The 56,703-nt window shown below is 59.9% G+C and carries 55 protein-coding genes (2 of these 55 running past the window's edge); 13 read left to right on the plus strand and 42 right to left on the minus strand.

The genetic code is table 11. The annotated features are described in order from the left end of the window. The 4 genes in view from RAD15_RS23065 to RAD15_RS23080 are tightly spaced (at most 14 nt apart) and all read left to right on the plus strand, a layout consistent with a single transcriptional unit that may run on beyond the window. Window positions 1–891, plus strand: partial view of a branched-chain amino acid ABC transporter permease gene (locus tag RAD15_RS23065; RefSeq protein WP_458180492.1) — the 3' portion only. Its footprint begins 6 nt before the window's first position; only the last 891 of its 897 coding nucleotides appear in the window; its start codon lies beyond the left edge, outside the window; it ends in the stop codon at window positions 889–891. Further along, window positions 891–1,883: a branched-chain amino acid ABC transporter permease gene (locus RAD15_RS23070; protein ID WP_458180493.1), complete on the plus strand. Its 993-nt coding sequence runs from the start codon at window positions 891–893 to the stop codon at window positions 1,881–1,883. Before RAD15_RS23065 ends, RAD15_RS23070 begins: the two co-directional genes overlap by 1 nt. Continuing rightward, window positions 1,880–2,626: an ABC transporter ATP-binding protein gene (locus RAD15_RS23075; protein ID WP_458180494.1), complete on the plus strand. Its 747-nt coding sequence runs from the start codon at window positions 1,880–1,882 to the stop codon at window positions 2,624–2,626. The genes RAD15_RS23070 and RAD15_RS23075 overlap by 4 nt, the downstream gene beginning before the upstream one ends. Window positions 2,627–2,640: 14 nt before the next feature. Further along, window positions 2,641–3,294: an ATP-binding cassette domain-containing protein gene (locus tag RAD15_RS23080; RefSeq protein ID WP_458180496.1), complete on the plus strand. Its 654-nt coding sequence runs from the start codon at window positions 2,641–2,643 to the stop codon at window positions 3,292–3,294. Window positions 3,295–3,511: 217 nt separating this feature from the next. On the opposite strand, the gene RAD15_RS23085 is transcribed toward RAD15_RS23080, so the two are convergent. The 8 genes from RAD15_RS23085 to RAD15_RS23120 are packed head-to-tail and all read right to left on the minus strand — an operon-like array spanning window position 3,512 to window position 11,078. Continuing rightward, a complete protein-coding gene (locus RAD15_RS23085) occupies window positions 3,512–4,585 on the minus strand; it encodes a LacI family DNA-binding transcriptional regulator (protein ID WP_458180497.1) in 1,074 nt (357 codons plus the stop codon). Continuing rightward, window positions 4,582–5,250, minus strand: coding sequence for an HAD family hydrolase (locus RAD15_RS23090; RefSeq protein WP_458180498.1), 669 nt, complete (start codon window positions 5,248–5,250; stop codon window positions 4,582–4,584). Before RAD15_RS23090 ends, RAD15_RS23085 begins: the two co-directional genes overlap by 4 nt. Before the next feature lie 21 nt (window positions 5,251–5,271). Then, complete coding sequence (locus RAD15_RS23095; protein ID WP_458180499.1) at window positions 5,272–6,024, minus strand: SDR family oxidoreductase; 753 nt, start codon at window positions 6,022–6,024, stop codon at window positions 5,272–5,274. A 14-nt stretch (window positions 6,025–6,038) separates the two neighbouring features. Next, window positions 6,039–6,833 (minus strand): aspartate dehydrogenase, encoded by a 795-nt coding sequence (locus tag RAD15_RS23100; protein ID WP_458180501.1) that lies wholly within the window; start codon window positions 6,831–6,833, stop codon window positions 6,039–6,041. Further along, complete coding sequence (locus RAD15_RS23105) at window positions 6,830–7,624, minus strand: alpha/beta fold hydrolase (RefSeq protein WP_458180502.1); 795 nt, start codon at window positions 7,622–7,624, stop codon at window positions 6,830–6,832. The genes RAD15_RS23100 and RAD15_RS23105 overlap by 4 nt, the downstream gene beginning before the upstream one ends. Then, a complete protein-coding gene (locus tag RAD15_RS23110; RefSeq protein ID WP_458180503.1) occupies window positions 7,621–8,148 on the minus strand; it encodes a cupin domain-containing protein in 528 nt (175 codons plus the stop codon). The genes RAD15_RS23105 and RAD15_RS23110 overlap by 4 nt, the downstream gene beginning before the upstream one ends. An 11-nt stretch (window positions 8,149–8,159) precedes the next feature. Beyond that, window positions 8,160–10,034, minus strand: coding sequence for a TRAP transporter large permease (locus RAD15_RS23115; RefSeq protein WP_458180504.1), 1,875 nt, complete (start codon window positions 10,032–10,034; stop codon window positions 8,160–8,162). A 15-nt stretch (window positions 10,035–10,049) separates the two neighbouring features. Then, window positions 10,050–11,078 (minus strand): TRAP transporter substrate-binding protein, encoded by a 1,029-nt coding sequence (locus tag RAD15_RS23120; RefSeq protein WP_458180505.1) that lies wholly within the window; start codon window positions 11,076–11,078, stop codon window positions 10,050–10,052. Between the two features lie 127 nt (window positions 11,079–11,205). Here RAD15_RS23120 and RAD15_RS23125 point away from each other — a divergent pair, with 127 nt between their 5' ends. Next, window positions 11,206–11,976 (plus strand): SDR family NAD(P)-dependent oxidoreductase, encoded by a 771-nt coding sequence (locus RAD15_RS23125; RefSeq protein ID WP_458180506.1) that lies wholly within the window; start codon window positions 11,206–11,208, stop codon window positions 11,974–11,976. 660 nt (window positions 11,977–12,636) lie between these two features. Here the strand turns inward: RAD15_RS23125 and RAD15_RS23130 are convergent. Further along, window positions 12,637–12,921 carry a hypothetical protein gene (locus RAD15_RS23130; protein WP_458180507.1) on the minus strand — a complete coding sequence of 95 codons (285 nt, stop codon included), beginning with the start codon at window positions 12,919–12,921 and terminating at the stop codon, window positions 12,637–12,639. A gap of 67 nt (window positions 12,922–12,988) precedes the next feature. On the opposite strand from RAD15_RS23130, the gene RAD15_RS23135 reads away from it, so the two are divergent. Together RAD15_RS23135 and RAD15_RS23140 are read left to right on the plus strand one after the other, a co-directional pair. Then, entirely contained in the window at window positions 12,989–13,129 is a 141-nt protein-coding gene (locus RAD15_RS23135) for a hypothetical protein (protein ID WP_458180508.1), read from the plus strand. Between the two features lie 20 nt (window positions 13,130–13,149). Next, window positions 13,150–13,293, plus strand: coding sequence for an oxidoreductase C-terminal domain-containing protein (locus RAD15_RS23140; protein WP_458180664.1), 144 nt, complete (start codon window positions 13,150–13,152; stop codon window positions 13,291–13,293). Here the strand turns inward: RAD15_RS23140 and RAD15_RS23145 are convergent. The 6 genes from RAD15_RS23145 to RAD15_RS23170 form a co-directional block, all read right to left on the minus strand. Then, a complete protein-coding gene (locus RAD15_RS23145) occupies window positions 13,259–14,083 on the minus strand; it encodes an IS5 family transposase (protein ID WP_458180509.1) in 825 nt (274 codons plus the stop codon). The two genes, RAD15_RS23140 and RAD15_RS23145, sit on opposite strands and share 35 nt — an antisense overlap. A 265-nt stretch (window positions 14,084–14,348) precedes the next feature. Next, complete coding sequence (locus tag RAD15_RS23150; RefSeq protein ID WP_458180510.1) at window positions 14,349–15,332, minus strand: aminotransferase class IV; 984 nt, start codon at window positions 15,330–15,332, stop codon at window positions 14,349–14,351. A 27-nt stretch (window positions 15,333–15,359) separates the two neighbouring features. Then, window positions 15,360–16,643, minus strand: coding sequence for an NAD(P)/FAD-dependent oxidoreductase (locus RAD15_RS23155; protein WP_458180511.1), 1,284 nt, complete (start codon window positions 16,641–16,643; stop codon window positions 15,360–15,362). Between the two features lie 4 nt (window positions 16,644–16,647). Then, on the minus strand, window positions 16,648–18,417 hold the full coding sequence (locus tag RAD15_RS23160; protein WP_458180512.1) for an ABC transporter permease subunit: 1,770 nt from the start codon (window positions 18,415–18,417) through the stop codon (window positions 16,648–16,650). A gap of 14 nt (window positions 18,418–18,431) precedes the next feature. Further along, window positions 18,432–19,532: an ABC transporter ATP-binding protein gene (locus RAD15_RS23165; protein ID WP_458180513.1), complete on the minus strand. Its 1,101-nt coding sequence runs from the start codon at window positions 19,530–19,532 to the stop codon at window positions 18,432–18,434. Next, complete coding sequence (locus RAD15_RS23170; protein ID WP_458180514.1) at window positions 19,529–20,608, minus strand: ABC transporter substrate-binding protein; 1,080 nt, start codon at window positions 20,606–20,608, stop codon at window positions 19,529–19,531. Before RAD15_RS23170 ends, RAD15_RS23165 begins: the two co-directional genes overlap by 4 nt. 114 nt (window positions 20,609–20,722) lie before the next feature. On the opposite strand from RAD15_RS23170, the gene RAD15_RS23175 reads away from it, so the two are divergent. After that, complete coding sequence (locus RAD15_RS23175) at window positions 20,723–21,073, plus strand: RidA family protein (protein ID WP_458180515.1); 351 nt, start codon at window positions 20,723–20,725, stop codon at window positions 21,071–21,073. 7 nt (window positions 21,074–21,080) lie between these two features. On the opposite strand, the gene RAD15_RS23180 is transcribed toward RAD15_RS23175, so the two are convergent. Further along, window positions 21,081–21,797 (minus strand): GntR family transcriptional regulator, encoded by a 717-nt coding sequence (locus RAD15_RS23180; RefSeq protein WP_458180516.1) that lies wholly within the window; start codon window positions 21,795–21,797, stop codon window positions 21,081–21,083. A 69-nt stretch (window positions 21,798–21,866) separates the two neighbouring features. Here RAD15_RS23180 and hisD point away from each other — a divergent pair, with 69 nt between their 5' ends. Together hisD and RAD15_RS23190 are read left to right on the plus strand one after the other, a co-directional pair. After that, window positions 21,867–23,195 carry a histidinol dehydrogenase gene (gene hisD, locus RAD15_RS23185; protein ID WP_458180517.1) on the plus strand — a complete coding sequence of 443 codons (1,329 nt, stop codon included), beginning with the start codon at window positions 21,867–21,869 and terminating at the stop codon, window positions 23,193–23,195. Next, window positions 23,192–23,545 carry a RidA family protein gene (locus RAD15_RS23190; protein ID WP_458180518.1) on the plus strand — a complete coding sequence of 118 codons (354 nt, stop codon included), beginning with the start codon at window positions 23,192–23,194 and terminating at the stop codon, window positions 23,543–23,545. The genes hisD and RAD15_RS23190 overlap by 4 nt, the downstream gene beginning before the upstream one ends. Window positions 23,546–24,074: 529 nt before the next feature. On the opposite strand, the gene RAD15_RS23195 is transcribed toward RAD15_RS23190, so the two are convergent. The 5 genes from RAD15_RS23195 to RAD15_RS23215 form a co-directional block, all read right to left on the minus strand. Further along, window positions 24,075–25,229, minus strand: a complete 1,155-nt coding sequence (locus tag RAD15_RS23195; protein ID WP_458180519.1) for a pyridoxal phosphate-dependent aminotransferase — start codon at window positions 25,227–25,229, stop codon at window positions 24,075–24,077. Between the two features lie 167 nt (window positions 25,230–25,396). After that, window positions 25,397–26,995: an acetolactate synthase large subunit gene (locus RAD15_RS23200; RefSeq protein WP_458180520.1), complete on the minus strand. Its 1,599-nt coding sequence runs from the start codon at window positions 26,993–26,995 to the stop codon at window positions 25,397–25,399. A 70-nt stretch (window positions 26,996–27,065) separates the two neighbouring features. Continuing rightward, window positions 27,066–28,556, minus strand: a complete 1,491-nt coding sequence (locus RAD15_RS23205; RefSeq protein WP_458180521.1) for an amidohydrolase family protein — start codon at window positions 28,554–28,556, stop codon at window positions 27,066–27,068. A 72-nt stretch (window positions 28,557–28,628) separates the two neighbouring features. Beyond that, window positions 28,629–30,122, minus strand: coding sequence for a spinster family MFS transporter (locus RAD15_RS23210; RefSeq protein WP_458180522.1), 1,494 nt, complete (start codon window positions 30,120–30,122; stop codon window positions 28,629–28,631). Window positions 30,123–30,262: 140 nt separating this feature from the next. Next, the gene (locus tag RAD15_RS23215; RefSeq protein ID WP_458180523.1) at window positions 30,263–31,015 is read right to left on the minus strand and encodes a class II aldolase/adducin family protein; all 753 of its coding nucleotides are present in this window, start codon (window positions 31,013–31,015) and stop codon (window positions 30,263–30,265) included. 90 nt (window positions 31,016–31,105) lie between these two features. Here RAD15_RS23215 and RAD15_RS23220 point away from each other — a divergent pair, with 90 nt between their 5' ends. Continuing rightward, window positions 31,106–31,768 carry a Crp/Fnr family transcriptional regulator gene (locus tag RAD15_RS23220; RefSeq protein WP_458180524.1) on the plus strand — a complete coding sequence of 221 codons (663 nt, stop codon included), beginning with the start codon at window positions 31,106–31,108 and terminating at the stop codon, window positions 31,766–31,768. 101 nt (window positions 31,769–31,869) lie between these two features. On the opposite strand, the gene RAD15_RS23225 is transcribed toward RAD15_RS23220, so the two are convergent. The 11 genes from RAD15_RS23225 to RAD15_RS23275 form a co-directional block, all read right to left on the minus strand. Next, window positions 31,870–32,865: an alpha/beta fold hydrolase gene (locus RAD15_RS23225; RefSeq protein WP_458180525.1), complete on the minus strand. Its 996-nt coding sequence runs from the start codon at window positions 32,863–32,865 to the stop codon at window positions 31,870–31,872. Further along, window positions 32,858–33,547, minus strand: a complete 690-nt coding sequence (locus tag RAD15_RS23230) for a TetR/AcrR family transcriptional regulator (protein ID WP_458180526.1) — start codon at window positions 33,545–33,547, stop codon at window positions 32,858–32,860. The genes RAD15_RS23225 and RAD15_RS23230 overlap by 8 nt, the downstream gene beginning before the upstream one ends. Beyond that, the gene (locus RAD15_RS23235; protein WP_458180527.1) at window positions 33,516–35,141 is read right to left on the minus strand and encodes a phytoene desaturase family protein; all 1,626 of its coding nucleotides are present in this window, start codon (window positions 35,139–35,141) and stop codon (window positions 33,516–33,518) included. Before RAD15_RS23235 ends, RAD15_RS23230 begins: the two co-directional genes overlap by 32 nt. A gap of 162 nt (window positions 35,142–35,303) precedes the next feature. Further along, window positions 35,304–35,768 (minus strand): SRPBCC family protein, encoded by a 465-nt coding sequence (locus tag RAD15_RS23240; RefSeq protein WP_458180528.1) that lies wholly within the window; start codon window positions 35,766–35,768, stop codon window positions 35,304–35,306. Window positions 35,769–35,931: 163 nt separating this feature from the next. Next, window positions 35,932–37,839 (minus strand): cation/acetate symporter ActP, encoded by a 1,908-nt coding sequence (gene actP, locus RAD15_RS23245; RefSeq protein ID WP_458180529.1) that lies wholly within the window; start codon window positions 37,837–37,839, stop codon window positions 35,932–35,934. Window positions 37,840–37,916: 77 nt separating this feature from the next. Further along, complete coding sequence (locus RAD15_RS23250) at window positions 37,917–38,831, minus strand: HpcH/HpaI aldolase/citrate lyase family protein (protein WP_458180530.1); 915 nt, start codon at window positions 38,829–38,831, stop codon at window positions 37,917–37,919. Then, window positions 38,831–39,403, minus strand: a complete 573-nt coding sequence (locus RAD15_RS23255) for a MaoC family dehydratase (RefSeq protein ID WP_458180665.1) — start codon at window positions 39,401–39,403, stop codon at window positions 38,831–38,833. Before RAD15_RS23255 ends, RAD15_RS23250 begins: the two co-directional genes overlap by 1 nt. Continuing rightward, a complete protein-coding gene (locus RAD15_RS23260; RefSeq protein WP_458180531.1) occupies window positions 39,313–40,464 on the minus strand; it encodes an acyl-CoA dehydrogenase family protein in 1,152 nt (383 codons plus the stop codon). Before RAD15_RS23260 ends, RAD15_RS23255 begins: the two co-directional genes overlap by 91 nt. Beyond that, window positions 40,461–40,973 carry a MaoC family dehydratase gene (locus tag RAD15_RS23265; protein ID WP_458180532.1) on the minus strand — a complete coding sequence of 171 codons (513 nt, stop codon included), beginning with the start codon at window positions 40,971–40,973 and terminating at the stop codon, window positions 40,461–40,463. The genes RAD15_RS23260 and RAD15_RS23265 overlap by 4 nt, the downstream gene beginning before the upstream one ends. Next, the gene (locus RAD15_RS23270; RefSeq protein WP_458180533.1) at window positions 40,970–42,826 is read right to left on the minus strand and encodes an acyl-CoA synthetase; all 1,857 of its coding nucleotides are present in this window, start codon (window positions 42,824–42,826) and stop codon (window positions 40,970–40,972) included. Before RAD15_RS23270 ends, RAD15_RS23265 begins: the two co-directional genes overlap by 4 nt. 9 nt (window positions 42,827–42,835) lie before the next feature. Beyond that, window positions 42,836–44,449 (minus strand): FAD-binding oxidoreductase, encoded by a 1,614-nt coding sequence (locus RAD15_RS23275; RefSeq protein WP_458180534.1) that lies wholly within the window; start codon window positions 44,447–44,449, stop codon window positions 42,836–42,838. A gap of 132 nt (window positions 44,450–44,581) precedes the next feature. On the opposite strand from RAD15_RS23275, the gene RAD15_RS23280 reads away from it, so the two are divergent. Then, complete coding sequence (locus tag RAD15_RS23280; protein WP_458180535.1) at window positions 44,582–45,268, plus strand: GntR family transcriptional regulator; 687 nt, start codon at window positions 44,582–44,584, stop codon at window positions 45,266–45,268. Between the two features lie 11 nt (window positions 45,269–45,279). On the opposite strand, the gene RAD15_RS23285 is transcribed toward RAD15_RS23280, so the two are convergent. Together RAD15_RS23285 and RAD15_RS23290 are read right to left on the minus strand one after the other, a co-directional pair. Beyond that, the gene (locus RAD15_RS23285; RefSeq protein ID WP_458180536.1) at window positions 45,280–46,410 is read right to left on the minus strand and encodes a CaiB/BaiF CoA transferase family protein; all 1,131 of its coding nucleotides are present in this window, start codon (window positions 46,408–46,410) and stop codon (window positions 45,280–45,282) included. Between the two features lie 11 nt (window positions 46,411–46,421). Beyond that, window positions 46,422–47,924: an aldehyde dehydrogenase gene (locus RAD15_RS23290; RefSeq protein WP_458180537.1), complete on the minus strand. Its 1,503-nt coding sequence runs from the start codon at window positions 47,922–47,924 to the stop codon at window positions 46,422–46,424. A gap of 80 nt (window positions 47,925–48,004) precedes the next feature. Here RAD15_RS23290 and RAD15_RS23295 point away from each other — a divergent pair, with 80 nt between their 5' ends. Further along, entirely contained in the window at window positions 48,005–49,261 is a 1,257-nt protein-coding gene (locus RAD15_RS23295; RefSeq protein ID WP_458180538.1) for an acetyl-CoA hydrolase/transferase family protein, read from the plus strand. A gap of 51 nt (window positions 49,262–49,312) precedes the next feature. Here the strand turns inward: RAD15_RS23295 and RAD15_RS23300 are convergent, their stop codons facing one another. The 8 genes from RAD15_RS23300 to RAD15_RS23335 all read right to left on the minus strand — a co-directional run. Then, window positions 49,313–50,638, minus strand: coding sequence for an MFS transporter (locus RAD15_RS23300; RefSeq protein WP_458180539.1), 1,326 nt, complete (start codon window positions 50,636–50,638; stop codon window positions 49,313–49,315). A gap of 32 nt (window positions 50,639–50,670) precedes the next feature. Further along, on the minus strand, window positions 50,671–51,783 hold the full coding sequence (locus tag RAD15_RS23305) for an oxidoreductase (RefSeq protein WP_458180540.1): 1,113 nt from the start codon (window positions 51,781–51,783) through the stop codon (window positions 50,671–50,673). Then, on the minus strand, window positions 51,780–52,820 hold the full coding sequence (locus RAD15_RS23310; RefSeq protein ID WP_458180541.1) for a carbon-nitrogen hydrolase family protein: 1,041 nt from the start codon (window positions 52,818–52,820) through the stop codon (window positions 51,780–51,782). Before RAD15_RS23310 ends, RAD15_RS23305 begins: the two co-directional genes overlap by 4 nt. Window positions 52,821–52,842: 22 nt before the next feature. Beyond that, window positions 52,843–53,418, minus strand: coding sequence for a winged helix DNA-binding protein (locus RAD15_RS23315; protein WP_458180542.1), 576 nt, complete (start codon window positions 53,416–53,418; stop codon window positions 52,843–52,845). Window positions 53,419–53,858: 440 nt separating this feature from the next. Next, window positions 53,859–54,764, minus strand: coding sequence for a fumarylacetoacetate hydrolase family protein (locus RAD15_RS23320; protein WP_458180543.1), 906 nt, complete (start codon window positions 54,762–54,764; stop codon window positions 53,859–53,861). 16 nt (window positions 54,765–54,780) lie between these two features. Beyond that, entirely contained in the window at window positions 54,781–55,890 is a 1,110-nt protein-coding gene (locus tag RAD15_RS23325) for a cupin domain-containing protein (RefSeq protein ID WP_458180544.1), read from the minus strand. Continuing rightward, window positions 55,880–56,338: an acyl-CoA thioesterase gene (locus tag RAD15_RS23330; protein WP_458180545.1), complete on the minus strand. Its 459-nt coding sequence runs from the start codon at window positions 56,336–56,338 to the stop codon at window positions 55,880–55,882. Before RAD15_RS23330 ends, RAD15_RS23325 begins: the two co-directional genes overlap by 11 nt. Continuing rightward, window positions 56,338–56,703, minus strand: the 3' portion of a protein-coding gene (locus tag RAD15_RS23335) for an FAD-dependent monooxygenase (protein WP_458180546.1). The gene runs 1,440 nt beyond the window's last position; only the last 366 of its 1,806 coding nucleotides appear in the window; its start codon lies off the right edge, out of view; the stop codon is at window positions 56,338–56,340. Before RAD15_RS23335 ends, RAD15_RS23330 begins: the two co-directional genes overlap by 1 nt.

The following is a 56,703-nucleotide window of genomic DNA, read 5'->3' on the forward strand; positions in this document are numbered from 1 at the left end:
TTCTTTTTGACGATCGTTCTCGATGGCTTGATTCAGGCCTCGTGGCTATTCATCGTGGCTCTCGGAATGACGCTGGTGTTCGGCGTGTTGAAGATACTCAACATCGCCCATGGTAGTTTCTATGCACTCGGCGCCTATATCGCGGCGAGTGCGGTAACGATGGTTGCCGCACGGGGGTTCCATCCAGGCGTCGGCTTCGCGGCCATGCTGGTCTCCGTGGCGCTGATCGCGTCCGCCGTGGGGCTGCTGCTGGAGCGCGGGCTGTTGAAGATGTTCTATGGCCGCGACGAGGTCGTGCTTCTGCTCGTAACCTATGCAGTTTTTCTTATCTTCGAAGACGCCACCAAGCTGATCTGGGGTGTCAACCCGATCTATGCGACGCAGCCCTACGAGCTGTTCGGCAATCTCGAATTTGCCGGTCTTTATTACGTCGGATACGACCTCATGTTGATGCCGATTTCAGCATTGATTGGCTTTGCGATCTGGTTCGGTCTCAACCGCACTGTAATCGGGAAAATCGTGCTGGCCGTGATCCACAATGAAGAAATGAGCGTCAGCATGGGCGTCCGTGTCAACCGAGTTTATGCCATCGCTTTTGCGTTCGGCGTCCTGCTCGCCGGCCTCGCCGGCGCTCTGACTGCGCCGAAAATATCGATGCAACCCGGCCTCAGTTCGGATGTCATAATTCTCAGCTTTGCCATCGTAGTGATCGGCGGGCTGGGCAGTGTCGAGGGCGCTGCAGTCGGCGCCCTCCTGGTCGGGATGGCGCGTGCAGCTTCCGTTCATCTGATGCCGCAGGCTGAATTGTTCGTGATCTATCTCATCATGGCCGCCGTGCTGTTGTTTCGCCCCGAGGGGCTGTTCAAGCGCGAAACGGCAAGGCGGATTTGATGAAGAAGGACATGCATCCTCTGGTCATGATCGCCCTCGTTGCGGCGGTGACTCTTCTTGGCCGCGCGCTGCCGACCTGGACGCTGTCGCTGGCAACCGTTGCCGCCTCCAACGCGCTGATTGCGCTTGGTATCGTGGTGCTCGCGCGCACCGGAAACGTGTCGTTTGGCCAGGGCCTGTTCTTTGCCGCCGGCGGCTATGGCGTGGCATTGATCGCGAACGCCTGGGGCCTGACGGACGCCGTGGCGCAGGTGATCATTGGGGCGGCGTGCGGCGGACTGCTCGGCCTCGTCATTGGCCCATTCATTGCACGCTACAGCGGCATTTTCTTCGGTATGCTGACGCTGGCCCTTTCCATGGTTTTCTACGGCGCGCTGGTGAAGTCAACGGCGCTCGGCGGCTCCGACGGATTCAATGTAGGTCGACCGACCCTGTTCGGACTGAGTTTCGCCGATCCGCGGGAGGCCGACTTCATGCTGTATGCCGTTTCGGTGATCGTGACGGGTTTTGCCGGCATCGGCGCTACCATTCTGTTCCGATCCGAATTCGGGCTCGCCAGCCTTGCGGTTCGTGAAAATAATCTACGTCTTGAGTATCTGGGCATTTCGGCTAATCAGGTCATATCGATAAATTTCGTGATCGCGGCGATCTTCGCTGGCGCCAGCGGCGCGTTTGCCCTGATGGCGCAGCGGCACATCGATCCGCAATTCGCGTACTGGACCACCTCGGGCGAATTCGTCTTCGTTGCGGTCCTTGCCGGCACCCAGAGCGTGGCCGCGGTGTTCGTGGCCTCGATGACGCTCGAACTGGTCCGCTCGTTCGCAAGCCTCTATTTGCCGAACACGTGGCAACTTATGCTCGGCGTATTTCTCCTCGGCGTCATCCTATTTCTACCCCGCGGCATCGGCTCGCTCTGGATCAGGAACCGGCGCAAGAGGAGCCCCACCGCGGCAAGCGTAACGATTGCCGCCGAGCGAGGAATTGCGCCGTGAAGCAGGTTCTTTCAGTGCGCGGGCTCGAGAAGCGGTTCGGTGCGGTGGTGGCAGCCGACGCACTCACCCTCGATATTCCGGCAGGCCAGAAGATCAGCCTGATTGGCGCTAACGGCGCCGGCAAGACGACTTTCGTCAATATGGTCACGGGCTATCTGAAACCTGACCGCGGCTCGATCGTGCTTGACGGGATCGACATCGGCAGGCGCTCACCCAGAAGCGTGGCTCAGCTCGGTATCTCGCGTTCTTTCCAGATTCCCCAGTTGTTTGTTGAACTCACGGCTGCCGAGAATCTCACCGTGGCCTTCTCCGGCGTCGGTCCGCGAATGTCACTTCGCGCGCCGGCGGGAGCTGAAGGCCGCCATGACAAAGCCGTCGAATTGCTTGGACGCTTTGGTCTTGCCGATCTGGCCGACCGTCCGATCTCCGAGCTCGCGGGCGGGGTGCGCAAACTGATAGATATCGCAATGGCGCTGGTGCGCCGGCCGAAGCTGCTGCTGCTGGACGAGCCGACCTCCGGCGTCTCCGCCGAAGACAAATTTGCTACCATGGAGCGCGTGATCCACGCCGTTGCCCCGGATGCCTCGACCCTCATCTTCGTCGAGCATGACATGGACATCGTCAGCCGCTATGCCGACCGCGTCGTAGCATTCTATCAGGGCCGGATTCTTGCGGACGGCGCGCCGGCCAGCGTGTTGAAGGATCAGGAAGTTCGCCGTTACGTCACCGGGGGGCTACGATGATTGCGGCGACGCCAATGCTGGAAGTCGACAATCTCGTCGTCGAAATCCAGTCGATGCCGGCGTTGCGCGGCTTTTCGATGCGCGTCGCCAGGGGGGCCATGGTGAGCCTCGTCGGGCGCAACGGAGCCGGCAAGACGACACTGATGCGTTCCATCATGGGGCATCTGAAACCGGCGCAGGGCGCGGTGGGGTTCGACGGCAGCGATTTGTCATCCAGCCCGCGACATGCGCGCGCGTCGCTCGGGATCGGGTATATGCCCGAAGATCGATGCCTGGTGCCTCAGTTGACGGTCGAAGAGAACATCATGCTGCCATTGTGGGTCTCGGGACATCTCGACCGCAAGGCGCGGCTCGAGTTCGTCTATGAGGTGATCAATGAACTCACCGAGATGCGGCAACGCAAGGCACTGTTGTTGAGCGGCGGACAGCAAAAGCTTGTCGCACTCGGCCGGGCCCTTGCCGTTGGCACCAAGTGCCTGCTGCTTGACGAGCCGTTCGAAGGCATCGCGCCAGCGCTGTCGGAACGGCTGTCGGAGGTGCTTGCATCCCTCAAGGGCAAGGATCTCACCTTGCTGATGTCGCAATCGGACTTGAATCACTCGCGTGGACTGGTCGACGGGGAATTCACGATTGAACGTGGCGCCAACCCCGCCCCCGGAAGCGAGTGAATTGGCGGAGAGAGTGTCAGTCAATCCCCATTGAAGGATAACTGGCATTTCGACATTCATGGGCCCACACTCACCAGTTCAGCTACACGCGAGATGGGATTTCCGGTCGCGATCACGTCCAGTTTGCGACCGCGACCTCAGCGGCAGCGTCACAGTCTGCCAAAAGACCCCATTCATGTGCGATCAAGCTATGCATGGCTCCGAGATATTGACCCCACTAGCGAATAATCGGGCGAGCAGTCGAGGATCTAACAACGAGCTGAGTGGCCAGGCACTCCGATTGAGCCGTGTTGCCATCGAGAATTGCGACCAGCCGCTCGGCCGCAATCCGTCCCATCTCTTCTGACCTAATGGCCACCGTCGTTAGCGGCGGCGAAAGGTATTGCGCAAAATCCAGATCGTCGAATCCAGTTACGGATATGTCGCCGGGAACATCGATCCTGGCCATGTGGCAGGCATGCAGAACACCGAAAGCCAATATGTCGCTGCTACACACGATGCCTGTCGTTTCGGGAAACAATTCACGGATTTCCTGCAACGCTTGAATGCCACTTTCGAACCGGTAGGTCTTTTCGATAATCGGTCGAGATGCAGCGAGTCCGCGTTCCCTAAGCGTATCCTGAAAGGCCTTCCTGCGACTGATCTGGCGATCATTGCCGGCGGTGGGGCCGGCAATCATCGTGAGATTCGTATGACCAAGATCAAGCAGATGATTGACGATATCGCGCGTCGCCGTGAAGTTATCGATCCCGACCGACAGCTCGCCGCTTTCTGGAACGAAAGAATAGGTCTGAACGAACGGTATCTGCTTCGTCTCGAGAAAATGGCGGAGTTTCTCGTCGACGACGCGACCGACGACCATCAGCGCTTCGGCACCACGCTCTACGATACGACGTACGGCCTCGAAAATATGGCTATTATCGAATCCGACTGAAAGAACGATGACAGTGTAGCCGTCATCCGCAAGCTGGGCCTGCATGCCATTGACAAGCTTCGCATAGATCGCGTGATCGAGCGTCGGTATAACCGCTCCGATGACGCGCGTTCGCTGTAAACGGAGCGCCTTTGCGGCTGAATTTGGCACGTAGCCCGCCGCGGTCGCCGCCTCCATCACACGCTTCCGGACGTCCTTCCTTACTCTTTGCGGATCGTTGAAGGTCCGCGAAACCGTCGCTATCGAGACACCGGCCATTTCGGCCACACGAAATACGCCTCGCTTCGGTGGCAGCGAAACGGTCGACTCCTCTTCCAGAAAGCCGGCTTGAATATCTGCGGTCGGCTGGTCGTTCATAGCTGCAGCAAGTCCGCAAGGCCCCTGAGGTCGCTCAAAACAGGCACGGAATCGGGAAACGGGTTGGTCGTATTATAGTCTACGATACCCACAAACGGTATGCCCAGTTCTTTCGCCGCCGCATATTCCGTTGGGGAATCGCCGACGGCAATGGCCTGGTCCGCCGTGAGCAAGCTCGTTCGGATAATACGACGAAAAGCGTCTAGCTTCAGGACCGGCGCCCCGGCGATCGTTCGAAAATATGGCTTCAAACCGCGTCGTTCGATGATATCGCTAAGTTCGTTCTCAGGCGTGCCAGAAACCACGTGGACAGCCAGTCGCTGGAAGTACGACGTGATGAAATCATATACACCGTCGACAAATGGGCATCGGACGACCGCTTCGTGGACGATAGCCGTATAGCGTGCCGACAGCTTTTCGACCACACTCTCATCGCCAACTCTGCCAAAGATCTCGCGCTCGAAATGCCGAAACTTTTCACGACGATTCACGCCGCCATGGGCGTGTTGATATGCCATGACTGCGGCGATCCTGGCCGGCTTCTCCTCACGATAGATTTCGGCGAAGGCTTGGGCCTTGATTTCGACCGATCGCAACACGACGCCATCGAAATCGAGGATAGCGGCCGCCGGACGGCGGCCAATATCATTTGACTTATTATACATGGGACCACGCACGCCCCTTTCTCACCAGGCGGTCATGCCTCCGTCCACGGTGAACATACCGCCCGTAGCGAAAGAGGATTCGTCGGACGCCAACCACAGGATCATGGACGCGATCTCCTCGGGCTGTCCGACGCGCGCCATCGGCGCCCTGGCCTTAAGTCCCGCAACGAATGCATCCGGATCAGGGACTTGCTGCAACATCTTGTCGAAATAGGTCGACCAAATGACCCCAGGGCAGACGGCATTCACGCGAATGTTTTCCGGGGCATGATCGAGTGCCATTGCTCGCGTCAACGAAGCGACGCCTCCCTTGGCCGCGACATAGGCCGCGCGATCCTTGATTCCGACCTGGGCAATATTCGAAGCGGTGTTGACGATTACACCTCCGCCAGCCGAAGCCATCACGGGGATGGCAAACTTTGAGCACAAGAACACGCTCTTGAGATTGATAGAAACGATATCGTCCCACTCCGCCTCGCTTGCGGTCACGACGGATCCGAGGGTCCCCTTGCCAGCATTGTTGACGAGAACATCAAGCCTTCCGAAGCGTTCGACGCAGGCCGATATCATCGATCGAACGGCCGCGGCATCGCGGACATCCACCCCGACCGCGAATGCGGCTTCGCCGATCTCTTGTGCCACGGCGCGAGCTCCGGCTTCGTTCCAGTCGGCGACGACGACACGGGCGCCTTCCGAGGTGAACAGTTTGGCCGTCGCCGCGCCGATACCGGCGGCGGCTCCGGTAACGATGGCAACCTTGTTTTTCAATCGCATGATCTGCTGCTCTTTCAAAGGTTCAGGAGGAGTTCGCGCCTGATCATCTGCTCGACACTCAGCGAGGCCAGCCAGGAGGTTTTGGGGTTTTCGGGCAGAGCCTCGTTCAATAGGCGGACTTCGATCTCGCCTGCCAGGCCTCGCGCACGAAACTCATGTCCATTGAGGCTTGTATTGGGGTCGGCAATGAGCCGGACCGTGGTCCGCTCGAATCCGATACCGGCGAGCGCGATTGCGGCTGTCACATTGGCATTCTTCGGATAGAGCCGGCAGGCATCCTGCGCTGTGCCTTCGAATATGACGGTCGGTTGTGCTACCGCCTCAAGATCAAGAGCATCCTGTGCCGGAGTTCCTCGCCACGCGAGCGGCGGCTTTCTGCCCACATATGCCACAACGTCCAGGCCGGCGAGTTTCGCCGCCGCAAGCGAATCGAGCCCGCCCACTCCCCCAGAAACCAGATGAAATCTGCTGCCTCCGGAAGCCGCAGCCGCTTGGATCCGCTCTCGCATGCCGTGATCGGCGAGCGCCCCGATCGATGCGATAATAACGTCTATCCCAGCAGCCAGAAGTGTCGGTACAGTTTCTGCCACTGCGGTCTGGCTGGCACATTCCGCCACGAGATCCGGCCCCCAGGCGATCAGGTCGCCGATCGTCCGGCAGATTGTAATGTCTTGCTCCGGAATGGGCTGACTCGAGCGCGCCAGGATTGCGCCTGCGCGCAACGCGGGTTGCCTTTGCGCAAGTCCCACCATGGTCGCGCGGGCCATCGCACCGTAACCGATGAAGGCAAGGCGGCGTTTCGCAGTCATGAGACTTCATCCAGGAAGAAACGCACGTCTTGCACGAACTGATCCGGACGAATTTTCGGAAAGAAGTGACCGCCCTCGCGCGACAGCAATTTGGCACCAGTGATGCCGTTCGCCAGCGCAACGGACTGGCCGTAGGCCACGACCATGTCGTCCCTCGCCCCGATAACAAGAGTTGGATGACAGATATGCGAAAGATCATCCAGGCCTTCGAAGGCAAGGAGCATGCGGATCCGTGCCGAGGAAACGGCGATGGGTTCGAGGTCGACGCGTGCGCGTGCCACCGCTTGCTCGACGAGTTCTGGATGGCTCGCGAGCCAGTCGGGCGGAAACCCGATGACTTGAGTCAATCGTGCGTAGCTTTCGGGCCCCAGGGATTCGAGGACCTCAAGTCGCGAACGGAACAGCGTCTGGAAGTGAAAGTCGGGCCGGTGCCAGGTAGCAGACAAGACGATCCTGCCGATACGTGTCGGGTATTCACGCGCAACGACTTGCGCGATCACCCCACCGGTGGAATGACCCACGAGGTCCGCGCGCGCAATCCCGAGCGCATCAAGCATGTCTACCAGGTCTTCGGCCAAAGCTTCGATGGTATAAGTCTCCGCCGGTCTGTCACTCCGGCCGGCACCGCGATGATCGAAGGAAATCACGCGTCGCGCATCCGCGAATTCCGGCACCATTGCAGACCAGAAGCTGGCCGAACCACCGAGGCCCGGTATCAGCACGACTGGTGCGCCCGACCCGCTCGTCTCGGCATATAGACGACAGCCATCTCGGGCGGTCAGAAACGTCATGAGCTGACGCCCTTGTCAGCGATCGGGGCTCCGAACACCGTCTGGCGCTCGATCTCAGCAACGTTCTCCGGGCGCGGGAACGGCGTGGGTGGGACTTCACCAACGGCTTTCGATCGACCGATGGCTTCAAAGAAGTCTTCAAGACCATTGGGAACGATAAGCCAGAGCCAGTGTAGCTCCGTGTCACCGTCGTTTATGAATTTGTGTCTCCGATTCTTTCCGACGAAGATCGTCGTACCCGGCGAAACCGGATGAACCACGCCCTCGACGACTGCTTTGCCGGTTCCCAAGATGAAATGCAGAACCTCTTCGTTTCTATCGTGGACGTGTTCGCGAACGTAGCACCCCGGCGGCAAGGTCTGCGTGCCGAGACCGATCGGATATTCCATCTCGACCATCTTGGGTGCAACCTTTACTGAGATGTGTCCGTTTGAAGGAACGGGCTGCCAAAAATTCTGCCCTTCCTCGGGACCGAGGACCATGAATGCGCCTCCGGTCTCGTCGCCTTTTCCGTGAGTGGCCATGTTGCATCTCCCTAGTGAGTAAGACCGAAATGTCTCGGCAGCGCGAGCGTGATTTCGGGCGCAAACGCCACGAGCAAGACGCCGAGAAACACAACAGCGAAATATTTGCCGATCGAGCGCGTCGTCGACTCGATACTGACTTGCCCGACTGCGCAGCAGGCGTAGAGACCAAGACCGAGCGGTGGGGCGAACAAGCCCACTCCCATGGAGAGGACGAGAAGCGTGCCGAAGTGAAGAGGGTCCAATCCCAGCTGGGTCGCGACCGGAACCAGCATGGGTCCAAAGATGATGAGCGCAGCAGCCCCTTCAAGGACGGCCCCCATCACGATGAGGGTCAATATTGCAAGAACAACGAAGGACCACCGGCCATAGTGCTGCCCCATGGAGATCAACACCTCTGCAATCGCATGCGGCACCTGATTTATCGTCAGGATGAAGGCAAGCGTTTGCGCGAGCGCGATGATGAACAGGACCATCCCAGCCAGGCCTGCAGACTTGACCAGAACACGATACATCTTGCCTAGGCTCATATCACGGAAGATCACTCCACCTACAACCAGGGCGTACAAGGCCGCGAAGGCGGAGATCTCGGTCGCCGTGGCAAAACCGGATCGGTAACCGACGAAAATAACGAGCAGCATGCCAAAACAGGCAACCCCGCTCAGCCACAAATCTTTTCGACTGACTTCGGGATGAATCTTGAGATCGACCTTGGACTGCTTCGGCGCCATCAGCATCGACAGAATGATGAGACCGGCAGAGAGCGCGAGGGCAGGTACGATGCCGGCGAGAAACAGACCTGAAATGGAGATGTTTGCAACAAACCCGAGGATGATGAGGTTGACGCATGGGGGAATTGTCTCGGCGACGACCGCCGATGCTGCCAGCAGGGCAACCGCATCGCTGGGATTCTGGCGCGACTTGCGGGCCGCCGGGACGAGAACGGACCCGACCGCCGCAACGTCCGCGAGCTTTGAGCCTGAAATACCCGAGAAGACGATCATGCTCAACACCATGACGATGTGGAGCCCGCCCCTGACTTGACCAACCGCACGCTGGATCATCTCGATCAGGCGGACGGACATGCCGTTCACCTCCATGATGTAGCCTGTCAGGATGAAGAACGGCACGGCGAGGAGAACGAAATTGTCGACGCCGGCTGCTGATTGCTGCGCGAAGATCTCGACGGGTATGCTGTCGTTGGTCCAGAGATAGACCAGCGATGAGAATCCGAGCGCGAATGCAATCGGAATACCCGCCAGCAGCGACGCGATGAAAGCGGCCGCCATCAGAGCAAGCGGCAGCCAAGGCAAGTCAGCCAGCCCGAATTGGCTGAACGCCCATATCAGCATGGACAGCGCGATTGCACCGGCAACCGCTTTCAAGATCGTGACGCCCGGAAATCCCGCGAGCTTGATCAAGCCGAATATCAGCATCCATATCCCGCCGATCGCAACCGGATACACGAAGATCACCTGCGGAAAGCCTGCCGCGGTCTCCTGACTGCCGACCGTGCGCGCCAGGAGAATACCGTATACGGCCAGAGCGGCGGAAACGGCGATGATGACGAGGCATCCGAGCGCCTTGGCGTATTCTCGCCAGGCGACGGGCAGTCGGGCGAGTACGGCCTCGATGCCGGCGTGCTGCTCACGGCTGATACCCGAGGCAGCACCGACGAAAGTGAGTGCGACGAGCAGGGCGCGAGCCCCCTCGTCCGCCCACTCAAAGGGATCGTGGAGGAAGTAACGGTAGAAGACGGACGCGAGGACGATAATGAGATTGACGCCCAGTAGAACGGCGCTCAGTCCATCGACTGCGTGGACGAGCAGCCTCGTCCAGTTTGTCGAGGTGGGCGTCGCGACGGACGCAGCATCCAAATCCACCATTGCCGCCTCCCGTGTTTAGGAACCGCGAGACACGATGCTGTCGAGGTACGGCTTCATGGATGGGTTTTTGGCGGCAAACTCCGCCCAGAGCGGCTTGACCAGGTTCCGGAAGGACTCCCGGTCGCAATCGCTCACTTCAAGTCCGCGCGTCTTCAGTTCACCGAGTGCCTTCGCCTCGGCCTTGAGCGCGAGTTCGCGCGCATGTGCGGCCGCCTCCTTGCCCGCCTTAAGGAATCCCTCCCGATGTTGTGCGGGGATCTTTTGCAGCGATCGCGTCGAAATGAGGGGATTGAACGCATTGAAGATGTGATTGGTCAGCGTGTAGTGTTTCGCGCTTTCGTAGTATTTTCCGGCAAGAACGGTTGGCGCGTCGTGCTCCATGCCATCCATGACGCCAGCCTGCAGAGCGGTGTAGACCTCGCCGAGCGGAAGCGGGGTCGCAACGGCCCCCATCAACTTCAGCGTCTGAATGAAGTTCGGCACCGGCAACACGCGAATCTTGCGGCCCGCCAGCTCAGCAGGCGTCTTGAACGGGGATTTGGCGAGAACGTTTCGAACGCCGGGGCTGTAGTGCCATCCCAACACGTGGGCGCCAGCCTTCTCGAGCAACAGCTTTGAAAGCGCATCGCCCGTCGGCCCGTCGAGCGCATCCCGCACGCCATCCCAACTGCGGAAAATGTAACCGAGGTCAAGCATTCCGATTTCAGGCACGACGGTGCCCCAAACCGAAGACCCGCCGATCGACAAATCGATCACCCCGAGCTTGATCGACGCGACGACGTCGGACTCTTTGCCCAACTGGCTATCGGGGAATAGCTGCACTTTGACTTCGTTGCTGCAGTACAGCCCGACGAGTTCGTCGAACTTCCCGAACCACATCGCGGCCGCGGAGTTCTCGGGATCGTTCGTCAAGACGGTTGCGCAACGTAGGGTTAGAGGAGCAGCCCGGGCGACGCGCGAACCGACCGAAGTCGTGACGGCAGCGACCGCGCCGGCAGACATCAATTTCAGCGTCTCCCTCCGATTCAGCGAACGGATAGACATTTCGAGCCTCCTCCTCTGATTTAGCGAATGTAAACCTTTACAGTAAACCTTTACATCACTATGCCTCATATCGGTCAAGGGGCGAATATTGTCAGTTCGTCCATTTTTTGGGCAGTCGGAGGTAAGAATGTATGGATTCAACGGAGATCGCGCCCTCGTCACGGGTGGCGCAACGGGGATTGGCCGAAAAGTCGCTGTTCGACTGGCGAAAGAGGGTTGCCGGATCGGCATCATCGACGTCGACGACATCAACGTCCGCGAGACGCTCAATCAAGCGTCCGGCTTCGGAAAAGAAGCGGTCTTCTATCGCGCCGACGTTGGTGACGCGACAGAACTCCGAGCGGCCTATGACCGATTTCGCGCAGACGTGGGAGACGCGGATATCCTCATCAACAATGCGGGGATAAACGCGATCGGCAAGATCGGTGAGCTAACCCTCGACGAATGGCGCGCCGTGTTTCGCGTGAACGTGGAAGGCATCTTTTCGCTCTGTAGTATCGTCGCGCCGGTCATGGCAGCACGCAGAAGCGGCCGCATCATCAATATGGCCTCGTGGTTCGGCAAGATCGGCAAAGCGCAATACGGAGCCTATTGCGCTTCCAAGTTCGCCGTTATCGGTCTCACGCAAACGCTCGCCGCCGAGCTTGCACCGACAGGCGTCACCGTCAACGCGGTATGCCCCGGCACGATCGTAGAGACCGGCATGAGAGAAATGGCCGACAAGCGATCTCGGGAGGCCGGACTGCGCACGGCGAAGGAGCGCGAATCCGAGATTCCGCTAGGTCGCGTAGGCCTACCCGACGACATCGCGAAAGTGGTCGCATTTCTGGCATCAAGTGAAGCCTCTTACATGACCGGTCAAGCGATCAATGTCACCGGGGGCCTCTGGATGCACTGACGTCTCGCGCCCCGCTCAATACGGCGAGAGTCACTCACTTCTGGCCGGCTCTTTCCGAATCGGAGCTTCAAGTCGGCGATGGCGACAACCCGTACGGCCAGCCCCCGAAGAACCTCAGGACCGAATGGCGGCTGAGACTTGTTTGAGATTCGCCTCGGCAATGAGACGCATCGGAACCCCGCGAAGGGATTCGTACCAGATCGTAGGTTGGCGTAGAAAATCGTACAAATGGCGGAGAGAGTGTCAGAAATCGCCAGTATCGTACTCCTTCTCCCGCATTCGCCGATAGTGACGAAACACCTGCGCCGCAGGCGCGGGCCGCGCCGGAGCTCGCGCGGGTTCACTCCAATTCGCGAGCAATATTCACGCAAGTATGGGCCGGAGTATGGGCGAGAATGTTCGACGGTAGGTTGGGGTCGATGGAACGGCCCGGCCGGCGACCGCAAAACCCTTCCTCTCCTGCTGGAGCTTCGAGACGTCGACCTTGAAGAACGTTCCGTAGTCGCCCTGCTTCTCAGGAACGCGCCTAGGCGCGCGGGAATTCCGATGTTGCTGATCAGATTGACGTCCTTGGCGGGGTCGAGCCCGTGGCGCCGGAGGCCTCCTCCAAGAACAAGGCGGGGGACGATCCCGTGCGCCACGTGATGATCGACTTGCCCTTCAGGTCCTTCCAATCGAACGGCTTGTCGCTGCGCCCCAGAGAAAGGTCCCGACAGACGTTGTCAGACCGCAGAACATCTTGACCTTAGTCGGCGACTGGCTGCTGTCGACGTAGATCGCGGTCTCGGGGCCAGCCCGTGCAATGTCGAAGCTGCCCGACGGCAGCCCCGCCATCGCCTTGTCGCCGCCCTGTGACGCCGTGTAGTCAACCTGCAAGCCCTCATCCTTGAAGTAACCGAGGCTGCCCTCGCGCACGGGCGTTGAAGTCGACGAGTTTCTGCTCACGGAAGACTCGGCGATCTCGGCAATCGGAGACTGCGCCTCGTTCCCGCATCCGGACGGCATGAGTCGGATGCGGCTGGAGGCAGTCCAGAACGCCGCCGACCAGGCCAAGGTCGTCGCTGACCGCATCCTCGGCGCTGGGCGCCCCTATGCCGCGCGTTCCTGGTTCTGGAGTGATCAGGGGCGCGACAAGCTGCAGATCGCGGGCTGACCGCGAGCTGCCACGATATCATCGTCCGCGGCGATGCCGAGACGTCGTTTTCAACGTTCTGCTATCGCGACGGGACGTTCATCGGCGTGGAATCCGCCAACCGTCCTCAGAGCCTGACTCAAAAAGCGGTCATGGTGCGGCAAGGCGCCTTGTCAGCAGCCTGAGATGAGCCACGTAAAGCCAGGCAAGCTCTGTTGAGGATGAGCCTTCAAAGTCTCTGCTAAGGCGTCGGCAACGGCCGAACCATGCAAAAGTCCGTTCAACGACCCAGCGCCTGGGTAAGAGCTGGAAGCCTTTGACCCCCGGTGGTCGCTGGACGATCTCGATCGTCCACGGTCCACAGTGAGACAGCGCGTTGGTCAACTGCTTGCCGCGATAAACGCGGTCGGCAAAGACATGCTGGAGCTTCGGGAAACAGTCTCGCAGATGTTCCAGCAGGGGGACCGCGCCATGAACATCTTGAACGTTCGCAGGATGAACATGGGCTGCCAGCAAAAGGCCATTGGTATCAGTAACGATGTGCCGCTTGCGTCCATGCAGGCGCTTGCCGGGATCGAAGCCGCGAGGCCCTCCGGCCTGGGTTGTCGGAGCAGTTTGGCTGTCGATGACGGCAGCCGTTGGTGTTGACTTATGGCCGAGCCTCTTCCGTGCTCGCCGCACCAGGCTTCGAACGATCTGCTGCCACCTGCCGCTATCGCGCCAATCGTAGAAATAACCCTGCACCGTCGAATATGGCGGGAAGCTCTTCGGCAAAGCTCGCCATTGGCAGCCGGTCGACAAAACATACAAGACTGCCTGCACAATCTGGCGCAAATTGACCTTCCGCGGCCGGCCCAGTCGACATCGGGGTGGCATCTTCCGGGCAATCAGTGCCCACTCGGCGTCGGTCATATCGCTTGTGTAACACAAGCCACTGCGCTGATACTGGATACGAGCGGCTTCGGTCCATGCCATGGTGTCCTCCCTCGAATCTTGCAAATCCGAAGGAATCACAGGCCCGCCAAAGCCGCTCACCTTTTTCCGGTCAGGCTCTCAGGATCATGTCGTCGCGCGTAAGCTTCTTGATACCGGCATGCGAATCGATCCGACCTTGGTTCGCGACGTCACGTGCGACCTCAGAGAGGTCCTGAAACAGGCTGGCTGAGCGCCGGCAAACATGGGGCGCTCCCGACATGGAGCCTCCCAGAAACCATCGGCCTCGCCGGCAATGCTGTTCGGGCTACCGCCGCGATGAAAATTCGTACCTCACTGGCTCTCCAAGCCAACCCGCAGCGCGTCGCGACCAATAGGACTTGTGAATCTGAACCGTCTTGGGGCCAGGCCTCGCATCCCCGACAGGCCGCTCGCCGATCGAAGTGATTGGGATTATTCCGCCTGCGGTGCTGGTCAGGAAGATTTCATTCGCTTGCATCAGCTGCGTCTCGGTGATCGTGCCTGCGAGTGCGGCGATTCTCATCTCCTCACATAATTCCAGCGTCGTCCGACGAGTCATGCCGTCCAGCACGCCAGTTGACGGCGTCACGAGCCGCCCGTCGACATCCGCGAACAGATTGAACCCAGGACCTTCCGTAATATTTCCGTTGAGATCGACGAGAACGACGGTATCTGATCCGGCGTCAAAGCCGTCGAGCAAGCTCATCTCGAAGTCGAGCCAGTGGTAGTGCTTGACGAATGGATCGACCGAAACAGATGGGACGCGCACTCGTTTGCTGATGAACAACGACAGCCCCTTCTGTTGGACTTCGGGCTTCGCAAGCCACATGTATGGCACGCAGAAAGCCTGAAAGCGGTTCTTGCAAAGCCGGATATCTCGGCTACCAATCGGCGGCCGTCCTCGCGTCATGATGATTTGAACGTAGGCGTTCGAGTAGCCACAAATGGCTACAAGCTCGTGCATGATCTCGCGGATGCGAGCGATCGTCTCCGGCGAGACCATGCGCAACCGCTTGAGAGAGCGCTCAAATCGATCGAGATGATCTTGCAGTCGAAAGAACTGTCCGTTCCACGTCGAGATTGTTTCCTGACAGGCGTCCGATCGCAAGAAACCCCAGTCGAGCAGCGGCAGCTTTGCCTCATCGATCGGGCAAAACTCGCTATCAATATAGGCCGATCCCTTTTCAAAGCGGCTATCGATCGGCTGGCGGTTTGAACTCGGAAGATCCGGCCAAACTAGCTTTGTCTCGCCGGCGTCCTGGACGGCCATTTAGCTTCTCCCTCGGATTGAGAAATCCTATCGTCGCGACCTTGATCCGGTGAATCGCGCCGGCGCGTATGGTGTGGGGTCGATCGCGGGCTTTTCGCCTGTCATGAGTTGCGCAAGCAATCGCCCGCTCATGGGCGCACCGGTCAATCCCGAGTGTCCATGCCCGAAACAAACGTGCAGTCCTTGGTGACGGCTGATCGGACCGATCACCGGAAGACCGTCCGGAGTTGAAGGGCGGTGCCCCATCCAATAGGCCGTCTCGTCATACGTCAGCTGCGGGAACAGGCGCATCACCAGCTTGATGAGATTTTCCGCCCGCGGCAACGATGGCGGCGCATCCAACCCTCCGATCTCGACCGTTCCTGACACCCGCAGACCTTCCGACATCGAGCTAACGCCGAAATAGCTGGTCTTGTTGAGGATCGGCATTCCGAGCCGGACTGAAGGATTGCGCAGCATGACATGATAGCCGCGCTCGCTCTCCAATGGGATTTTCACGCCGAGCGGATCAAGCAATCTCGCGGACCACGCACCGGCAGCGACCACTACGAGATCCGCCTGGTAGTTGTTGAGATTCGTCATAATCATCCAGCGACCAGTCTCGTTGCGCCAGAGCTTGACAACACGCTCCTGGACCAATTCGCCACCCTCGCTGAGGAATTGGTTTGCGAGGGCGTTGATGAGGGCTCCCGGATCCACCGTGTGACCGTTGCCACGGATAAGCAAGCCGTACGACACATCGGACGAGATTCCCGGAAAGAACTGCCTGATTTGATCGGCTCCCAGGGTTTCCGCTTCGATTCCCAGATAGGATCGAACTTCATCCTCGAGGCTTATCGGGGGCGGCTCGGTGAGGCCTTCCCATAGGTAGACCTGGCCATCACGGCGCGTCAGGCGATCCATCGCACTCGCGCCGAGGTTTTCTCGCCAACCCTCGAAGGTCGATTGATGAAGCGCCCGCAAGGCGGTCGAGGCATGGAAGACATGGCTGCGTGTGCCCGAGCGTAAGTAGCGCAACAGCCATGGCAATGCCTTGGGCAGATACCGCGCTTTCACCGTCAGCGGGCCCAAGGGATCGGCGAGCCATCCCGGCACTTTCCAGATCATGCCCGGCTGCGACGTCGGCATCGCGGTGTCGGCCACGAGCATGCCCGAATTGCCGTAGGATGCGCCCGCCCCGGGTTGTCCCTCCTCGACCACGGTGACGGCCAATCCACGTCGCCTGAGCTGGATGGCAGCACTCAACCCGACTGCTCCAGCTCCAATGACGAAAACCGTCTGTTCTAGGTATTGACTTGCTTGCTCGGACATTGCCTTAAGCTCTACGGGCGCGCGAGAGGCGCTCGGCAATCATGACAAATGCCGTAATCAGGACGAGCAGGACGACCGAAACAGCTGCGAGCGCTGGGCTCACCTTGAGCAAGGCATCGTCCCACATTTGCTTGGGAAGCGTTCCGAACAGGCCGCCGGTGACGAAGAGAGCCACCGTCAGCTCGTCAAAGGAGGTCACGAACGCGAACAGGTAGGCCGCTATGAGGCCGTTCCGGATCAGTGGAAGCGTAATGCGGCGGAGCGTAGCGATCCGGCGGGCCCCCATCGTCGCTGCAGCCTGCTCGAGCCGCCAGTCGTGATGCCGGAGCACAGCCATCACGGTGATGGTCACATAGGGCACGGAAAGGACCGCGTGCCCGATGATCAGACCCAGGGTGGTTCCGATCAGACCAAGCTGTGCGAACAGGTAGAAGAGCCCGACCGCCGTGACGATGCGAGGCACGATCAACGGCGCCAAAATCAACGCGAGCACACCTGACTTGCCAGGCAGGTTGAACCGATTAAGCGCGAACGCCGCAGGTGTCCCGATCAGGAGCGCTAGCAATGCAGACAGTCCAGCAACCACAAAGGACCGCGCTCCTGCCTGCAGCCATTGTGGGGACTCGGCGATAGCGACGTACCATTGGGACGAGAACAATGCAGGCGGCCATTCGATGAAGGCGCCTTTCGAGAACGATACTGGAATCAGAAAGAGGGCCGGAACTGAAAGAAACAGCAGAACGAAGACTCGCGTCGCCCGACCGACGGTGGCAGGCCGGCCCCCGATCGCGCCGAACGATGAAGCCATGCCGTCCGACAATCGCCCAGCAAGCGCGAGACTGGCCTTGCTGATCTTGCTCAAACCGGTCGAGGATCCGGAACTGTCGTTCGCCTCGCCCGCCAGTGTCGACATGCCGACAAGGCGGTCATACAGCAAGAAGATTATCAAGGTCGCGGCGATGAGCAGTGCCGAGATGGCGCCCGCGAACGACCAATTCATCATCTCCTGAATTTGCTGGATGATGAGCTGCCCGATCATCGTCTGCTTCGGCGAACCGAGAAGCGCCGGTGTGATGAAAAAACCGAGGGCCGAGATAAAAACGAGCAGTCCAGCCGCGGCGACGCCGGGGAAGGACAGCGGAAAATAGATGCGCCAGAACGTCGCTCCTCCCCGCGCTCCCATGATGGAAGCCGCCCGCTCGAGGTCGCGGTTGATCTTCTCCATCACCGGCACGAGCGTCAGGATCGCAAGCGGCATCAAGGCGTGAACCATGCCGACCATGACGCCCGCCATATTGTAGATCAGGTCCAACGGCGCTTGCGCGAGCCCGAGCCTCAGGAGCGTGTCGTTGACGACGCCGGTTCGCCCCAGCAGCACAATCCAGGCGAAGGTGCGAACGAGGAAGCTGGTCCAGAACGGCAGAAGGACCCAAAGCATCAGACGCGCTCGACTTTGTCCGTCTGCTCGCGCAATCGCGTATGCGACCGGATACCCGGCCACCAGCGAGACGACAGTCGTGCAGAACGCGATCTGCAGCGTCGTCCAGAGGACCGACAGGTACACCGGAGTTCCGAACAGGCGGCTGTACTGGAGGAGAGTGAAATGGCCTGAACCATCAAACAGGCTGAGTCCCAGGAGCCTGACGACCGGATAGAGGAAAAACCCGCCGAGCAGAACCGCAATTGGAATCAGAAGCACCCAACCGCCGACGTTCTCGCGACGCGGCGAAATCGTAAGGGGCTCGGATGGCGTTGTTTCGGATAGGATGGTCACGGGCTTCGTCGACCTCACGCCGCTTTTGGAAGCACAATTCCTGCGCCGGTTTCCCAGCCAACGCGAACCGCTTCGCCTGGCTGGAGCCCGCCATTCCCGGCCGTCAGGAGGAGCGCTGTCAATCGGCCGCCATCTTCCGCGTCGATCGTGACACGTGTCAGCGCGCCCAGCATCACGCTTTCGCGAATCTTGCCCGTCACCTCATTGTCCGCGACATCGGCGCCCGCGAGCAGCCTCAGTCGCTCCGGTCGAATCCCGAGAAGGGCTTCGCCCTCGACAGGACTGCCGTCGACCGCGCACCCCTGGAAGGTCGTCCCGGCTTTGCTCTTGAGTTCGCGCCTGTCGCCTGCGGAGCCGGTAATCGAGACCGGCAGCAGATTTGACTCACCGATGAAGTTCGCCGCGAACGCCGTTTGCGGCCGGAAATACAACTCGTCAGGCGTGCCGATCTGCTCGATCTGAGCGTTGTTCATCAGGCAAATTCGGTCCGAAAGACCCATCGCCTCATCCTGATCGTGTGTCACATACAGCACAGTAATGCCGAGTTCGCGGTGGAGACGACGAATCTCCTCCTGCATCTGCTCGCGCAGTTTCTTGTCGAGCGCGCCCAACGGCTCGTCCATCAGGATGATTGAGGGCCGATAGACCATGGCGCGCGCAAGCGCCACGCGCTGTTGCTGGCCACCCGACAGACGCGCAGGCAAACGATCTGCGAGATGACCGAGGCGGACAAGGTCCAGCGTCGCACGCACGCGCTCCTCGATCTCGGCTTTTGGCAGCCTTCTCATCTCCAGTGGAAACGCCACGTTCTCGGCGACCGTCAGGTGCGGAAAGAGCGCGTAGCTCTGGAACACCATGCCGATGTCCCGGTCATAACTCGGCGCGTTTGTGGCAGGCCGACCATCGATCATCACCTGCCCCGAGGTCGGCATGACCAACCCCGCGACAATCATGAGCAGTGTCGTCTTTCCCGAGCCGGAGGGGCCTAGTAGCGTCAGGAACTCGCCTTCAGCGAGATCGAAAGACGCACCCTGAAGTGCAACGACTGGACCATAGGTCTTTCCGACGTTGCGCGTCGCGAGCTTGATAGGCTTTGCCAAATGAGTTGCTGTCATCCCAGTAGCCATGCATTGAAACGCTCCTGAATAGCGCTCTGTGCTCCAGCCCAGTACTTGGTGTTGATCTGAACGGCGGTCTTCAGATTCTCCGGCGAGGTCGGAAGCACCTTGGCGCGCGCGGCGTCGATGTACTTGTAGGCGTCGGGATGAACAGGCCCGTACGACAGGTCCTTGGTAAACGCCGCCTGGCGCTGAGGATCTCGCGTAAACGCGATGAATTCGCGCACGAGGTCGGCCTTTGGTCCGCCCTTGATGACGCAGAAGCCCTCCGTGCCGAGAAGACCCTGGTTGAACACCACTTTCGCCGGCGCGCCATCGTCGATGGCCGCCTGAGCGCGCGCGTTCCACGTCGGGCAGAGATCCACTTCGCGCGTCTTGAGCATCTGCGAGGTCTGAGCGCCGCCGGTCCACCAGATCTGTACGTCCTTCTTCAGGCGATCAAGGCTCTTGAAGGCGCGGTCGAGGTCCAACGGATAGAGCTGATCGGCGGGAACGCCATCAGCAAGAAGCGCCTGCTCGAGCGTGTCCTGCGGTGCCTTGCGCAGCGCTCGCCTGCCCGGGAAATCCTTTACGTTCCAGAAATCAGCCCACGAGCCAGGAGCTTTCTTTCGTGTGAAGGCGTCGTCGCGATAGGCGAACACCGTCTGAAGCGCCAGGACGGGCATGAAGCTAGGCGTAACGTAACGCTCCGGAATGCCGCCGGCCGAGGCCCGATGCTCCTCGAGAAACAAGCCGGACTTCGGGTCCATCAGCACGTCGTGAGACATGTTGTTCAGAAGAGCGCCGTCCCAGACGTAGCTCTTCGTCTCGACCATGCTTTTGATGTACGCAATCGGATCATGTTGGCCGACCACGCCGGCCACTTCAATGCCTGTGGCCTTCCTGAAGGGTTCGTAGAACGCGACCGTGAAGCCGGGGGTATAAGGGCCGCCGGGATCTCGCAGGACGATGCGTCGGTTTTCCTGCGCCCTCAGCCCCCAGATCGCTGGCGCAAACACTGCCCCACCGGCGATAGCCGCCGTCCCCAGAAATGCGCGACGCGATAGAGCGATCGTTTGCTTGTTCCTGCTCATGGGCCTCCCCTTTCCTCTCAAGACGCCAATTCCAGCATCATTGACATGTCAGTTCTGACATGTCAATGATCGTTCGTTCTATGGCCTATGGCAAAAGCGAAGGAGAAATGCGCCATGACGATCCACCGCAGCGGGACCAACAGGCGCCTGAGCAAGCTCGTCGTTCACCGGGGAATTGCGTACTTGGCGGGACAGGTCGCCGATACCCTGAACGCTCCGGTCGAGGTACAGACCAAGGAAACGCTTGCGAAGATTGATGCGCTGCTCAAGGAGGCAGGCAGCGACAAAACAAAGATCCTGTCGGCGCAAATCTGGCTCGCATCCATGGAGGACGCGCCAAAGATGAATGCGATCTGGGAAGAATGGATGCCGGAAGGTCAGGCACCGGCGCGCGCCACCGTCGGCGCGCCGCTCGCCTCTCAGCGTCACCTCGTCGAGATCAAGGTTACCGCCGCCGTCGACTGAGGGCCTATCAGGATCTCGCCGCGGCCAGGCGCGCCGGGATTCTCAGGGTCCGTCGACCCGTAATCAGTTCAGGCGCAGCCGCAAAGACAGCCATAACGCGATCTTGGCTGCGCCTGATCCCGTCGAGCGTCGTTCTGTGCGCTGCGGCCCGATCGCCTGCAACAATAGCGTCGATCATGGGGCCATGACCGCGCGACCAGTCGTCGGATAACTCCGATTCGCTGGCGGTCAGATAGAGGATGCGTAGGGACTCGTCGTGCAGTTTTGTCACCGATTTCGCCAGCCGGGAGCTTCCGCTGGCGTCCGCGATCGCGACATGAAAGTCGCGGTTGGCGAGCAGAAACCGTCGCTTCGCGGTGATATCGCTCACGCGATAGGGATTGGCGCAGGCTTTATTCAGACGCCTGAGCTTCGCTTCCGAGATGTTGCCCGCCGCGCGCGCCGCAGACTCCGGCTCGACAATCTCACGCATGGCGAAGATATCCACGACGTCATCCATCGTCATGGGCGCCACGACATGGCCGCTACGCGGTCTGCTCGTGACCCAGCCGTCCTGGCCCAGCCGGGACAGGGCGTGCCGCACCGACGCCTTGCCAACCCCATAGTGGGCAGCAAGATAGCCCTCGGATAGCTCCTCGCCCGGCGGCAGGTCGCAGGAGATGATCGCAAGCTTCAACGTCTCGTAGAACTGGTCCTTAATCTGACCTTCAGAAGCTTCGTCCACCGCACGTCCTCGCGTTCTATTGACATGTCAGATGTGACATGTCAGACAATTGACAGGAGGATAGCCGATATGCCAAAGATTGTGAAGTCAGGACAGGATGCGGGTGCTCAGGCGGTTGAGGATGCGAGTGTCCGGGCAACGGTGGAAACCCTGTTGGCGGACATTGCCTCGCGAGGCGATGCCGCCGTGCGCGATGCATCACGCAAGTTCGACGCCTGGGACCGTACTGATTTCAGGCTCACGGACAAAGAAATTGCAGACTGCATCAGCCAGTTGTCGCATCAGGATCTCGACGATATCCGGTTTGCGCAGGAGCAGGTCCGCAACTTCGCCGAAATCCAGCGCTCCGCCCTGAAGGACGTCGAAGCGGAGACACTTCCTGGCGTCATCCTTGGTCACAAGAACATCCCGGTCGACGCCGTCGGTTGCTATGTTCCGGGAGGCAAGTATCCCCTGCTCGCTTCGGCCCACATGTCGGTCATCACCGCGAAGGTCGCCGGCGTGAAGCGCGTGCTGACTTGCGCCCCGCCCTATCAGGGCCGTCCGGCTCCGCCAATCGTGGCCGCACAGAAACTCGCCGGAGCCGACGAAATCTACTGTCTCGGTGGCGTGCAGGCGGTCGGCGCGATGGCGCTCGGCACAAAAACCATCCCGGCCGTAGACATGCTGGTCGGACCCGGCAACGCTTACGTCGCCGAAGCCAAGCGACAGCTATTCGGCCGGGTCGGCATCGATCTGTTCGCGGGACCGACCGAGACACTGGTGATCGCCGACGACTCGACGGATGGCGAGATGTGCGCCACCGACCTGCTTGGCCAGGCGGAACACGGACCCGATTCTCCGGCGATCCTGCTGACGACGTCAGAGAAGCTGGCCAAGGATACGCTAGCTGAAATCGAGCGGCTGCTCGGCATTCTTCCGACCGCAGCGATCGCTCGGAAGGCCTGGGAAGCGCACGGCGAGATTATCGTCTGCGCCGACGACGCCGAGATGGTGCGCGAAGCCAATCGTATCGCGTCCGAGCACGTCCAGGTCATGACACGTGATCCCGACTACTTCCTCGAGAAACTCACCAATTATGGCTCGCTCTTCCTCGGGCCACGCACCAACGTGGCGTTTGGCGACAAGGTCATCGGGACGAACCACACCCTTCCGACACGAACTGCGGCCCGATATACTGGCGGCCTCTGGGTCGGGAAATTCCTGAAGACTGTAACGTATCAGCGCGTCGTCACCGACAAAGCCGCGGCAGAGATAGGCGCCTATTGCTCACGTCTCTGCACCCTGGAAGGATTTGTCGGCCACGCTGAGCAGGCGAACGTTCGGGTCCGGCGCTATGGTGGCAAGAATGTGCCATATGGCGCGCCCGTCCCCGCAGCGACCTCGGCAGCATCATGATCAAGCGCATCTTACCGTACGAAGGACTGCTTCACGAAGTTGTCGAGCATAACGGCGTGCTCTACATCGGCGGGATTGTCCCCGAGGACACGAGCCTTGACATGACCGGCCAGGCAAACGACGTGCTTAGCCAATTGTCGTGCTTGCTGATAACTCTCGGATCGGACCTGTCTAATGTCTTGCAGGCGACCATCTTCGTTACGAAGCTTGGCGAGAAGGCTGAATTCAATTCGGCCTGGAAGGCGCATTTCGCCGAAGCCCATCTTCCCGCCCGTGCCGTGATCGGAGTCGCCGATCTCGGCTTGGGCGTTAAGCTTGAGATGACGGCAATTGCGGCTCGTCGGACCTAGGGTAGAACCATCGGGCTATGAATAGCCCCAGCCCAATGCATCGCGCCCCTCTGGAATGCGGCTTCAGGAGCACCGGCGGATGCGACGAACTCCTCAACGGCCGGCCGACCGTCGCAGGCCGCACTTCTTTCACCTGGGCCTCGAGCGCCGGCAAGGGACGGCAGTTCAACAGAACGGTGACATCAGGTCGGCGGACGCCCAGTGGGATCCTTGGCGATTGCCGCGGCGGACAGCATGCGGAAGATTGGCTTTTCGCCAGGCTGGCCTAGGAAGGAAACGCCGTTTGCCGACTTTCCCGTGTTCTGACCGCCCCCCTTTCTGCTAGCTCTAAAAGCCAATGGCTTTCCGACGATGGTGGATGCTCCTGCTGGGCCCACCAACAAATCGAGGGCTTAGTCGGCCTTTATTTCACAGCCGGTTCGTCACCGCACCAGAAACGCCCAGCTTCGTCGCGCTGAGTGCAGCTTCAGCTGTCAACCAACTTCTCCGGCTTCAATCTGACTACGATAATCTGCGATGAAGACAGAGGTCAGTCAGTCTTCACGTAACCAGCTCTGACCGCCTCGCGAGCGAACCAAGGGCGCAATTGGCGGAGCGCGAACTCAAGGCTTTCCATCGAGATGGCGAAGCTGAAACGAACGAACCGGCCTCCGTCGACCGGATCGAAATCGATCCCTGGCGCGACGGCCACGCCGGTCTCCTGCAGCAACCGTTTGCAGAAAGAGAGGCTGTCGTTCGTCAGGTGGCCCACATCAGCATAGATGTAAAAAGCTCCGTCGGGTGGCGCCGTGGTAGACAGGCCGAGTTCAGGAAGTATATCCAGCAGGCGATCCCGGTTGGCCCTGTAGGTCTCCAGATGTCCGTCGAGTTCTTCGCGCGCCTCGAACGCCGCAAGCGCCGCGTGTTGGCTCAGCGACGGAGCGCTGAGGAAGAGATTTCCAACTCGAGCTCTCGCCGCGTGCAGATGCTTTTTGGGAGCGAGTAGCCAACCGAGCCGCCAGCCCGCCATACTGAAATATTTAGAGAAGCTGCTGATCACTACGGCCGAGGGCGCAAATTCGAGCATCGATCGTGCCGGGGCGCTGTAACTGAGACCATGGTAGATTTCGTCTGAAATGATATGAATATTGCGTGCAACGCAGACTTGCGCGATAGCAGAGAGCTCCCGGGCCTCCAGGATCGTGCCTGTAGGGTTGGCAGGACTTGCGAGGATGATCCCTGCCGGTGCAGGGTCCAGTTCGGTAAGCGCCTTTGCTGTGAGCTGATACCTCGTGGCCGGCCCGCAAGGAACCTCGACCGGGACCATGTGCAGCGCACGCAAGGTGTTACGGTATGCCACGTAGCCTGGGCGCGCGAACGCTACACGTTCGCCGGGGCTGAAGAGCGTCGCGAGCGCAAGCACCAGGGCTGGCGAAGCTCCACATGTCAGAATGAAGCGCTCAGGCTCAATCTGCAGCCCGTAGGAATCTTCATAGTGACGCGCCAGACGCGCACGAAGAGCGGGGCTCTCCCAGTATCCCATTGGATCATTTTCCAACACGGCACGAGCGGCCGCAAGCGCCGCCCGGGGCGCGCCCGTCGAGGGTTGACCGAACTCCATGTGAACAACACGACGACCCGAGGCGGCGAGTTCGTGCGCCAGACGACTGATTGAGATAGTATGGTAAGGAGCAATCTGGGACATGAAGACCTCTGTACGCAGACGGTTGATTTTGCTTGAGCTCGTTTCTGACTGGAGATTAGAAGCCGACGGCAGACCCTTGGCCGCTGTGCAGACATTGATCCTAGCGCCATCCGCCGGTATCAGCCACAAGGTGGCGAAGACGAGGATTCTCGCAAACTACCAGCATGCTAAGCCTCCAACTGGCCTCGCCGCGGATCGTGTCCCAGCGCCGAGGGCACGATCGCTTCTATCAAATGCGGGCCTGGTGTAGCGAATGCGCGCTCCAACTCCTTTACGAAGTCGGCTACCGTCGTACAGCGCGCGGCGCTCATGCCCATGCCCTCCGCCAGCTTCGAGAAGCTCAACGCCGGTTCCTGCAAGTCGAGTTGAGCCCGGGCCTTGGGGCCCGCTCCCAAAGCGCCTACTCGCCCGAGTTCGAATCCAAGCACCGCATACGATGCATTGTTGAAGATGACTGTCGTGACATCGAGCTTTTCGCGAACGATCGTCCAAAGCGCCTGGATCGTGTACATTGATGTACCGTCGCCAACCAATGCCAGCACCGGACGGTCGGGACATGCAATAGCCGCCCCTACTGCATTCGGCAAAGCCTGACCGATCGCGCCGCCGCTCAGAGTGAGCAGATCATGTTTCGGGCAGCCGGCTGTATGTTTCAGCAGTGTCGCTCCAGACGTAATCGATTCGTCGATGATGATGGCGCGGCCAGGCAACAGGTGCCCGACGGCCTCACAAACATTTTCCGCAGTCAGTGAGGCTCCCTGAGGACGACCTGGGCGGGTATCGGGAGCCAGCATTGGTGGCGTGCCTTCTGCTCCAAGCGCTCCTGCAAGCTTAGCGAGACTGGCGCCGGCGTCTTGCTCGGATCGAGACAGAACATGTACTTCGCATGTACTTGGCACCAGATAGCTCGGCTTGTCCGGATAAGCGAAGAATGAAACGGGAGCTTTTGCGTCGACCAACACGAGTTTGTCGAATGCCTTTAATTGCGCTGCGGCCAGTTCTGCCACATATGGGATGCGTTCAACTGTAGGGAGGCCGGCTCCGCGCTGCATCCTGGTCGGAAAGGTTTCCGCGAACAGTGTGACGTTGCTATGCGCAGCAATGCGTGCAGCCATAAGCAGAGCTTCTTCCTGCAACGCGGCGCCGCCGAGCAAAATGGCTGTGCGGCTACCTGATCTGATTACTGCGGCGATCGCCCGAACGGCCGCATCGTCGGCGGGGTGTGCGTTCGCGATCGGCCGCGGAGATTCGGTCACACCTCCCTCCCCCCATGAAACGTCGGCGGGAAGGACCAACGTCGCAACCTGGCCGGGCGGCCCCATCGCCGCGCATACGGCGTCGACAGCATCCCGGCACAGCTCGCCGGTGGTCTTCGACGTGCGTACAAAAACCGGAGACACGTTGCGAGCCACAGTTTCGATGTCGGACTGTAGCTGCGCATCGTACTGCACGTGATACGTTGCATGGTCACCGACGATGTTGACCACCGGAACCTTGCCCTTGCGTGCATTGTGCAGGTTGGCCAGACCATTGCCGAGCCCGCACCCAAGATGCAGGAGCGTCGCTGCGGGTTTGCGGGTCATCCGCGCATAACCATCCGCAGCTCCCGTCGCGACGCCTTCGAAGAGGCAGAGGACCGCACGCATGCCGGGAGCAGCGTCCAATGCCGCAACGAAGTGCATTTCGGACGTGCCGGGATTGGTAAAGCAGACCTTGATTCCGGCGTTTACGAGGGTCTGCAAAAGGGCCTGGGCTCCGTTGGGCATGTCGGATCGCTCGTTTCAGACGTCGTATTTGAGCCACGAGCGCCTAAGATTAGTGTTGCGGATAAATATTTCAGCGTGAAGAGAGCGTGTTCTTGTAGATACGTCCGTCTTTCATCACCAGACGCAGCGTCTTGTCTGGGTCGGCAAGAAATTCGAGGCTCTTCGTCGGATCGCCGTCTGCGATGAGGAGATCCGCCAGCGCGCCGGGGGCTATGACTCCGACGTCTCCGCCGTATTGATTGCGAGGCCCGGAAAGGCGGAGAAGCTCACCATTGCGCGCCGTCGCAATGCGCAGGAGATCAAGCGGCTCGTAAACGCCAGGCGACAACTTGGTGAGCTGACGCGCATGGCGGGCTAGCGATTGGGGCGCAAACAAGATGTCAGTCCCCCAAGCAGTATTGATCTTGAATCGCTTTGCGAGATCATAAGCGCGTTCTGTCCCCTTGGCGACCCGCAGCGCCTTCTCCAGACGGGCAGCGTCGAGTTTCGGAGTAGTGACGTCTCCATCCCTGAAGAAGGGCTGCAGACTCCACCAGATACCCTCGCCAGCCATCATGCGCGCCGATTCCTCGTCGGCGAGTTGGCCGTGCTCGATCGACTTCACACCAGCGCGGACGGCGCGCTGGATTCCCCGTGGCGTATAGACGTGGGTCATGACATAGGTACCCCAGTCTTCGGCCGCTTCAACGCCCGCGCGCAACTCACGTTCGGTGTACTGTGTCACGTCGATGGGATCGAAGGAGGAGAAGACCCCACCTCCAGCTGCCATTTTGATCTGTGTTGCACCGAGAAGGAGCTGCTCGCGCACGCGGCGCAGGACTTCACTCTCGCCATCAGCGACGATGCCGAAGCCTGCGGTTTCCCGAAAGCTAAGACGTTGCGAGTCGCGCGGAACTTCATTTCGTTGCCGATAGTCACCGTGACCAGAAGTTTGCGAGATCATTGCACCTGAGGGGAAAATGCGCGGTCCGTCGATGACACCCTGGTCGATCGCCCGCTTGATGGCAAAGCTCGGACCTCCGGCATCACGGACCGTCGTAAAGCCTCTCAAAAGCGTGCGCTCCGCCTCCCGGGCGGCGACGAGGTGAACGTACGGGAGACCGGCAGTAGACATGTCCGCATCAGCGAGGCCGCACATCATTGTGTGCCAATGCGCGTCGATCAGGCCCGGCATGGCGAGACGCCCGCCGCAGTCAATAGTCTCAACACCATCAAGCTTCTCGCCTGACGGCGGGAGACCAGCGAAGCGATTCTCACGCACAAGCACGTTTACATCTTGGCGTATGTTAGTGCTGAGGCCATCGAACAACCGTAGATTGGAAAGCAGGACAGCTCGCCCTAGCGCGGACGGTTGCGCCTTTGCCGGCTTAAGCCCCAACGTCGCAAGAAGGGCTGCGAAGCCACCGAGCGCTTCGCGACGCGACAGACTGGAGCGAATTCTTCGGTTGAAAGCCTCCACTTGCGGGCTACAGCAAGAGCATCGTGAGGACGGTTCTGAATCGCAGACGAATTTTCCAGAATTGGTTGTTCCAGCAATCTGGGAAGAGAAGCGAATTGTCATCAGTAGGATCCAACCAAAACTCTGCGGAAGATTTGGCAGTTCACCATACAGGTGCTGCACCGAGCGTCGGACTCAATCAGCTTGAGCATCCTTCATGTGCTTTACCAAGCCGATAGCGGCCAGAAAGTAATGCATAGACGCCCAAGCATAGAGGAGCTGAGTTACGACAATTCCCTGCCGCGTCGCCAGAGCGATAGCACCACGGCATCTGGATGCCAGCTCGATCGAAGAGTTCGCTGGAGCGACGCCGCCGGGACACGCCAAGCCAAAGCTGCTCGCGGCATCGCCGCCAAAGGCGCTGAACATTCCCGCAAAGCCGAGGCCGGGGTTATTGAAGTTGAACTGGGCCAAATGATCGATGAGCAAACCGGCAAAGACCGGACCGCCACCGAGAGCGACCAAGTTCAGGAAGAGAGAGAGAACAGCGGACGCGGTCGCCCGACGATGAGGCGGCACTGAGTTCTGCACGATCGCGAACGTCGGAGCCAAGTATGTAAGCTGGAAGATGCCCGCGAACAGAAAAAACAGGGCCGCCGCCTTCCAGCTATCGACCATGTAGGCAGAGATTTGGAGCGGTCCGGCGATGGCAAGGCCAATCGCAGGGATCAATGTGTACCAAAGCACGCTCTTTCTGCCGGCCCAGTCGGAGATGAAACCACCGGCAAGCATACCCAAGCCTGCCGAAAAGCCGCCGATCAATCCGACAACCAGACCAATTGTGGTCAGATCCAACCCAAACATCCGCACGAAATATGCCGGCGAAAACACGTTCGAGCTGTAGCTCGCGGCAGAGGCGAGAGTGATGCCCAGCACCATGTGCAACACTGGCCATTTGCCGAACAGCACCTTGGCGACCGCTCCGAGTTCACGGAATTCCTGGATCACAGAGAAGGATGCCTCCTCCTGCGCGCGGCTAAGGTCAGCTCCCACTTCTCGGGTCGGCTCGGAATGACCTCGCGGCGGCTCCTTGACCAGAACCTTGAAGAGGAAAGCTAGTATAATGCCTGGAGCACCGACGACGACGAAAGCCACACGCCAGCTAAACTCGGTGGCCAACCAGCCACCGGCTGCGGCACCAATCATAACGCCGAGGGGAATGCCGAAGGAGTAGATCGACAGCGCGGTGGCCCGCTTTTTGGGCTCGAAGTAGTCACTGATCAGGCTGTGGGCCGGCGGGTTGCAGCCGGCCTCGCCGATGCCAACCCCGAAACGAAAGATGGCCAACTGCACGAAGGTGTGGGCCGCACCGCACAGGGCGGTGAACCCAGACCAAGTGATCAGGGCTAGGGTAATGATGGTCACGCGATTACCCCGTTCGGCCCAGCGCGCGATCGGGAGACCGAGGACGGTGTAAAGAAGGGCGAAGTAGAGGCCGCCGAGCAGCCCCAGCTGCGTGTCGGACAGTTTTAGGTCGACCTTGATGGCCTGACCGATAATTGAGATGATTTGTCGATCGATGAAGTTGAAGGTATACGCCCCGAGAAGGAGGGCCAGCACTGTCGCTTTGTAGCCGTTGGAGTAGAGCGGCTTGGCTTCGGATATTCCGGCGGCTACTGTTTTATTCATTGCTTTGTATTCCCCCCAGGTGATAGCCAACACAATTTGTCTAAACCGCCGCGCTGCAGACGGCTGCTAAATCGCGGAGCAGCAACTGGATCGACCATTGCGACGGCCAGACTGTCGTGCCGGCGGCGACGCCGCCGCGCTTAGCTTCTGAAGCTGGGATCGATCCGGTCCAGCTTGCGCAGAAGGGCAGGCCAGGTCAGGCGTTCGGCGAGCAGGCTCATGCTGTCGGGCCGCGCTTGGGACAGCGCTGTCCGACGGATATCCCGGGGCGGAACGGTTAGTTGCTCACGGCCCGCTGCAAGCATGTGGACCTGCGCTTCACAAGCCCGTTCGAGGAAGTAAAGACGTAGGAAACAGCCTCCGACGCTCGGGCCGACAGCCAGAGTGCCGTGGTTGCGCAGGATCATCGCGCATCTCGAGCCAAGATCCTCCACCAGCCGCTCTCGTTCGGCCAAGTCGGTCGCGATCCCCTCGTATGCATGGTAGGCGATCTCTCCGGCTAGTAGTGCCGTCTGAGTGAGGGGAAGCAGGCCATCCTGCATCGCGGAGACAGCCTGACCGTACGGAGTGTGCAGGTGCATCACCGCTGCGGCATCCTCGCGGCAGGTGTGAATCGCCGAGTGGATCACGAAACCCGCCGGATTTACGGGGTGCTCGGTCTTCCCGACCGGATTTCCGTCCACATCGATCTTGACCAAGCTGGAGGCTGTAATCTCCTCGAACATCAGGTCATATGGATTGATCAGGAAGTGGTGTTCCGGCCCCGGAACGCGAACGGAGAGATGGGTGAAGATGAGGTCATCCCAGCCGTAAAGCGCGACCAGCCGATACGCTGCCGCGAGATTGACACGCGCTGCCCACTCTGCGGGATCCATTCCAGAAATTCGCGTCATGTTTCCCTCCATCGCGTGAGGGATACGCCTACTGCGCGCTACAGATTGTCTAGTTTTTGACAATTGCAAAGTCGCAGGTAAGATCGAAACATGAAGTCGCTGTTCATTCCGCATTTGAAGCAGAGCCAGTGGTTCATTGCGCTCGGCGTCGAGCTTCAGAATGCACTCTTGGGGGCCGCTCGATTGCAGCCTTTCAAGGATCAACAGGCCGTCTATCGTCAAGGCGACGAGCCGACCGGGCTTTACGCAGTGCTTGACGGGCAGGTCCGTCTGATCAGCTACACGGCGGGCGGATCGGGGTTCTTGATGCTGGAGGCTGAATCCGGAGATTGGTTCGGCGAAGCATCAACTCTCGATGGCGAACCTCGACAGCAGGATGCAGTGGGTTTTGGGAGTGGCAATCTCCTCCATCTCTCGATGGGGGACATTGATCGGGTTACTCGCAAGCGGCCAGAATTGTGGCGCGCCATCGGACAACTAGCGACGCAGCACCAGCGGGCAGCCCTAGAATACATTCAATGGCTAATCTCCGCCGGGTTCGAGGCTCGCATCGCACGGCTACTTCTGAGCCGGCACGCGCGTAGCTCCAAAGGCATCATAGAAATATCTCAGGAAGAGATCGCAATGAACGTCGGCGCTTCCCGACAAACGGTTGTCTCCGTCCTGCATCGATTCCGGAAGGCCGGCACCATTTCGCTCAGCTATGGCGCTATCCGGGTCAACAAGGCCGCAATTTTGGCAGGTTGCCTTTAGCTTTCCTTCGTCCCTTCATTTCTCGCGCCAGACAAGAAGTCGTGCCCTGGCTGCCCTCTACTGCGTGCCGGCCCCCGTAGGTCAGGGCGCACGAACCACGTTCACCCGAATCGCCGCCGCCGCCATTCGATCAGCTTGGCACTAACTTCTTCCGGCTTTTCCTGCTGCGTCCAGTGACCGCTTCCCTTGACCAAGTATTTCTCGAGGTCGGGAATCAACTTCTCCATTCCGTCCGCGGCGGACGGCGGTAGAACCTCGTCATTTTCAGCCATGATCATCAGCGAGGGCACCCTGACGGTATGATCGACTTCAGATGAACGCTCCCAGTTTCGTGTCATATTTCTGTACCAATTGATACCGCCGGTGAATCCTGTTTGGGAGAACGTGTCGACGAAGACCTGCATTTCCTCGGCGGTCAAGATTGGCGCGCGTGGGTCGTTTCGGCGGTCATACGCGGCCACCATCTGCGGAAACGCGAGGTGATGCTTCGTGGAGGCTCCGATACCCGCCGTGGCAGTTTCTGCCGTCGCTGGCGCCTTGCGCGGCATTGGCTTTCTCATGAAACAATCGAATGTCTGTTCGACCCGGCTCGCAAAGATCTGATCTGGACCTCGGGCAGGATCCTGGAATTGAACGATGTACATCTGGTCGCCAAACCGTTTGCGCATTAACCCGATCGGATCCGCAGGGGCACGCGCCGTGTGGGGCGTGTTGACACCGACAACGCCGGCAACCCGGGTCGGGTGGCGCAATGGCATTTGCCAGACCACGAAACCACCCCAGTCGTGGCCGACGAAAATGGCCTTGTCGATTTCGAGATGGTCGAGCAGGCCGACGAGGTCGGCCGTCAGATGTTCCAAATCGTAGGATTCCACGCTCTCGGGCCGGTCGGTGGCGCCATATCCGCGCTGGTCAGGCGCAATAACACGGAGCCCCGCCTCACTGAGAGCTTTGATCTGGTGGCGCCAGGAGAATGCAATTTCGGGCCAGCCGTGGCACAGCACGATCGGTGGTACGTCCGATTTGGCTCCTGCCTCATAGTATCCCATCCGAATTCCATTGGTCTGGGCAAATTTAATTGGCGGCATTTCAATCATCGGACGATTCCAATTTCTGATTGCGCGTCAATTTTTGGTGGATTGAATCAGAGCTTGCCAGCAGATCGACATAGTCGGAGAACGCACGTTTGATCTCTAGCTTCGCGGTCTTCTTCGACCAGTTCATCGAACCGGAAATGAACAAGGCAGCATTGCCAATGCAAAAGGCCAGGATGCTGGTGGAAACAAGGTGGACGTCGTCCTGTCGCAAATAGCCGCTCTCGATGCAGTCTTTGACGCATCCGTGCAGCATTCGATAGGTGGGACGGGATATGCGTCTCGCCGAGTCGCGGTCACGGAGACCGGACATGTTACGGCCAGAGAGAAATATGAGTTCAAAGTACGGGCTCTTGTCCAACGCAAAGTCAATAAAGCCATCGGCCAGGAGCATGAGCCTGTCGGCGGCAGACCGACCTTCGCGGTGCCGCTCAAGGTAAGCAGCGAAAATTCCGTAGCCGGCTTCAAGCAAAGCCAACTGCAGCTGTTCCTTGTTTTCAAAATGGCGATAGATCGCCATCGGCGTGACGCCGACGTCGCTGGCGATCTGCCGCATGGACACTTGGTCGTGTCCATGGGTCAGAAAGCGATCGAGCGCCGTCTCCAGAATTCGGTCCCGAGTCGATGGCTTTGCTGGATGCGACATGGCAGCGTCAGATGGCCTGCGGCTGGTGCGGATTGACATACCGCTTTCGAATCTCTGTCATCATATCCACACCCAATATCGTGGAAGCCGTTATAACGCCACCGACCAGAGCGCCGATGATGCCGTCCGTCGAGATGTCCTGTCCAGTGAGATAAAGGCCCTTGATCGGCGTCCGCGCACGCAGCCAGCGTTGGCGGAACCTTTGAGGCGACGCCTCGATTCCCATAAAGCCGCCACGCTCACGCTTGACGAATGTTTCGTAGCTGAGCGGCGTCGAAACTTCGACGCAGTCGAGCGCGGAACGCGCAGCAGGCGCGTGGCGAAAAAGTTCGTCGAGCAGCCGTTCCCTTATGTTTTCCTTCAGCGCCAGGTAATCATCGCCGCGCTTCATCCAGCGCGAGCCGCGCCACTTCTCGAAGTGGCGGAAGTCGGTATAGCCATACATCTCAACCGTCGATTTTCCAGGATGCGCTTCGTCCCAGGAAGGATCCTTGGTCGACGGAAACGTAATGAAGGTCCACGGAAACGGGGCGCTGAAATCCGTCCGATGAGCTTCAAGGTTAGCCTCCAGGTCGTTGCTCGGATGGGCCCAAATGTTGGCCGAACCGAAACCCAGTTCACGGGCCGGCCTGTTGAATCCGATATTTAGACCGACGACGGCATAGGAGTCCGCGACTTTGCCGAGCTGGTCGAGCAGCCCGGTCGGGCGTAGGTTGTCGCGCGACACAAGTCGCCCATAAGTATTCTGGACCCCGGCATTGCTGATGACGACCGGACAAGCCAGTTCTTCGCCTGAGGAGAGGCGGACGCCTTTAGTCTCCCCGTCCTCGACGAGTATTTCAGTTACTTCCGCACTGTGCAGCACCATGCCGCCCGCACGTTCGATAATCGGGACGATCGCCTTGGAGAAGGACTGCCCCCCGCCGGTCGGATAGCTGCCGCCGTTCAGGTAATGTTTGGCGAGCATGCAATGCATCGCAAAAGAGCTCTTGCTTGGCTCAAGGCTGTAGTCACCCCAGTTCGCGCAGAGGACAGCGATCAGTTCCTTGTCGGAAGTCAGTTTTGACAAAACGTCGATGGTCAGTTCGTCGGAGAACCCGTGGAATTTTCCGCACATGGCCTCATAGGTTGCGTCCGCCTGGTTGGGAGGAAGTGCTTTCTCGGCAAAATATCCGGATGACGATTTGGTCACCTCCTGAACGAGATGAAGATACCGGTCGATCGCATCCGTCTCGTTGGGAAAGTAGCGCTTGAGGGCCGCAGCGTAGTTCGTGGCTCCCGCCGGGATATCGTAAGCCTTTCCTGCGATCACCATCCGATTGTAGATATCGGGAAGTTTGGCCCATGCGATGCCGCTTTCGGTTACCGCATCGAACAACCGCCATGTCGTGGTTTGCGACGAGCCGACATCGCCGATGTAGTGAAGGCCGACTGTCCATCGGTAGCCGTTGCGCGAGTAGGACTGCGTAAGTCCTCCCACGACATTATGCTGTTCAAGTAGCAGCACTTTCCACGACTTCTGGGCGAGTAGCGAAGCAACGCTCATGCCGCCCATGCCCGATCCGACGACGATGGCGTCGAACCTACCCTCGATCGGCTTCGCCGGCCGGTAAGCTTGCCCCATGGTTTTCATGCTCAGCTCCTCATAAGTATACAGCTGTATACTTTATGATCACGAGACTTCGTCGGCGTCAAGAGTGGCCCGTCCTCTGGGAGCGACGAATTGAGAAATCTTGCCTAGCGCGCAGCTGGAGATTTGGATCCGCGCAGGTCCATGCCGCAATGATGCGTGGGCTTATGAGCGCTTGTCCGCGAATTGCGACGCCCGTTGCTCGACCTGCCGCTTGATGTTTGCCAGCGCGATTGCCGCCTCTTCGTCCATGCGTTGGATTTGGTCGTCACTCGGCGCGACGGGACGGCGCGGGTTGCTAAGATGGCGCGTGTATTTCGTAACATCTCCTTCGCGCTCAAAAGTGTAGCGGATCACGATCGGTCCGATGAAATCCGTGTCGGCTTGAACGGTCCAAACATGAGGACGATCGCTCTCAGCCACCCTCCAGTTGAGCACGACCTCGCCGCGGCGGATACGCCATTGCTCGCGAAACGTTTCGCCTGCCTCGAGCGCACGATTCTCGCTTTCGATTCGATGCGAAGCAGCCAGCCATTCCGGCCACGAATTCGGATTGCAGACGTAGTCGAAAACGGCCTCCGGCGGAGCTTCAATACGGATATCGTGGCTACGATCGAAAGAGATTGGCATCGAACTCTCCAGTTAAGGCGATAAGGACTAACCGACGCGACGCTGCGGACGAGCTCCAGCTAGGCCTCCCATGCCGGAACCGACGACAATGACGTCGTAATTGCTCCTCACTCCTCTTGTGGTCTTCCGATAGGCGGTTCGACGGCTTCCGCCGGCGAGCCATTCAGTGCGGGTAAACGGGAGCAGTGCCCAACGTGTCGTCCGCACGCATCCGGCGTTCATTCTCCGTGAAGGCTGCTCGGTCGAGCGCGGCGCGCGGCGAACGGTCAAGCATAGACACCAGCCAGCAAGTCAGGAAGGCCAGCGGCATGGTGACAATGGTCGGCGGATCGTAAGGGAACAACGGCGCGGAGTTGCCGATAACGACGACCCAAATCGCCGGCCCGGCAATGGTCAGGGCGACCGAAGACACCAGTCCGACGATACCGCCCGCAAGCGCGCCGCGGGTGGTCAGGCCATCCCAGTACATCGCGAGCATCAGCACCGGGAAGTTGGCGCTGGCGGCGATGGCGAAGGCCAGTCCGACCATGTAGGCGACATTCTGCTTCTCAAACAAAAGGCCGAGAAGAATAGCCGCAACGCCGATGGCCACTGTGGCGAAACGCGACACCCGGATTTCCGCGGCTTCGCTGGTTGCCTGGCGCCGGAACACGTTGGCATAAAGATCGTGAGAGATCGAAGCAGCGCCGGAAATTGCCAGCCCGGCCACCACCGCCAGGATAGTGGCAAAAGCGATCGCAGAAATCGCACCCATCATTGCTTCGCCGCCAAGGGCCTTGGCGAGATGGATCGCAACCATGTTCCCGCCGCCCAGAATGGCACCTTTGGCGTCGAGAAATTCCGGATTTTTCGATACCAGGACGATGCCACCGAATCCCAGCACAAAGACGATGCCGAAGAACAGGCCAATCAGCAGAGTCGCCCAAGCCACCGATTTCCGCGCGGTCGCAGCATCCGCCACCGTGAAGAACCGCATCAGAATGTGAGGCAGTCCTGCGGTGCCAAGCATCAGACCGAGACCCAATGAGACCGCTGAAATCGGCGACTGCACTAGCGCCTGCGGCACCAAGATCGCCGCTCCGCGGCGATGCGCCGCTGCGGCCTCTGCCATCAAATCTCCGAGATCGTAACCAAATCGGCTCAGCACCATAAGCGCCATGAGCGCCGAACCGCCGAGGAGCAAGATTGCTTTGGTGATCTGCACCCAAGTTGTCGCCATCATGCCACCGATCACGACGTAGACAATCATCAGGATGCCGACCACGATCACGGCGACATGATAATCGATGCCAAACAGCAGGCGAATCAATTGACCGGCGCCTACCATCTGAGCGATCAGGTAGAACGCGATCACGGTCAGCCCGCCGGCCGCCGCGAACATCCGCATCGGACGCGGGTCGAGCCGAGCCGCCAGGACATCGGCAAAGGTGAAGCGCCCGAGATTGCGGAGACGCTCCGCGACCAGGAAGGTGATGATCGGCCATCCGACCAGGAATCCCATGGCGTAGACCAAGCCGTCGAAGCCGGTGGCGTAAATCAGTGCGGTCAATCCAAGAAAGGCCGCCGCCGACATGTAATCACCGGCAATGGCGAGGCCGTTCTGTAGGCCTGTGATGCTGCCGCCCGCGGTGTAGAAGTCGCGCGCCGACCGAGTTCGACGGGCGGCAAAGAACGTGATTACGAGCGTCGTGGCAATGATCGCCAGGAACATCCCGATCGCGGCACCGTTGCTGCCCGCTGCGGGTACTGCAGCCTGCGCCATGGCCGGCGCAGGCTGCCACGACATGCCCGCCGTCAGCAGACCCAGCACGATCAGACTATTAGCGCGCCAAACATAAAATCCCGTAAGCACCACCGCGGTCACGATCACCCCGAAGCTCAGCGCTGCAGCCAAATTAACCGTTCCGCCGGTGCGTAGCGGCATCATTAACAACGTCTGAGCGTGAACGCCGAGCGCTAGAAAGCCGAAATACACGGAGCACATGACGCCGCTGAGAATCCAACCGAGCCGAGCCCGGCGCTGATAGCCCGAAGCGCTATTTGTAGACGCAGTTCCCCCGCGCTTTGTCATGCTATCCCCCCGTGCGTTCGCCTCTAGCGTAACGTTGTATCAGTATACGACCAATATATTGGATTGAGTCAAGCGACTCATAACCGGTAGAGTTCGGCCTGCGCCAACGTTTTGCGATACATCCGCATTGACGCCGCGTCGATCAGTTGACCATCAACGCTGATCGCGCCCTGCCCCGCCTCAACGGCATCATGATAAGCTTTGGCATAACGCCGCGCGTCGGCTACGGCGTCCGCCGCCGGCGAGAATGCCGCTACGGCGAGCGGGATCTGGTCAGGATGGATTGCCCATTTGCCCACCGCACCAAGCAGATATGCCTTTCTTGCTTCCTCGTTGTAGACTTCATGTTTGCGAAAATCAGCGAACGGACCATCGATCGGATCGAGGCCATTGGCCCTGCAGGCGATGATCATCCGCACTCGTGCATAGTGCCATAGGTCCGAAGGATAACCGCCCATCTCGCCGACGCTCGCGACGTTAATGCCTTGGGCGGCAGTAAAATCCCCCATGCCGAGAATCATGGCCTCGAGCCGAGACGATGAACCGGCAATAGCATCAATGTCCTGCATCGCCTCAACTTCCTCGATCAGGATCTCGATGCCGATCTTTCGCTCCAGTCCGATCTTTCTCTCGATCTGTCCGAGCAGCACGTCGAGCCACTGCACGTCGGCCGGTCGACGGACTTTTGGCAACATGACCGTATCGACCGCGCCGGCACAGGCCTCCACTACAGAAATCACGTCTTCATAGGCCCATTGCGTCTCGAGGTCGTTGATGCGGAAGCAGCGCACCGTGTGCCCCCAATCCATCTCGCGAAACGCACGGATCACATTGGCTCGAGCGGCCACCTTTTCGCGCGGTGCCACCGCGTCCTCGAGATCCAGGAAGACGTGATCGACGCCAAGGCTGGCAGCCTTGGTGATTGCGCGTTGGTTGCTTGCCGGCACTGCCAGCTGGCAACGCCGTGCACGTTTTGGCCGCATGATAGTCATCACTTGCTTTCCTGAATTGGACGGCGGCGAATCAATACCTTGCGGTCGCCGCGGAATACGACTTCGTCACGTTGATTTCTGCCCCAGTGGCGGAACGTGACGATGCCGGCATCGGCGCGCTCCGCCGGCGCGATCTCAAGCACCTCGGTAAAGGCAGTGAGGGTATCGCCATGGAACACCGGGCTCATCAGCCGAATGCCGTCGAGACCAAGTTCGCTGATCGCTTGCTCGCCAGTGTCCTGCATGGCGAGCCCGATCACGGTAGCGATGGTGACGCCGCCGAAGGTGACGCGCTGTCCGAACATGGATCCCTTCATCCCTGCTTCGTTGAAATGCGCATCCGCGGTGTTCATGACAGACAGCGTGCCGAGCACGTTGTCCATCTCGGTGACTGTCTTGCTGCGGACGTGACGGAGCAATTCACCCTTGGTGAAGTCCTCGAAATAATTGCCGCGTCCCGTGAGCGATTCGATTTGCATCATCACGCTTTCCCCAACAGATGGTCCGATATGATCCGCATCTGGATCTCGGAAGTGCCTTCGAAGATCTTGGTCAACCTTGCGTCGCGCCAGTAGCGCTCGACGGCGAAATGAGTGGTATAGCCGGCCCCGCCGAGGATCTGCATGGCGTCGCTCGTGACATCCTCCGCCATTTCGGTGGCGAACAACTTGGCCATGGCGGCGGCGCTGTCGCAGCGCCGCTTCTGATCAATCTCGGTGCATACGAAATACATCAGTTGTCGCGCCGCTTCGATGCGTGTCGCCATATCGGCGAGCTTGAACCGGATCGCCTGGAACTCGGCGATCGGGCGGCCGAACTGCCGCCGCTCCATGGCATATTTCGTTGCGTCCTCAAGGCCGCCACGCGCCAAGCCGATTGCCCGCGCCGCGGTGTGCGCGCGGGCCGCCTCGAGTCCCGCCGTCATCATGTAGAAGGCCTGCCCCTCCTCACCGAGCATCGCTCCTGCCGGCACCCTGCAATCGTCGAAAGCCAATTCCCATGTCTTCCAGCCGAAATAGCCGATCTTCGGAATCGGGCTCCCGCTGACGCCTTTCGGCAATTCCCCTCGGGGTTTATCGACAATAAAGGCCGTGATCCCCGCGTGCTTTTTCTCCGACACCGAGGTACGCGCGAATACCAGGATGTAGTCGGCGCCATCAGCAAAGGTGCACCAGTACTTGGCTCCGGTGATCGACCATTCGTCGCCCTTGCGCTCGGCGCGACAGGAAATGCTCGAAAGGTCCGAACCGGTATCGGGTTCCGACAGGGCATAAGCGCCGAGGCATTTTCCAGACGCTGCGCCGACGAGATATTTGCTCCGCTGCGCGGGCGTCATATCCTTGGCCCCGAATACCGAATTGCCGCGCGCGATCAGGCTTGCCACGCTCATCCAACCGCGCGCGAGTTCCTCGGTGATCAGGCAGTATTCGAAGCAGCCGAGGCCGAGCCCGCCGTGTTCCTCCGGGATGGTAATACCGAAATAGCCCATCTCGGCGATCCGCTCGCGCAGACTCATGGGGATGTCACCCTTTTCCGGATCGAGCTTGTTAGCCACCGGCAGCACCTCGCGTAGAGCGAATTCGCGGGCACTGTTCTGGATCAGGCGACGCTCCTCGGTCATCATGCCGGTCATCGAGCTACTCCAATGGCTTTCACCATATTGGTGCGGGTAAATTCAATGACCACTTCACCGTTGCTGCTGGTCCCGCGCGTTCGCCAGCTAACGATACCGAAATCCGGCCGCCGGTCAGAGGTGCGGGTCGAGATTACGGTACTGTCGCCATAGAGCGTCTCACCGACGTAGACCGGCCGGTGATAGGAAAGATCGTCGACGCCGAGAAAGGCGCCGCCAGCCTCGCTCAGATCTTCCACAGACAAGCCGAAGATGGTGTTGAACACCAACAGCGGGTTGAGCACGAGATCCCGGTGTCCTGTGGCTCTGGCGTAATCGAGATTGAAATAGATCGGGTTGAACGCAAGGGTCAGCGTGCTGAAGAAACTGTTCTCGGCCGCGGTAATTGTGCGGCCCCAGTGATGCCGAAACAGCTGTCCAACCTTGAAGCTTTCGAAATATCTCCCCTTGGCAAGCGGGCGGGCGCTGGCAAAGTCCGGCATGTGGTCCGGTCCGGCCGATGCGGTCATGGCCTATCCTCTCTCTGATCAATTGTAATTTGGTAGCGCAGCATCAGCCCTGACAACGACGCCTCGACAGCCGCTGCATCAGCCGGCGAGCGAACGGTGATGTCTAGCCACGACCCCTCGCTTGAGCTGCGGTTGTCAACGGCAATGCCATCAATTGCAGGCAACGCCAAAAGCGCCGCCGCGCGGTTGGCGTGCTCGCGAAGCTGCGGCTTGTAAATCTTGCCGACCGCCGTCAGCGGCATGGTCTCGCAGATCACCACCTCGGCAGGCGCGGCCGCGCGATCAGCGATCCTCGCTCTGGCGAAGTCACGGAGCTCTTCGCTACTAGCCGTTGCTCCCGGCTTCAGCGTGACGTAGCAGACAGGCAATTCGCCGGCATAGGCGTCGGGTCGGCCAATCGCTGCCGCGAGCGCCACAGCCGGATGCTGGAATAAGCATTCCTCGACAATTTGTGGATCGATGGAGTGACCGGAGCGTTTGATGATGTCCTTTGTCCGCCCGGTCAACCAAAAGTAGCCTTCAGAGTCGCGTCGGCCGAGGTCGCCGGTATCCAACCAGCCATCGGCGAGCAGTACGCCGACGTTGTCGGCCGGATAGCAATAGCCGGCGAATACATTAGGGCCGCGCACGACCAGGTGGCCGATCTCGCCGTCGGCGCAATCGACCATCGCACCGTCAGAGGCGAAACGAACAGCCTTCATCTCCTGATAGGGCAATCTCAGACCGATCGAGCCCACGCGACGCTCACCATTCGGCGGCGCCAAGCTCGACACGCAAGTGCCTTCGGTGAGGCCGTAGCCCTCAAGGATCGTTACGCCTGTCAGTTCTCTGAATCGGCTTGCCTGCTCCGGCGACAACGGCGCTGAACCGCAGATGCAATAGCGAAGCGAGGCTGCCGCCTCTGCGTCGATGCCGCGCGCCATCAACGCACTGTAGATAGTTGGAACCGCGCTGAACGCCGTGGCACGAAACGACTTGATAATGTTCCAGAGATTATCGATGACACGCGGGTTACGATAGCCGGCCGGCGACAGTAGCACTTGGGTCGCGCCGGCGAAGAACACGCCGAGGCTGTTAGGGATCACCGCATGAACGTGAAAGAGCGGTAAGCCGACGCAAAATCGATCGGACGGCTGCAGGTCGAGCAGATAGGCGAAGGCCCAGGCCTCGAAGAGCTGGTTGACGTGGCGCTGCCGGGCAAGCTTGGGCTTGCCGGTGGTGCCGCCGGTATGGAAACACGCGGCGATGTCCTGTGGCCCCCGCTCCGACCGACGGCGTAGCGCATCACCGGGTTGGGCGGCGAGAAGTTCGCCTAGATGAAGAGCACCGTCCCGGCGGCGATCGCCAACGGCGACTAGATAGTGAAGGCAGGGAGCCAGCGCCTTGACCTGTTCCGCTTTCTGCCAGGCGTCGTCGTCATCGCTGTAAGCGCAAAGCACCTTGGCTTCGGCCACGCAGACGATCTCGGCAATTTGTGCCGCGCTCATAAGTGGATTAATGGGGTTGGATATGCCCGCCGCCTGTGCGCCAATATTGATGACATGCACCTCCGGCAGGTTCGGGAGCACATAGGAAACCGTATCGCCGGGCACGAGCCCAAGCGCCTCGAAGGCATTTGCGGCCGCGGTGACGCGAGAGGAAAGATCGCCGTAGCTGACGGTCTCTACACCGGCCTCCGTGACGCCCTCAGCGAGAAAGACGATCGCGGGATGAGCTGGATCGCGGCGCGCAATATCGCGCACCAGATCGAATGTGGTGAGATGCGCACAGCGCTTGTCCCACGGCAGCGCCCGTTCGATCGCCTCGACATCTGCCAAGGTCCGGATCGGAATTCGGTCGGGGAATTGCGTCATCGCTGGGCATCAAAGCTCTGGCTGCGCATCGATCAGAACGCCCGGATTTAGAATGCCCTTCGGATCGAGCGCGCGCTTCGCCGCCCTCATGGCTTCGGCATAAAGCGGCGAGCGCTGGCGATCGTACCACGGCCGATGATGGCGACCGACCGCCTGATGATGTGTGGCCGGTCCACCATTGCTGTGAACCGAATCCAGCGCGGCAGCACGGATCTCGCGCCACTGCCCAGACAGACTGCCTTGGCGGCCCTTGGCGAAGAAGGTGAAATAAGGCGCTGGACCATCCGGATAGACGTGTGAGAAGCGCGTGGTGACCAGCCCGTCGCTGCCGGTAACGCGACGGATCGCGTCCTCAACATCTGCTTTAACGGCGCGATGAAACGCCTCGAAACGCTCCCAAGTGATAGATGTGGCGAACGTATCGAACAAGAACCCGCGCTGGGTCATGGTCTCACGATAGAACGGCATGCGCAAAAACGCATCGCGCCAGTTCCCGGAATCGCCGCTGCGATTACCGCGCTCGTTCGCGTCCACCTTGGGGTCGGGCTTGCCGCCGTGGTCGCACGCAATGCCGACCGCAAGCTGCATCAGCGCCGTTACCGGAACGTCGCCATTCTCGAAACCCAGCATGATCTTGTGGCCCGGAAGACTGCCAGGACTGAAAACCTTTGTCTCCTGCTCTGAGATGAGCCGACAGTTCGCCGGATGAAGTCCGGCCTGTACGATGGCGCGGACCGCACCCGCAGCCTTGAAATAGTCGTCGAATGTAATTGCGATCGCCTCGCGATGGCGCGGCAGCGGCCGCACCTTCATCCACGCCTCGGTAATGATGCCAAGAGCGCCTTCGCTGCCCGCGAAATAGCGCTCCTCGCTCGGACCATTGCCGGTACTCGGCAGCCGGCGGGTCTCGATATTGCCGCGCGGCGTCACGAGTCGGAGGCTTTCGACGAGATCGTCGGCGTGCGTGTAGAGTGTGGCAAAATGGCCGGCGGCGCGGCAGGCTATCCAACCGCCGAGCGTCGAATAGGCGAAGGATTGGGGGAAGTGACGCAAGGTTAGGCCGCTGCCGCGGAGCGCTGCCTCGAGATCGGGACCAAGCGTACCGGCGCGGATGCGGGCCACGCGCGACACCGGGTCGATCTCACTGACGCCGGAGAGTGCCTGGGTATTCAGGGAAACCACGCCGTTATAGGCTTCGCAGAACTGAGCCTCGGTACCACCGACCACCGAGGATCCGCCACCATAGGGGATCACGGCCGCACCGACCCGCTCGGCCCAATCGAATACCGCCGCGAGCTCGTCCTCGTTACGGGGTCGCGCCACCACGTCTGGCGCGTTGGTGAAGGCACGCTCCATGCAGCGCGCGCTGTCGTAGCATGATTTGCCGTAGGTATGGATCAGCCGGTCGGTGTGATCGATCGAGGATATTGCCGCGATAGCCGCCGGAGGCGTTAGCCGCGGCGGCGGCAGAGTGATTTCAGAAGCGGTCGGCGGCGGCGTGGCGGCGTCGGGGACTGCGCCGAACAGGCTGCCGACGTGACGGGCTACGGAATCGCCCTCGGCGGCACCGACGATTTCGTCCTCGTAACCCCATCCCCAGAACTTAAAGCGACGTTGCGCCATGGCTTTCCTCCAACCAATATATCGGAGGTATATTGATCGCTGAATGGCGTCAAGCCGACAGTACTTCGCTCTTCGCTTTTCATCGTAGACGCGGTATCCATCAACGAGCTCCGAACAACCTCGTCAGTGCCCATGCCCCCCAAGAGTCGCTCTACCAAGTCCCTCCCCGCCGACGGAAGCCTGACCGCCACGGCCTACCGCAAACTGGAAGAGCTGATTGTTACGCTGCAGATTCCACCCGGCTCGCTCGTGTCAGAGCCGGAGCTCGCAGCGCGCCTCGGAATCGGCCGCACGCCGATTCGCGAGGCGATGCAAAGGCTCGCCCGAGAACGGCTGATCCGGGTGATGCCGTCGCGCGGCTGCACCGTCACTGAAGTCAGCGTCGACGAACAGCTCAAGCTCTTGGAGCTGCGGCGGGAATTGGAAGCACTGGTAGCCCGAACGGCTGCCACTCGGGCGACTGCACAGGAGCGTCAGCGATTCACTAAGATTGCGGCGGGCTTCCGCACCGCGTTAGCAAAGGGAGATTTCGATGCGTTCCGGGACTTGGACGCCGATTTCAATGACTTGTGTGAGTCGGCCTGCAGAAATGAGCTGATCAGCTCCGCAATCCGGCGCATCAATCCGCTTGCGCGCCGGTTCTGGTTCATTCATCACGGCAAATCTCTGCCGGAGACCGGTGTACAGGCCCATGCGGAGATGGCCGAGGCGATCGGCCGCGGCGATGCGGCCAAGGCCGTCGCGGCCTCTAACAAGCTCTGTGACTTCATCGAAGACACCACGCGGAAATCGTTGGTGTTCGGCACATCGAAAGCCTAGCTGGGAGCGATTTAAGTCCTATTTGCGCCGGCGTCTACCAAAGCTCCGAGCAACGCATCATCTGCACCGAGCGCCGGTACGTTGAAGCGTAGCTGTGCCGGCTCACGTGCGAACTTGATTGGTGCACCGATATGATCGGCGCCCTCGCGGTCGGTCAGTCGCATCTCGCGCGCCGCCGTCTGGGCGCTCTGGAAAGCCTCGCTCAGCGTATTCACCGGTGCGTAGCAGACATCCTTCCCCTCCAGCCAGGACAGCCAGTGGTCGAGCGGCCGGCTACGGAAGGTTCGGGTCAGATAGTCCTTCACCGGCTGCTGTGGTGCGCCCGGCGGGGCCTTGCACGATTCTAATAAATCGGGACGACCGAGCGCGACCAACAGCGTTTGTGCAAATTTGATCTCCGACCCTCCCAGCGAGATCCAGCGATCGTCGGCAGTCTGATAGAGGTTATAAAAGGCCGCGCCGCCGAGCGCCCGATCGGCAGCGGGATCGATGTCGCGGCCCTCCGCGAACACCGGCCCGGTGCCATGCAGCAGCCAGGCCATAAGACTGTCATGCATCGCTATGTCGAGATGATCGCCAAGGCCGGTCTGTCGTACCCGAAGTAGCGCCATCAGAATACCGGACAAGGCCATCAGCGAAGCCGACATGTCGGCAGCCGGCACGGCGGGAAGCTTCGGCGGCTGGTCAGACGTCTGCGTCAAGCTGAGCGCGCCGGTCATAGCCTCGATCGACAGGTCATGAGCGGCTCGCTGGGTCAACGGCCCGGTCTGGCCAAAGGCGGAAATCGAGCAATAGACGATGTGAGGTGCCCGCACCGCAACGCTCGCATAGTCGAGACCGAGACGCGCGGCAACGCCCGGACGGAAACTCTCGATCACTACGTCGGACCCAACCATCAAATCCAGCACCGCATCGCGCTGAACTGCCTGCTTTAGATCGACGACCACGCTCTTCTTGCCGCGGTTGACGTTGCGGAAATAGACGGTGTGCCCAGACTGACGTGGGCCGATGCCGCGGGTTGGATCGCCGCCCGGCGGCTCGATTTTGACGACCTCAGCCCCGTGGTCCGCCATTGTCATCGTCAGGAAAGGCCCAGGCAGAAACTGGGTGAGATCGACGACCTTGATGCCCGCGAGTTTCATGACATTTCCGTTCAGCGGGTGGTATCGATCCACACTGTCTTCAACGCGGTGCAGTTCTTCATTGCGTGCAACGAACGGTCGCGGCCATGACCCGATTGGCCCACACCTCCGAACGGCACGCTCATGTCAACCGCATCATAAGTGTTGACCCAAACCGTTCCGGCCTTTAGCGCGGCCGCCACGCGGTGCTGGCGGGCACTGTCTCTAGTCCATACCGCCGCGGCGAGGCCATAGATCGAATCATTGGCGAGCCGCACTGCTTCATCCTCGGTCGTAAAGGTCAGTACCGACAGCACCGGTCCGAAAATCTCCTCCCGCGCGATGGTCATGTTGGGATTTACACGATCGAATATTGTCGGTTCGATATAGCTTCCGCCGGTGTCTTGCATCACTTGGTGGCCGCCCATCGTAAGTTGAGCGCCATCGCTCTGTGCGTGTTCGATGTAGGACATCACCCGCGCAAGATGCTCACGGTCGACCATGGCACCGTTAAAGCTCTTAGGATCGAATGGATCGCCCGGCCCCATGGTCGCGGCGACGGCAGCGATCTTCTCCACCACTGCGTCCTTGATCGACGCCTCGACGAGAAGCCGCGATCCGGCGGTGCAGACCTGCCCCTGATTGAAGAAGATCGCGTTGGCCGCAGCGCGCGCTGAGGCATCTAGATCGGCGGTGTCCGCGAACACGATGTTCGGCGACTTGCCGCCACACTCCAGCTCCACCTGTTTCGTATTGCTTTCGCCAGCATAAACCAGGAATTTGCGGCCAATCTCGGTGGACCCGGTGAACAGGATGGCATCGACATCCATGTGTCGGCCGAGCGCTTGGCCAACGCTGGCGCCGCCCCCGGGCAGCACCTGGAACACGCCCGGAGGAATCCCCGCTTTCGCGGCTAGTTCAGCGAGCCGGATCGCGGTCAGCGGGCTTTGTTCCGCCGGCTTCAGAATGACGCTGTTACCGGCCGCAAGTGCCGGCGCAAGCTTGGTAGCGGCTGTCAATAGCGGGAAATTCCAAGGCACCACCACCGCGATCACGCCGAGCGCTTCGCGGCGCAGCAGCGCCAGCGACCCCGGCGCCGTCGGCGCGATCTCGTCGTAGACCTTGTCAATCGCCTCAGCGTACCACTGGACGGCGTTGGCCGCGCCGGGCACGTCGAGGGCGCTGGAGAAGCGGATCGGCTTGCCCATGTCCATGGTTTCGAGAAGCGCAAGTTCATCCCGCGCCTTCAGGATTTCGCCGGCAAAAGCGGACATGATCTTCTTACGCTTCGCCGGCGTGTAGCTTCGCCACACCCGCTTCTCGAACGCAGCGCGGGCCGCAATCACCGCGCGGTCAACATCCTCGACGTCGCACTCGGCAACCTCGGCGATCTCCCGACCATCGACTGGACTAATGCAAGTAAAGGTGCGGCCGGAGGCCGACGGAACGTAACTGCCGTTGACGAACGCTTGGCCGTTAATCTTCAACTCCGCGGCGCGGCGCCGCAACAGTGCACTTTCCGGCACATTGGTCATCACTACCCCGACTTCTTTTCCAGTTTTACGACAACCAATATATTGGATATATATCGCATCGGTCAAGCATGGAGGAGTACATGACAACGACCATCTCGGCCGATGAGATAGCCGATCACCTGCGTCCCGGCATGACGGTTTATGTTGGAGGCGCAAGCGGCGAATCTCCCCTCATCCGCGACGCGCTATCGCGCCGTCCCGACTGCGCTGCCGGAGTCGACTTCATCGGCGCCCAGCTTCCGGGGATCAACGTGTTCGACTATGCAGGGCTCCATCCGCAGGCCACCTCGCAGGGCATCTTTGTCACGCCTGCCCAACGCACGAGCTTCGCGACGGGACGACATCGGCTCTTGCGCATGGGCTATCACGGTTTTGCCTCATACCTTCGCGATCGGCCGGTTGATCTGGCGTTGCTGCTGCTGTCTGAATCCGATGCCGATGGCAGCTACGGCTTCGGCGCCAACGCCGATCTTGCGGGCATTGCCGCGGCAGGCGCGCGCGTGGTCATCGCTGAGGTCAACGCCACTCTGCCTCGCAACAGCGGCGAACGACTTCCGGCCAACCAGGTGCAGTTCGCGGTGCGCTCGAACCTACCGATCGCTCACCCAATCGACGCAGCGCCGGATCCGGTGCAGGAGCGCATCGCTCACAATGTCGCCGGACTGATCTCCGACGGCGATATTTTGCAGATCGGCATCGGCAAACTGCCCTCCGCGGTGCTCGGGCGGTTGACCAGTCACCGCCGGCTCGGGCTGCATTCCGGCCTAATCTCGGACGGCTGCCTCGATCTGATCGAGGCAGGAGTCCTCACCGGAGAAACCAATCCGATTGATCCGCGCCTTGCGGTCGCCGCGGGCGCGATTGGATCGGCAAGACTTTATGCCGCGCTAAACTCGCCCTTGATTGATCTTCGTAGCGCCCTGCGCACCCACGATGCGGACCTCATCCGCCAACTACCCAATTTTGTCTCGATCAATTCCGCCATTGAGGTCGATCTCTTCGGACAGTTCAATGCTGACACTGTGGGCGGTCGGTTTGTAGCGGGCGTTGGCGGCTTCAACGACTTTGTCCGCGCCGCCCGCCAGTCCCGAGGGGGCCGCTCGATAGTGGCGCTGCCGTCGCGCAGCAAGTCAGCGTCTCGAATAGCCGCAAGCCTTCCATTCGCACCGATCACAGCCCTTAGCGGCGACATCGATTTCCTGGTCACTGAAAACGGCACGGCCGACCTACGACACAAATCAATTGACCAGACCGCCGCCGCGATCATCGCTATCGCTGCACCGGAAGATCGACCCGAACTCACTGCGGCGTGGCAATCGATTAGATCACGACTGTAGATCGGCGTCACAGACCAATCGCCACATTAGCGATGAGGCAGTCTAGTAAGCTCAGAATGGTTCGCGCATGTTCCGAACGCATGCTGCGCTAACCAGTCCGGCTGCAGCAATGTAGCAACAGATTAGCCAAGGGCTTCCTGAACCATATCCAAGCAACGCAGTCGCCACGATCGGCGTAAGCGACACAGAGAGGATGGCACCTATCTGATAGACAATCGAGATCCCTGTGAAACGGACACTTGTATCGAAAAGTTCGCAGAAGATAGCTGCTTGAGGGCCATAAACAGGAGCGTAAATGATCCCGAGAGCGAATACGATAGCGGCGATCGCCAGCCAAGAACTTCCCGATTGCATCAGGTAGAACGCTGGAAATCCAGCTACTCCACAGATCAGCGAGAAAGTAATGTACAACTTCCGCTTACCGGCCTGGTCCGCCCATCTTGCAGCAAACGGTATTGCCACGGCCAGCGCGATCGCAGCCACCGTAATCCCGCCGAGGACAGTTGCCCGTGACATACCAGCGGCATTGACAAGGAATCCGACACAAAAGATCGCATAGACGGCAAACACGACTCCATCGATCATTCTCGCACCCAATCCGAGCGCGATATCCTTCTTGTAATCACGAAGAACATCGACGATCGGCGCGCGAGCCACCTTGGCTTCCTTTCTGATGCGTTCGAATTCCGGGGTTTCAAGGATGCGAAGTCTGATGAACATCCCGACCGCAAGAAGCAACAGGCTCAGCCAGAACGCGATCCGCCACCCCCATGACATGAACGCGTCCTCGCTCATGTAGAATGAGAGAATGCTTATCACCCCGGATGCCATGCATAGGCCGATTGCAAGACCCATCTGGGGATAAGCCGCATACTGCGCTCTGGTGCTGCGTTCCGAGTATTCGAAGGCCATCAGCACCGCCCCGCCCCATTCGCCGCCCATCGCAAACCCCTGCACGATGCGGAGGAAGATCAACAGCAAAGGAGCGCAAATGCCGATCTCTGCGTAAGTTGGTAGGAAACCGATCGCGAATGTGGCGGCTCCCATAAGCAGCAGCGTCATCACCAGCAGGGGCTTTCTGCCGACCCGATCGCCGAAATGTCCGATGAGGATCCCTCCAACTGGTCGCACCAAGAACCCCACTGCAAACGTCGCATATGCAAGAACGACCGCTACGACCGGATCGTTTGCAGGGAAGAAAAGCTTATTGAAAACAATTGCGCTGAGCGTTCCATAGATGAAGAAGTCGTACCATTCGATAGCCGTTCCCATAAGGCTGGCGATCGCGACTGTCTTCACCGCGCTTCGGTCCTCGGCGGACACTGCTTCAATTGCAATACTATTCCCTTGCATCGCCCACTCCCGATCAATCTGCATCCGCGGATATCGACACCGCCGCTCAATTCGTCTCATTGCACTATATTCGGTCGCTGCAGCAGCGCGGGCCACCTCCCGTCCGCAACCGCGCGATACGGTGCAGGCAGCTGCAATGACGCACTCAACTTTCTTGCGGCATGCCAGCCCCAACGCGGATCATCGAGGAATCCCCGACCGACCGCCACGAAATCTGCTCTTCGCTCCTGGATGATGGCCTCGGCGTGGACCGGATCGGTGATCAATCCCGATGTTCTGACAGGCACCCTTACGACCGCTTTGAGGGCATGAGCTAGATCGACTTGATATCCGGGCTCTTGGGGCGCGGCTGCCGGGAAGATCAGGCCGCCGCTCGATGCGCAAAAATAGTCCACTCCTAGCCGCTCCAGCTCCACCGCAAGTACTCTGCTGTCGGCCGGTCGCAGTCCGCCGTCGATACCGTCCGAGAAGCAGAGCCGCACGCCCAAGGCACGGTCTAGAGGCCAAATGCTCCGCGCGTCCTCTACTATCTCCCGGATCAGACGACCGTTGCTTTGCACCCCATACTCGTCGGTTCGATGATTAGAGAGTGGCGAAAGGAACTGATGCAGCAGGCTTCCGTGCACAACATGGATTTCGAGGCAATCAATCTCGCAGCGAATGGCGCGACTGACCGCCCCTTTGAAAGCCTTCCGCAACTCTCGGATGTCCACCGTCGTCATCTCGGACGGGATGGCGGCATCGTCGCGGAAGGCGATTGCCGACGGCGCCAAGGTCGTCCACGCCCCATCACCCGCCCCGAGCGAATTGCCGCCGCTCCAGGGAGGCATCGTGGAGCCCTTGCGCCCGGAATGCCCGAGCTGCATTCCGATCCGGACGCCCGGCGCCATGGCTCGGATTGCACCGATTAGCTTGCCGATTTCGCTCTCATGCTTATCGCTGCAAAGGGAGAGACAACCGTGTGTCAGCCTGCCCTGCAACGAAACAGCACAGAACTCGATCATCACGAGTCCGGCGCCCCCTAACGAAAGGGAGCCAAGGTGCTGCAGATGCCAAGGCCCCGGAAGACCGTCAAAGGCGCTATACTGGGACATCGGAGCGACGGCGATACGGTTTTGAAGCGTTACGCCGCCGATCCGAAGCTCCGAGAACAGGTGCGGCGGCGTCATCGCGATGAAGGCAGGACGGTGAGCGCTGGCCGGCTTTCGGCCGGGGGAGCCTCCGCCATCGAAGGTTTCGCGCCGCCGCCGATTACAGACACCATGTCCAGTTCGCGGCTATGGAGCCGCAGCTCGAAGATGTCGAACCTGTTGTAGTGCCCGATAATGTCCTGAAACTGTTTCGGTTCGATGCTTCGTTCGTAGTCTACCTCGGCGTATACGATGCCCTCCTTGTCGATCAGCGGTTCACTGATCAAGCGGCCATCGGGACCAAAGATCCCCGAGAAAGCATTCGGCGTTCCCACGAGCATTTTCCGACGCTCATCGTCCGTGCCCAACGCGGTAACGATCTCCTCCGACATGGCCGAGCAGGCGACGATCGTAAACACTTTTCCTTCGAAGGAATGCGCGCCTGCGCGGATCTTGATTGCATCCGGCATGTCGTAACTGGAGGTGAATGGAAAGGCGATGTAATTGGCGACATGCACTTGCTCGCCCTGGGCGAGGAGAGAAAAACGGGCGAGCGTGTTCGTGTTCTCGCCGCAAGCCAAGGTCCCGAGCTTGCCGTTCGGAGTCTCATAGACTCGGATCGAGCTCCCATCGCCACTGCCCCAACTTAGCTTCTCGGCGAACGTCGGAACGATCTTGCGATGACGGCCTAGAAGTGCGCCATCGGGACCGATGATGACGTTGGTGTTGTAGATCGTCCCCATGCTGACGGGGCTACGCTCATTGACACCGATTACGACTGTAGCATTGGCCTGGGCGGCAGCCTGCTGGACCGCTTTGACTTCCGGACCGTCGATATCGATCGACGACTTGTAGAGTTTCTTGAACCACGCACTTCCTTCGAGCGGGCTCATCATCCAGCTCCAGTAAGGATAGCCGGAAATGAACACCTCTGGGAATGCGATGACAGAGGCGCCGTTCGAAGCGGCTTCACGAATAAGCCGACAGGCCTTGTCCGCGCTCCCCGGGGAATCGAGGAAGAGCGGAGCCGCCTGCACCGCCGCTGCCGTGAACTTCGGATGGAGTTTTACGCTCATATTTTCCCCTTGTCTGATCGGACTAGTTTCGCCTGGAAAGAACTCGCGCGCCGTGGTCATAGAGACCGGTTAGCAGGCCGAGGGACTGCGTCGCGTTAGCCATCTGCTCCCTCAGCCCCGGGAGAGCAGCAGTAGGGTCCATCAGCAGTTGACGCCTCGCCTCGATGAAGCGACTTACGACCGGTTCTGCCTTGGCGGTCACTTCGTAAGCCGCGTCTCGGAATGACGTTGCTTCGGCCTTCTGAACCAACCCAGCGGTCACCAGTTTCTTGATGCTGTATTGAATGTTCGATAGATCGTCACGATTGGCGAACCGGGCCAGATCCGAAATTCGCCGTGGACCGTTTGCCGCGACGAGCTGCTGTAGAATGACGCAATCCTGACCGTTCAGATTTGACTCGCGGCCCTCGGCGCCGAGGAGAGCTCCGCCCCACCGATAGAATGCCTCCGCCGCGCAGATGAGTGCCTGCTCAAATTCCGTAATAGAGGCTTCATGCTCGTTGCTCGCGAGGTGAGGAGGCTGCTTTTTATGACCCGGATCGCTCTCTTGCATCTTCACGATTGCTTTTGATGTTGTCGTTTGGCTACGGCGCGTCATTCAAGGGCTCCAGTGAGGTTCACAGTCAGCAATAGCGTGTTCGTATGTGACTGTCCCCTACTTTCCCACTAGGCCGTCTATCGGAGACCTTTACTTTGCAATCACTAGTACGATTGTGGTCAATAGCGCTGTGACTCCGATGGCAGGGACGACGATCCACATGGCTTCATTCCGAGGAGCGAAAGCCTCATAGGCGATCCGCCGTTTCGACGCCAACACAGCCGGAAATCGAGACACCGTTTGCCGGAAGTAGAGGCCCTTCCGCAGCATCACCATCGCGCCCGAGGTCACCGAGGCGATCAGGGCCCTTCTCCGGACCGTTCGCTCGTCGAAAGTTCGCCCTGGCTCATCAGCGACGATGCACCGGTCGAGCAGAGACTCGCTTTGCGTAGCCACACGATACCGACGTCCGCGCAGTTGTGAATACATGGCCTGAAGCCTCAAGCGTTCGCGACCGTGCCCTTGAGCGATCCGATACCCTGGATCCGCATTTCGACCACATCGCCCGCCTTGAGAAACTCCGGCGGAGAAAAGCTGATTCCCACGCCCCCGGGAGTACCCGTCGCGATGATATCTCCGGCTTCCAACGTCACTGCCGTTGTGAGATCGGCGATGAGAGCGGGAATCTTGAAGATCATCCGGGAGGTGTTCGAAAATTGCTTGGTCACTCCATTGACCTGGAGCTCGATGTCCAGAGCATGCGGATCCTGGATCTCGTCGGCTGTCACGATGACGGGCCCGAAAGGTGCAGTACCGTCATGCCCTTTGGCCCAGAACCATTGACCCGCCCGGCGACAGTCGCGCGCACTGATATCGATCATGCAGGAATAACCGAACACGTACGACAGCGCATCCTTTTCGCTGACCCTCTTGCAGGTCGTCCCGATGATGACGGCAAGCTCCGCCTCCCAGTCGAGCTGCTTAGTGACATCTGCGTGGTGCAGGATGTTGCCGTCGGGAGGCACGATAGAAAGCGGCGTCTTGGTGAAGTAGACGGGCCACGGGGGTGCTTCCTTGGCCGTATCGAGTACGCGGCTCGCCTCATCGACATGCGAATGATAGTTGAGACCCACACAAAACACGTTCTTACGCGGGCGGGGGATCGGCGCAGCCAATTTGACGTTGTCGAAGCCGAACGAGAACTGCGCCAGCTTCTTTGCGTCAGCCGACTTCAGCTGGTTCGCTACGTCATCGAGGCCAGGCTTACCGGCCTCGATGAGATCAAGCATGCTCCGATAGGCTTTGGAGCCGGACGCCTTCGCCAGGCCGGCGATGTCGACGATCCTGTCGCCATGCACAACGCCGAGCTTGTTGACGTCGTCCTGAATGAACGTGAGGAGTTTCATATTCTTTTCCCAACCGCTATTGCGCGTTCACGACCTGATGGCCGTCGTTTTCCTCGTAGCTCTCCTCGCGCCACAGGCCGAGTTTCTGCATTACCGGGAAATCGTTGAACGAGAACAAGCACGCATCATCCTTGTCCGTCGCGTTTCCGTGCTCGTGGACGGCCCAAGATGGGACGCAGAAGATGTCCTTCTCCTTCCAATCAAAGCGCTGGCCATTGATGACCGAATATCCGGAGCCCTTGGCGACGTGATAGATCGACGAGCCGGTGTGCCGGTGCGCCTTGGTCTTTACACCCGGACGCAGCATCTGCATGGAGGCCCCCATGGTGGGAAGTACAGATCCTCCGTTGAGCGGGTTCACATACTCCATGATGATGTCGTCCCAAGGTGAACCGTCATAGACTTTTGCGTAATTCGACAGCGCCTCGTATGTGCGTTCCCACGGGAAGTAACTCAGGGGCGAGAACGGGTGTTTCCAGTCTCGTTTGACAGGCATCAGCCCCGAAACGCCGTATGTCAGATACGACGGGTTCGCCACGACAGTTCCAGTCTGCCTCGGCTTGTCGAAGACCGCGTAAAAGTTCGCCTCGAGCGCATTCACGAGCGGAAGATCCAGGCCGTCCTGCCAGATCACTGGATCGGTATCGTCATCGTTCCCGTGATCATGCCACGTTCCCGACGGCGTAATAAGGAAGTCCCGCGGGCCCACGCGGAGTCGCTCGCCGTCTACAACGGTGTATGCCCCCTTGCCCTCCATGACGAACCGCAAGGCAGCGGCGGCATGGCTGTGAGCCGTCGTCCACTCCTTCGGCAGCATGATCTGAACGCCGCTGTAGAGCCAGCCGACCGTAGCAGTGACGTCCTGGCGCTCCGGATTGAGCAGCATGATCACGCGCCGCGCGGCATCGTCAGTGCTGACCAACTCGGCCGCCTTGATGGCCGCGGGACGGATATCGGAATATCGCCAGATCGTCGGTACTGATTTCGACTGCGGAAACCAGGGCTCGATCTTGTTGGCAACCGTCCAAAGTGCACCCGCCTTGAGGGGGACCAGTTCTTCATAGAATTTGCGCAGCGCTTCGTTGTCGCTTACGCGCGCGCGGCCGAGAACGTTGTCACTGGTCATGGCTGACTCCTTTTCGCTTCGGATCGTCCGAGATGGCTCCCAGTTTCTCTCGCAAAACACTCGGCAACGGCGACGAGGCGCCCGTCTGCTTGTCAACGATGACGTTTACAAGCGTTGCCTCGTAAATCACGCGATCGGCCACCTTGCCGACGACGCTCCACTCGATGGATGACCTTCCCACCTTGGCGACGGTCACGCGCTGCTGAAGCTCATCGTCGAGATGTAAAGGCGATTTAAATTCGAGCGACATCCTCACGAAGGGCGAGCCGAGCCCATGCTTTTCATGGAGCTCTCTCCACGGAACACCTAGCGAGCTGTACGCCTGCTCGATGGCTTCGACGGACCAATCTGCAAACCGCGGAGTGTACGCGATACCTGCAAAGTCACACTCGCCCCAGTTTACGATCCGGCGAGTCGTAATCACTTCTGCAAGTTCCTGCGCGCTCATCAGACCGCACTTTCCAGGGATACGAGATCCGCCCGGTTCGCACCGATGACGGTATTCCTCTCATCATCGGAAGTGGCGGCATTGGAGAGAAGAACGATACCCCCCAATTCCAGCTTGATCCGCTCTGCCAGATTGATCGCGCCAGCCATGTCCATGGCTGTCGGCCCTTCCGCATCAGAACTCTGAGCCCGAACGTGAATCATCGACGCGCCAGCTTCCCTCGCAGCGCGCGCCAGCTCGAATGATGCGTCCTCAAGGCTCTGATTCCCGATCCGCACAGCGAGCGTCTTCTCTTTTGGCCACACGCTGCGCGCGTCGGACACAACTCTCGACAAATCCGAAAGCCTGCATTGTGTTTGAACGGG

The organism is Bradyrhizobium sp. 14AA (assembly GCF_054185205.1).

Coding starts and splice junctions, on each gene's coding strand:
- RAD15_RS23070 (WP_458180493.1), top strand. CDS start 891: ATGAAGAAGGACATGCATCCTCTGGTCATGATCGCCCTCGTTGCGGCG.
- RAD15_RS23080 (WP_458180496.1), top strand. CDS start 2,641: ATGCTGGAAGTCGACAATCTCGTCGTCGAAATCCAGTCGATGCCGGCG.
- RAD15_RS23085 (WP_458180497.1), bottom strand. CDS start 4,585: ATGAACGACCAGCCGACCGCAGATATTCAAGCCGGCTTTCTGGAAGAG.
- RAD15_RS23090 (WP_458180498.1), bottom strand. CDS start 5,250: ATGTATAATAAGTCAAATGATATTGGCCGCCGTCCGGCGGCCGCTATC.
- RAD15_RS23095 (WP_458180499.1), bottom strand. CDS start 6,024: ATGCGATTGAAAAACAAGGTTGCCATCGTTACCGGAGCCGCCGCCGGT.
- RAD15_RS23100 (WP_458180501.1), bottom strand. CDS start 6,833: ATGACTGCGAAACGCCGCCTTGCCTTCATCGGTTACGGTGCGATGGCC.
- RAD15_RS23105 (WP_458180502.1), bottom strand. CDS start 7,624: ATGACGTTTCTGACCGCCCGAGATGGCTGTCGTCTATATGCCGAGACG.
- RAD15_RS23110 (WP_458180503.1), bottom strand. CDS start 8,148: ATGGCCACTCACGGAAAAGGCGACGAGACCGGAGGCGCATTCATGGTC.
- RAD15_RS23115 (WP_458180504.1), bottom strand. CDS start 10,034: ATGGTGGATTTGGATGCTGCGTCCGTCGCGACGCCCACCTCGACAAAC.
- RAD15_RS23120 (WP_458180505.1), bottom strand. CDS start 11,078: ATGTCTATCCGTTCGCTGAATCGGAGGGAGACGCTGAAATTGATGTCT.
- RAD15_RS23125 (WP_458180506.1), top strand. CDS start 11,206: ATGTATGGATTCAACGGAGATCGCGCCCTCGTCACGGGTGGCGCAACG.
- RAD15_RS23135 (WP_458180508.1), top strand. CDS start 12,989: ATGCGGCTGGAGGCAGTCCAGAACGCCGCCGACCAGGCCAAGGTCGTC.
- RAD15_RS23145 (WP_458180509.1), bottom strand. CDS start 14,083: ATGGCATGGACCGAAGCCGCTCGTATCCAGTATCAGCGCAGTGGCTTG.
- RAD15_RS23150 (WP_458180510.1), bottom strand. CDS start 15,332: ATGGCCGTCCAGGACGCCGGCGAGACAAAGCTAGTTTGGCCGGATCTT.
- RAD15_RS23155 (WP_458180511.1), bottom strand. CDS start 16,643: ATGTCCGAGCAAGCAAGTCAATACCTAGAACAGACGGTTTTCGTCATT.
- RAD15_RS23165 (WP_458180513.1), bottom strand. CDS start 19,532: ATGACAGCAACTCATTTGGCAAAGCCTATCAAGCTCGCGACGCGCAAC.
- RAD15_RS23170 (WP_458180514.1), bottom strand. CDS start 20,608: ATGAGCAGGAACAAGCAAACGATCGCTCTATCGCGTCGCGCATTTCTG.
- RAD15_RS23175 (WP_458180515.1), top strand. CDS start 20,723: ATGACGATCCACCGCAGCGGGACCAACAGGCGCCTGAGCAAGCTCGTC.
- hisD (WP_458180517.1), top strand. CDS start 21,867: ATGCCAAAGATTGTGAAGTCAGGACAGGATGCGGGTGCTCAGGCGGTT.
- RAD15_RS23190 (WP_458180518.1), top strand. CDS start 23,192: ATGATCAAGCGCATCTTACCGTACGAAGGACTGCTTCACGAAGTTGTC.
- RAD15_RS23195 (WP_458180519.1), bottom strand. CDS start 25,229: ATGTCCCAGATTGCTCCTTACCATACTATCTCAATCAGTCGTCTGGCG.
- RAD15_RS23200 (WP_458180520.1), bottom strand. CDS start 26,995: ATGCCCAACGGAGCCCAGGCCCTTTTGCAGACCCTCGTAAACGCCGGA.
- RAD15_RS23205 (WP_458180521.1), bottom strand. CDS start 28,556: ATGACAATTCGCTTCTCTTCCCAGATTGCTGGAACAACCAATTCTGGA.
- RAD15_RS23210 (WP_458180522.1), bottom strand. CDS start 30,122: ATGAATAAAACAGTAGCCGCCGGAATATCCGAAGCCAAGCCGCTCTAC.
- RAD15_RS23215 (WP_458180523.1), bottom strand. CDS start 31,015: ATGACGCGAATTTCTGGAATGGATCCCGCAGAGTGGGCAGCGCGTGTC.
- RAD15_RS23220 (WP_458180524.1), top strand. CDS start 31,106: ATGAAGTCGCTGTTCATTCCGCATTTGAAGCAGAGCCAGTGGTTCATT.
- RAD15_RS23225 (WP_458180525.1), bottom strand. CDS start 32,865: ATGATTGAAATGCCGCCAATTAAATTTGCCCAGACCAATGGAATTCGG.
- RAD15_RS23230 (WP_458180526.1), bottom strand. CDS start 33,547: ATGTCAATCCGCACCAGCCGCAGGCCATCTGACGCTGCCATGTCGCAT.
- RAD15_RS23235 (WP_458180527.1), bottom strand. CDS start 35,141: ATGAAAACCATGGGGCAAGCTTACCGGCCGGCGAAGCCGATCGAGGGT.
- RAD15_RS23240 (WP_458180528.1), bottom strand. CDS start 35,768: ATGCCAATCTCTTTCGATCGTAGCCACGATATCCGTATTGAAGCTCCG.
- actP (WP_458180529.1), bottom strand. CDS start 37,839: ATGACAAAGCGCGGGGGAACTGCGTCTACAAATAGCGCTTCGGGCTAT.
- RAD15_RS23250 (WP_458180530.1), bottom strand. CDS start 38,831: ATGACTATCATGCGGCCAAAACGTGCACGGCGTTGCCAGCTGGCAGTG.
- RAD15_RS23260 (WP_458180531.1), bottom strand. CDS start 40,464: ATGACCGGCATGATGACCGAGGAGCGTCGCCTGATCCAGAACAGTGCC.
- RAD15_RS23265 (WP_458180532.1), bottom strand. CDS start 40,973: ATGACCGCATCGGCCGGACCGGACCACATGCCGGACTTTGCCAGCGCC.
- RAD15_RS23270 (WP_458180533.1), bottom strand. CDS start 42,826: ATGACGCAATTCCCCGACCGAATTCCGATCCGGACCTTGGCAGATGTC.
- RAD15_RS23275 (WP_458180534.1), bottom strand. CDS start 44,449: ATGGCGCAACGTCGCTTTAAGTTCTGGGGATGGGGTTACGAGGACGAA.
- RAD15_RS23280 (WP_458180535.1), top strand. CDS start 44,582: ATGCCCCCCAAGAGTCGCTCTACCAAGTCCCTCCCCGCCGACGGAAGC.
- RAD15_RS23285 (WP_458180536.1), bottom strand. CDS start 46,410: ATGAAACTCGCGGGCATCAAGGTCGTCGATCTCACCCAGTTTCTGCCT.
- RAD15_RS23290 (WP_458180537.1), bottom strand. CDS start 47,924: ATGACCAATGTGCCGGAAAGTGCACTGTTGCGGCGCCGCGCCGCGGAG.
- RAD15_RS23295 (WP_458180538.1), top strand. CDS start 48,005: ATGACAACGACCATCTCGGCCGATGAGATAGCCGATCACCTGCGTCCC.
- RAD15_RS23300 (WP_458180539.1), bottom strand. CDS start 50,638: ATGCAGATTGATCGGGAGTGGGCGATGCAAGGGAATAGTATTGCAATT.
- RAD15_RS23305 (WP_458180540.1), bottom strand. CDS start 51,783: ATGACGCCGCCGCACCTGTTCTCGGAGCTTCGGATCGGCGGCGTAACG.
- RAD15_RS23310 (WP_458180541.1), bottom strand. CDS start 52,820: ATGAGCGTAAAACTCCATCCGAAGTTCACGGCAGCGGCGGTGCAGGCG.
- RAD15_RS23315 (WP_458180542.1), bottom strand. CDS start 53,418: ATGACGCGCCGTAGCCAAACGACAACATCAAAAGCAATCGTGAAGATG.
- RAD15_RS23320 (WP_458180543.1), bottom strand. CDS start 54,764: ATGAAACTCCTCACGTTCATTCAGGACGACGTCAACAAGCTCGGCGTT.
- RAD15_RS23325 (WP_458180544.1), bottom strand. CDS start 55,890: ATGACCAGTGACAACGTTCTCGGCCGCGCGCGCGTAAGCGACAACGAA.
- RAD15_RS23330 (WP_458180545.1), bottom strand. CDS start 56,338: ATGAGCGCGCAGGAACTTGCAGAAGTGATTACGACTCGCCGGATCGTA.